Here is a 55,676-nt window from a genome sequence, read left to right as displayed (position 1 = left end):
CTCACGGCAAAGACCTGGAAGCCGCTCTCCAGCAGGAAGCGAACCATGCTCTTGTCCGGCGACAGGTCGAGCGCGTAGTACTTGTTGATCTGCGGCGGCGTGATCAAAAGCGGCCGCTTCCTGACCGTCGGCGTCGTCGGGGTGTACTGGATCAACTCGATCAGCTCGTTGCGGAAGATCACCGCACCCGGCGTGGTCGCGAGGTTCTCGCCGACCTTGAACGCGTTCATGTCCACCATCGACGGCATGCCACGATTCTGCGTCAGGTCGCCGATATAGTTCTTCAGCCCGCTCCACAGGCTCTGCCCGCCGGTGTCGATGAACTTGCGGACCGCCGCCGGGTTGGTGAGCATCGTGTTGGTCGGCGCGACCGCATCGATCAGGATATCCGTGATCAGATGCGCGCGCTGCTTGTCGATGTTGCTGAGGCTGGTCTTGTCGACCAGGCCGTTGACCGCCTCGCCCCACGCCCGATAGGCCTTGAGCAGGCCGGAGTGCAGCGAGCTCTCCTTCCAGGTCGGATCGGCAAACCGCTTGTCGCCGGCCTTCGGTGCGCGCTCGGATTTGCCGGCGGCAATCGAGCCGAGCTCGCCGACGAACGACAGCCACTGCTCGGTCGCGACCTTCGGCTCGTTGATGACCGCCTTGAACAGGATGCCGGCGCCCTCGACGAGGTCCTGCCCCTGGATGCCGACCAGCGGATTGAGTGCCAGCGTATTCCTGGACGCCGCCTCGGACATGTCAGACGCCGGGGACTCCGGACTGCGATTTTCCGTGCTCATTGCTTTGCTCCCGCCGCGGGGATCAGAAGGGCCAGCGTTTCGGCGATCAGCGCCGGCTTCTCCGATCCTTCGACCTCCAGCGCGTTCAGGGTTTTCATGATCACCTGGCCAGCGTCCCTCGGCTCAACGCCAGACAGCACGACACGCAGCCGCACCCGCGCGCCTGATGGCACCGGCGCCAGGAAGCGCACCTTGTCGACCCCGTAGTTCAACCCGGCGGCGGCATCGCGCGGGATGATGCCGACCTGCATCGCCAGCGGCGCCACCATCGCGAGCGTCAGATAGCCATGCGCGATTGGACCGCGGAACGGACTCTCCCGCTTCGCGCGTTCGACATCGACGTGAATCCACTGGTGATCGCCGGTGCAGGACGCAAACGCGTCGATGCGTTGCTGATCGATCGTGACCCAATCGGAGAGCCCGAGCTCCTTTCCGAGGTGTTCGCCCAGGCCGGCAAGTGTGAGGTTGCTCATGACATCGTTCTCCACGATCTTTTCTCGACTGCACCGGAGCCGTCACATGTCGCCGTACAGCTCGCGCAGCTCCTTCCTGTTGATCTTGCCGACACTGGTCTTGGGAATGCTGTCGATGAACAGGATCTTGCCGGGGATGCCGTATTTCGAGATCACGCCCTTGTCGGCGAACAGCTTGAGATGATCCTTGATGGCGTCGTCGCTGAGGCCGTCGGTACCGGACGGTTTCTTGACCACGAGCGCGAGCGGCCGCTCGCCCCATTTCTCGTCCTTGACGCCGATCACCGCGGCCTCGGCTACGCCGGCGCATTGCGAGATCAGATCCTCGATCTGCAGCGAGGAGACCCATTCGCCGCCGGTCTTGATCACATCCTTGATCCGGTCGGTGATCTGGACGTAGCCGCCCGGGCTGACCACGGCGATATCGCTGGTGTGCAGATAGCCCCCCTCCCAGAGCTGCTCCGAGCCTTCGGGGTTGTTGAAGTAGCCCTGGGTAAGCCAGGGCGCCCGCAGCACGATCTCGCCGGGCGACTTGCCGTCATGCGGCACGTCCTTCATGTCGGGATCGACGATGCGCAAATCGACCAGCGGGCCGGCCATGCCGGCGCGGGTGCGGAATTCGACCTCGCCGTCAGGATCGCCGCTGAGATCCCTGGATTGGACATGGGACACCGCGGCAAGCGGACCGGTCTCCGACATGCCGTAACCCGCGAAGATGTCGATGCCGGCCTCCATCGCCTGCTTGGCCAGCGCCTTCGGCAACGCAGAGCCGCCGATCACCATCTTGAGGCCCTTGAGATCGACCTTGGCCGCAGCAGCGGCGTTGAGCAGCATCTGCAGGATGGTCGGCACGCCGTGGGTGAAGGTGACGCCTTCGCTCTTGATCAGCTTGACCAGCATCGCCGGCTCGTAGCGGCCGGGGTAGACCTGCTTGGTGCCGGCCAGCGTCGCCGACCATGGAAAGCCCCAGGCGTGAACGTGGAACATCGGCGTGATCGGCATATAGACGTCGTCGCGCGAGAAGCGCCCCTGCGACCCGGCCATGCCGAACAGTGCGAGACCGGCGATCGTGTGCAGCACGAGCTGGCGGTGGCTGTAATAGACGCCCTTCGGCAGACCGGTGGTGCCGGTCGTGTAGAAGGTGGTGGCCTGGGTGTTCTCGTCGAAATCGGGAAAGTCGTAATCCGGCGAAGCCGCCGCGAGCAGGCCCTCATACTCGCCGATGAAGGACAGGCTGCCGGTCTGCGGCGACGGCTTGTCCGACATCACGATCATCCGCTTGACCTTGGGCAACTGGGCCTTGATGCCCTCAAGCAATCCGACGAACTCTTCATTGACCAGCAGCGTCGACGCGCCGGCGTGATCGATCGTATAGGCGATCTGCTCCGGCGACAGGCGGACGTTCACCGTCTGCAGCACGGCCCCCATCATCGGGATCGCGAAAAACGCTTCGAGGAAACGATGGCTGTCCCATTCGAGCACGCCGACGGTGTCGCCGGGCTGGACGCCGGCCTTGCTGAGCGCCGAGGCGAGACGGCCGATCCGCTCTCTGGTCTGTCGATAGGTCTGGCGCTTGAGATCGCGATAGACGATCTCCTGGTCCGGCGCCTGGACGCTCGGCGTGTGCCAAAGCTGCTTGAAGATGAGCGGATAGTGATAGGCGGATTGGGCAGTCTGAATCAGCCTTCCAACCATGGAAGCCTCCCTCGACCCTGGCGTGTCCTCCGACCGTTGCGTCCGCAGTTCTAAGCGAGCGGATCGTGTGGTCTGCCGTGCTGCATCACGACGGTCTGATCGTGTGACATTAGGACGAAGCCTCGCGTGACGCCCGAGATTTGTGAAGGTCCGAAACGGACATCGGCGGGGTCTCAACCGGACAAGGTGCTCTCATCAATGGCGACGATCTTGCTGCTGCGCAGCAAGGGAGGCCCATTGATGAGTCTTGGGTTTTGGCGCGAACCGGCTATGTTCCAGGGGCTCGCGAACGGAAATCCACTCGGGCCAGGTTTGCGGCGCACTGCTTTCCGACCGAAGGGAAAGGCTGGTTCACTTTGCAACCAACCACGCGACTGAAGAGGCCTGTGGGCTCCCGCAACGATATCCTGACCGTCGGCACCGGCGACAAGGTCTATGAGACGACCAAGCTTGGCGCCGTCTTCGACATGCTGGCCGGCGCCGGCGTCCCGGCCGACGCCATCCTGCGCGACACCCGCGTTCCGCTGGCCGATGTCCACTCACCGCAGGCGCGGATTTCGCTGACGCAGCTGATGACGGTTTGTCAAAACGCGCTGCGCCTGTCGACCGACCGTCACCTGCCCTATCGCATCGGCGCATCGATCCACATCTCGACCTACGGAATGTACGGCTATGCGCTGCTGTGCTGCCCGGACTTTCGCAAGGCAATGGAATTCGCGATGCGCTACCACGCGCTCGCCGCGCCGCTGGCGACGATCGAATTCAGCGAGGACAAGGCCCATGCGAGATGGACCATCGAACCCAATCTGCACGCACTTGCCGATTCCGCGCTGTACCGGTTCGTCGCCGAGATGCAGATCGGCATCCACATTTCGCTGATGCGCGACATCATGGGACCAAGCTTCGCTCCCTTTGAAATCACGCTCGCCTATCCGCAGGCACAGGATTTCGATCTTCCGCTCGATCATGTCGGGTGCCCGGTGCGCTTCGATCAGCCGGCCAACCAGATCGTCTTCAAGGCGCAGTTGCTGGACCGGAGAGCCGATCTCGGCAACAAGACGACGTACCCGACCATCGTCGCCCTCTGCGACGCCTTGCTCGGAGACTTGAGATTGCGGACCGGCGTGGCCGGAAAAATCCGCGCCATCCTGCTTCGCGACATCGCCAATCCCCCGACTTTCGAGGCGATCGCCAAGCTGCTCGGCGTGAACGACCGGTCGTTGCGCCGCCAGCTTCGTCAGCAGGGCTTTTCCTTCCGGGGGCTGCACGACGAGCTGCGGACCCAGATTGCGCTGAAATATCTCCGCAGCACGACGCTGGCCAATGACGACATCGCATTGGCGCTCGGCTTCAGCGATGCAGCAAACTTCAGGCGTGCGTTTCACCGCTGGACCAACAAGGCCCCGAGCGATATCCGCGGCGAATGATTGCGGGCCGCGATCGCTCACCGCCTCGCTTGCAAGGACGTCGGCGCTGGAGCGTTTTCGAGCGAAGTGGAGACCGGTTCGCGTGGAGAAAACGCGTCAAACAGGAATCTAGAGCCCGCTCCGATCCGATCGGAGCGGAAAGGCTCTAGTAAGCGTAGGACGTCTTGCCCGGCTGCACGGTCAGCCGAAAGGCGACGTCGGTCGAACCGTCCATCAGCTCGATCAACTGGTCACACACCAGGCATCGAAACTCGCCGGCGATGCCGCCCTTCGACGTCAATTCGATCCGGCGATAGCCGGCCTGGCAATGGGGGCACGTCACGTCAGATTTTCGCATGGAATCAGCAAACCGTTGCTCTCTCTATTTTCCATATGCCCATCGTCAGAAATGTGACGGCGTCACGATCTGTGCGAAACAGACGGTGTCTTCGCTGACGTTATCGATGACTGTAAACGGGTGCTGGCGGGCGGTAGGGAAACGCCGAGACCCCGAAGTTGCGGCCATATTGCTGCTGCACCGCCGGGACGTTGACCACGCCCACCTTGAGGTCCTGCGATTTCGCGTCGATCGGCGGCGTGTTGGTGACGGGCGGATTGACCTGATCGACCTGCTTCTTCAACCGCTCGTTGATGCAGCCAAGCGAGGCCGCATCGCCGCAGCGCTCGGCCGGCGCGCCGCCGCCGCCACCTCTTGCCGCAGCCCGGCCGGTGCCGCCACTGGCGCCGCGGTTAAGGTTGAGCGCCGGCGGCGGTGTGCCGACGACAATTTCCGGCAGCGGCGTGTGCTGCTGCGCCTGCGCCTGCATCGCCGACAATCCGCCAACGGCGACCGCCAACATGATCACTTTCATCGGTGCTGCTCCTTGCAGAACCAGACTTGTTTCAAACGATAGGAAGCCAAGGGCTGATATCAAGCGAGGATATCAAGGTAACGATATGAATTCGGGCAACGCGGCCTTGCTATTTCCCTCCCCGGGCCTGGATCACAAGCGCATTGAGCCGCGTGTTGAGCGCGACGAGATCGACACGGCCGATGCGTCCGCCGCCGCCGAGGCATTTACGGCCACATCCGCCGCCACCGCCACGGCCCGGTTCGCCGAAGGTCGCGACCGGTACGGTGCCGGTCACCCGAAAGCCGCGAGCAGACAGCCGGGCGCGCACCGCCACGCAATAATTCACCGACAGATAGGAGAAGCGGGTCTCGCCATGACCGGCGCGGTACTTCATGACCGCGGTACACAGGTCGCCGCCGGCAAGGCGCCATGCCTGCGCAAGATACATGACGCCGAAGTGAATGTTGTTTTCGGGAATCGCGAGTTCGGCAAGCGAGCCGGAAAAACCGAGCATGCGCGCGGTCGACGGCAGCAGCTGCATCAGCCCGATTTCGCCGACACCGCCGATCACGTCGGGATTGTAGCCGCTCTCCACGCCCATCACCGCCTCGGCGATCTCGGGCGCGAGCCCGCTTCCCGCAGCCTCCTTCTCGATCAGCGCGCGATAGCGCATACGCGCGTCCGACACCGCGGGCTGGCTTACCGGCGGAGGCGGGAGCGTTTTCCCCCCGGCGTCCTTCGCCGCATCTTTGGCCGGTACGGGCGGCTTTGCCGTGGCGTCGGCTGAAGGGTCTGCCGACTCGACGGCGGCAAAGCGCGTGCTGAATGACGACGCCGGCGTCTCTCCCTCGGCATGGGCGGGCTGAACAAGACAAAGCGCGAGCACCAGACCGCCGGCTGCGATGCGGCTGCCCCGGTGACGAGCAGGATCAAGCAGCTTCCGCCATCGGCTGAAGCTGCCCGCCTTCATCGTTGAGACACCGTCATTCATCGATCGCTTACGGCCCTGATCGTCGCGTGTCCGCATGATCTACTGGATGGTGGGAACTGCCTCCGCTTCCGCGGCGTGCTCATGCGCCGACTGCTGGGCCGGCGCACTCGGCTGCGGGGCAGCCGCCGCGGCATTGCGGCCGACGATCTTCGGCAGCTCCTCGCGCAGATAGGCGATCAGCTCCTGAACCAGCCGGTCCCAGACCTCGATCTGCGCCCGCACAAAGTTCGGCGCCACGCCGCCGGCCACGGAGACATCGAGGCAGAACATCAGGAACGGCTGGCTGAACTGCAGCCGCCCGAATCGCCGCGTCGTGTTCCAGCGATTGACGAGGTCGAGCGGCAGCTCGCCCTGCACCTGAAGCGTGGTGACCAGCGTGGCGTCGACAAAACTCTGCTCCTCGCCGACGAGCTGGTTTCCTGGACGGATCTCGAAGCCGATCCCCGCCGTCGCCGAGCGCAGATAGGCCGTGTTGGCGACCGGATCGGTCAGCGTTTCGACGCGATAGCCGACATTCTGGAAGCTGTCGCGCAATCCGTCGATGGTGAGCTTGGTGATGATCTCGGACATCTTCTATCTCCGTATTACTTTTTCGACGCGTCGAGCAGGCTCGACAGTGCAAGCTCGTTGAGGACGGGCGGATGCTGCTTCAGCAGCTCGGCGAGATAGGCCCGCCGCATCATGTTCGACCGCTCGGAGCGGATCTGCAGCACCAGCTGGTCGCGCACTTCCGGCAAGGTGCGGGTATAGGACGCCTTGGTGTCGAGCAGCTTGATGATGTGCCAGCCGTCGTCGAGCTTGATCGGCTCGGACACGCTGTTCTTGGCGAGCCCCATCACCTGGTTGCGGATCTCCGGACGGATCTGGCTCTCGGCAACCCAGCCGAGGTCGCCGGCATCCTTGGCGGCGTTGTTGTCGCCGCGCGCGATCGCCGCGAAGTCGGCTCCCGGCGCCTTCAGCTTGCGCTGCACGTCGTCGAGTTCCTGCTTCACCTTGTCCTCGGCGGCCTTGTCGCCCTCCTTCGGAGCGGCGACGAAGATCTGCGCGAGCTGGAATTGCCGCGGCATCAGGAATGCGGCGCGATTGGCCTCATAGACCTTCTGCAAATCGTCTTCGCTCGGGAAATTGGCCGGCGGCGTCGACACCGATTGCAGGTAGAGCTCGACCACCGCGCCCTCGCGTGCCCGGTCGAGCTGCGCGGCGACGGCAGGTTGCTGATCCCACTTCTTCGCCACCGCCTCCTGCAGCACGAGGCGGTTGGCGAGCAGCAGCCGGACCGCCTGGCTGAGCATGGCCGGATCCTTGGCCAGCGCAGCCTGCTCGCGCGGCGCGAGGGCTGCGACATAGCTCCGGAGATCATCGGCCGAGACGTTGGTCTCGCCGACCCGCGCGATGACATTCTCGGGCGCGGCGGGCTTCGGCGCAGCCGCGACCGACGCGGGCGTGGCGGCAGCTTGCGCCTGTGCCGCAGGCTGTGGCTGCGGCTTCCTGACCGGAGCCTGCACGGCGCGCGGCGCGGGAGCCTGGGTCTGGGCCTGCGTCTGCGCCGAGACATCGAGCGGCGCAACGAAAGCTGCGACGGCGGCGGCGAGACCGATCGACCGAAGCGGCTTCACAATAAGGGCGGTCGTCATGGATTCACCTTCTGATCGAGAAATTTGTCCTGGCTTTCCTGCAGCTGATTCTGGATTTCGACGCGGCGCTGCTGAATCATCGGCTCGCGCGAGACCACGATCTCGCCGATGGTCAGATCCTTGTAGCGCTGCACCATTTCCTTGCCGGCCTTGATCAGCTGGGTGTTCTTGGCGACGCAGCTCTTGGTGCTGGCCTTGTAGGCGGTGGCCTCGCCTTCGAACTTGGCCCGCTCGGCGTCCTTGGTGCGGGCGACGGTGGCCGCTTCCTCATAGGCCGACTTCCACTTCTCCAGCGTCTCATCGCGTTCGGCGAGCCGTTGATTGAACTCGTCGACGGCGTCGCGATGCTCCTTGTCGGCTTTCTTCAGCTGCGCCTTGAGGTCGTCGACCTCCTTCTTGGCCGCCGCCTTCTCGCGATCGGCGTCGGCGACCTTGGCCTGCAACGCCGTGCGCTGGTCTTCCAGCGCACGGGTCTGCGCCGTCGCGCTGCGCAAGGCGTCGCGCAGGCGGTCGGTCTCGGACTGGGCGAATGCGGTGCCGGAGCTCAATGCTCCGATCGCCATCATCAGGACGAAGAGTGCGGTGCGCATGGTCAGAACTTCGCGTTGAGGTCGACTTGCAGGACGTCGACGGCATAGGGGCTGCCGGCGATGCTGTTGGCGCTCATCCAGCGCAAGGTCGCCCAGACATTCTCGCCGAGACCGATATTGCCGCCGACGAAATAGCCCTTGAGGTTAGTGCCGCCGAGACCGAAGTCGGAGTCGGCGAACGCATCGATGGTGGCGTCGGATTCGAGGTATTTGTAGCCGGCGTGGACGTTCCAATCCCAGAGATGCTTGATCTCCCTGTTGCCGACGGTGACGCGGCCGAGCCAACCCTGATTGCCGCCGTTGAACGGGCCCGGCGTGGTGCCGCCATCCGGGCTCGGCCCGCGGTTGTTCATCAGCACCCCGTAGGTTGCCGCGGCCGCGTTCATGAAGGAGCGGCTGAACGCGGTGTTGTAGACATACTCGCCGTCGAGCACGATGTGGGTCGGATGGAATTGTCCGAGATCGAGCTGTCCGCTGACAACGACCGGCCGATATTGGCTGACCAATCCGAAATATTCGAACTGGTTGATCGTGCCGCCATTGTTACCGGTGCCCGGAGGATCGGCGATGATGTTACGCAGCGGGAAATAGGTATTGCCCTTCTGCGCGAACGACGGCCGGGTCAGGTCGGTGTCGCAGACGTCAGATGCGGACGAGACCCTGCAGGGGCTCGAGAACTGGCCCTGAACATTGTCGAAGTCGTAGAAGGCAACGCCGAACCGGAATGAGTATTCCGGGCTGAACCGGGCATTGAAGCCAACCTGGCCTCCCAACAGCCACTTGTCGTGGCTGGCAAACTTGCTCGGCGGCGAGTTCAGGTTGCTCGGATCGGCCGGTAGATTGCTGCCGGCATTGAAATCGGTGTTGTAGATCGGGAACGCACCGCCCACGGCAAACGGCGTGAAGCCTTCCCAAACCTCGTGCTTGGCCTGAACGGCAAGACCGTCGAAGCCGAGCTCCTTATACCAGACCAGATCGGTCGGCGACCAAAATGGATTGTCGATGCGACCCGCCGAGATCCTCAGATCGTCGCCCCAAGATTGCCAGTTGATGTAGCCGCGATCGAGCCAGACGCCATACTTCGAGAAGTTGCCGCCACCACCGCCAAGGGTCTGGTTGGTCGACACCGGCGAGCTGTTCTCGCCGGTGGCAATGCGCAGGCCGGCAGTGAACCCGTACAGCAGGTCGGCTTCCATGCCGAGCCGGCCGCGGAAGCGGAACTGGTTGCGATCTTGCGTGGCGTCGTAGGTCGGACCAAACGCGGTGCTCGAAATGTCATATGGCGACCCGGTATTGATCGCGTTGTAGTTGGCCGCGCCGGCCTGGTCGTTGCCGGTCGGGAAATAGGCACCCTGATAGCGAACGCGCGCATCGCCGTAGAAGCGGATGCGTTGCGCCCATTCCGGGTAGGTTCCGGGCGACGCCCAGTTTTCTTTCTGCGCCTTGGCCATCACCTCCTGCTTAATCTCTTCCCGTAACTGTCTTTTGACGACTTCGGGAACGTAGGTGACGTGCCGCGTGCCGGGCGGTTGTGCCGCCGCGGCGGCGGCGGTTGCCGCCTTGGTGGCGTCGTCGGCCTTGGTCGTGGCGTCCTTGGCGGCCTGGCGGGAGACATAGGCCTCGTCCTCGGCTTGCTTGATCAGCGCCTGGGCCTGCTCCTCCTTGAGGACGCCCTGCTGCACCAGCAGGTTGACGAGATTGACGGTGGCATTTGACGATGTCGGCTTGGTGCTCGACACCTTTGGCTTCTTTGCGTCAGTCCGCTTTGCCGCGGCGGCGGGACCCTGCTCGGCGGCCTGGTCCGCGGTCTGGCCCACGGCCGGCGTTGCGCAGGCGAGCGCGCTCAGCGACACCGCAAGCGGCAACGCGTGCCATTCTGCGTGAGCTCGTTTCTTAAACATCAGTCCCCCAGTTCTCACTCGCACATTGAATTTCGAAGGTTGGTCGTTCGTCAGTCGGTCTCGTCAGCTTGGCCGTCGCGCGGTGACGCGCGTGACCACCGGCATCGGCATGTCCTTGGGTGGCGGCTCGCGCAGCGTCAGGCTGCCGATCACCTCGTTGCGAAGCGCCGCATCGATCTCCGGATTGCCGGAGGACGGCGTCAGGACGACGCGGGTGACGTGGCCGGAGCCGTCCACCCACAGCCGCACCTGGATTTGCGTCGCCATGTTGCGGGTCTTCGGATTGGCGCGGATCGCCGCCTCGACCTGCGAGGTGATGATCGTGGTGTACCAACCCCAGCGGCTGCCACCGCCGCCGCCTCCGCCATACGGGTTGCCGCCGGGCTTGCCGCCGAGATTGAACAGATCGCCGGGTCCCGTCGGCTTTGCATCGAGCGACAGCGGACCGGGCGGCTCGTCGTTCTTGGCATCCTTGGCCGGTTCGTCCTTCGGCTTGTCGACCGGCTTCTCTTCCTTGAACTCGGGCTCCGCCATCTTGGGCTGCTCGATCATCTTCTGCTCGGGCTGCGGCTGTGGCGGCGGAGGCGGAGGTGGCGGCGGCAGCGTCACATTGACGATGGTGAGATCGCGCACCTGACGCGGCGGCGGCAGATCGTCGTGACCGAGAAAGAAATAGACGATGCCGCCGACGAACAGCGCGACCACCGCGCCGTAGCGCAGCAGTGCACTGCGCTCGCCCTTCCGGGCGGCCGTGTTGCGGGCAGCGGTCGGCGGCGCCGCGGCTGTTGCGGGCGCGACGGCAGCATCGTGATCGTCGGCTGGCGGCGCGGCACGCGCGTTCTGGTCCCGCATCGGCGCGTTCATGGCGCCGCCTCCACCGAGGCGCGGTCGAGCAGCCTGTCATTGACGTATTGCATGACGAAGCCGGCAAGCGCGTCGAAGTCCGTGGTCTTCAGGATGACCTTGGTGTCGGGGCCTGCTTCGATCGCTGCGTGAAAGGTCTCGACATCGCTCAGATAGTCGACATAGGCGGTCGCGTCGATCGAGAGGCGGGTCCACGGGCATCGCGAGATCGTCAGCCGCAGCGGATTGTCGGCGGGCTCGCGGCCGGCGACGCGCCGGCGCAACAGATCAGCGAGCTTGACCAGCAGGGCCTCGCCATGGACGGGAAATGCCACCACCTCGCCGCGCGGTTCCTCGCGCACATCCGCGGCGACCGGTACCACACCGAGTTCCGTGCCTATGCCGCTGCCGATCGACACCTGCGACACGGGCTCAGCGCGCACGACATCTGCGGCACCGCAGCCATGATCGAATGATCGCATCATGCTGCTCAGCCATGTCCGCAGCGTCCTGCGCTCGGTCAGCGGGAAAGGTGATGGCTGCGTGATCATGGCGTCGCTTTCCGACTGGCTCACTTCACGAGCGGCTTGGTGGCGAGCCCGACCTGGCTCAGGCCGATACGGCTGAGCAGATCGAACACATCCATCACGCTCTGGTACTGCGCCTGCGCATCGCCGCGCAGCACCACCGGAAATTCCGGCGTCAGCGCCTTCTGCTGAATCAGCCGCTGCTCGAGTTCGGCCAGGGTCACCGGTATGGTGTCGAGGAAGATCTTGCCGTCATTGGCGACCGTGATCGCCTTGGTGGTCTGGGTCGCAAGGCTCGGCGCCGCCGAGGCCTTCGGCAGATTGACCTTCTGGCCCTGCACGGTCGCCGTCGTCATGATGATGAAGATCACCAGCAGCACGTAGGCGAGGTCCAGCATCGGCGTGATGTTGATGTCGTCATAGGGCTTGGAGTCGGCCTGGATCTGCATGGCCGTTACTCCGCAGCGATACGGTGTTCGATCGGGCCCGGCCGGTCGGCGGAATAGAATTCCGCCATCTTGGTCACGAACTCGTCGACGAAGACCTGAATATCGTTGGTCAGGTCCTTGATCCGGGAGATCAGGTAGTTGTAGCCGAACAGCGCCGGGATCGCGACGCCGAGACCGGCGACGGTTGCGACCAGCGCCGCAGCGATGCCGGGCGCGATCGCGTTGACGTTGACGTCGCCGCTCGCCGCGATCGCCGCGAAGGTGATCATGACGCCGACCACGGTGCCGAGCAGGCCGAGGAACGGTCCGCCGGAGATCGCGATGGTCAGCACCACCATCAGGCGGTTGAGGCGCTGCATCTCCTTGACGACGCCGGAGTCAAGCGCCGCGCGGATCGCCGCGATCGAGACCGCCGACAGCACCGGAGCGCGCTGCGAGTTGCTGAAGCGGTGGCGGATTTCCGCGGCGCCGATGCGGTAGATGCGGTAGAGCGAGGACGAGCGCATCATCTTGGCGTCAGCCTCGGTGAGGCGTCCGCCCAGCGTCGAGATGTCGTCGGCATCGCCGCGATCCAGCATGGTGAGATCGGCCGCGATCTCGCGGAAGCCCTTCATGAACTGGGCATTCGCCTTGGCCTGCTTGCTGAGATACGAGGCTCTGTCGAACATCACCACCCAGCTGACCGCGGCCATGATCAGCAGAATGCCGATCACCACCCAGCCGTCGAGCGTCACCGACTTCAGGATCACCGCGAAGTAGCCGGACAGCCAGCTTGCAGTCTCCTCGTCGACGCTGAAGGCCATCAGCTTGGCCTGGTCGGGGCCCTGCCCGATCGCCATCACCTTGATGAGTCCGGCGGGCCGCGCGACCTTGCTGATCTGCAGCTCGTCGATGTCGCCGACGAAGCCGGCCATCGCGGCGGCTACAGGCGCCGGTGCCGGCGTTGTCGCTGCATCCGGCGTCGCCGCGGGCGCGGCGCCACCGTCCGCAGCCGACGCATCAGGGGGCACTGATGGTGTTGCTGCGGACGGGGCCGTCGCAGGCGCGATCGGAGACGCACTGGAGGTCGACGAGTCTCCTCCGATCAGGCCAACGGTATTGAGGGCGGGCAGGCTCGCGCTGAGCGCGGCGTAAGATACGCCGTCGAGATAGAGCGTGACCTGACCGTTTCCGGCAACGACGGCGACATGATGCCAGCTGCCGGCCGCCACCGGCGCTCCGGCGCCCGAGCGCTGCACGGAACCCGCGTTGGTGACTTCGACAAACGGGCTGCCATTGTCGACACCGATGACCAGCGCGTTGGCGCCGTCACGCCGGCTGAACAGCGCGGCGTTGGCCTGCAAGGCGGCCGGCTTGATCCAGGCCGACCAGGTCAGCGCAGCACCATCGGGCGATGCGAGCGACGGCGAGGCCGGCACGGTTACCGGCGCGCGGCCGTCGAGCCGCAAGCCGGTCCCGATCAGCGAACCGTCCGCCGGCTGGCCGACGCTTTGGGCGTTGTTGGCCCACACCGAGGAATCGATCGCCGGCGTGCCGCGCTCGTTGAAGTGATAGACCGTCAGCGTATCCGGATCGTAGGTGCCCTTGGGATCGCTGGTCGCGAGCGCTTTCTTGTTGCCGTAATAGAGCCAGATATCGGTCCGCGCGCCCGGCGCGATGTTCGGCACCGCGCCCCAGACCAGGCCTTCGCCGAGCAGCGAATCGAACTTCTCGATGTGATGCTTCAGCGGCGTCTTGTCGTCACCGGCGACGAACCGCAGATCGCTGCCGTCGTCCTTCGCCGCACTGAACCGGAAATTGCCGACATGCAGCCGCACCAGCACCGGCGCCCCGCCGATCGGATCGGTGACGTTGGCGCCCGACGCGCTGGCATCGATCGTGATCTTCTTGCGCAGCGACCATTCGTCGTTCCACCACGCATTGGCGGGCGCGAGCGACGCCACCAGGGCGACGAGCCCGAACAACAATCCGGTCGCGGCGTTCGCAATGCCTCGGCGCAGCGCCGGCCGGCGCGTGCCCCGCTCGAGAGTAAGACCCATCCCCATCAGAATTCACCCCAGATTCGGAAGTTCACGCGCGGACTGTTTGCGTGCGTGTATTGTTGAGCGACCCCAGGCACCGAAAGCGCGACCATGCCGTTGAAATATTCGAAGGTCTTGAATCGCGTGCCGAGGCCGTAGCTCCATGCGACGAATGACGATTGCTGATCAGGCAGCGGCTGCTGGATCGACGCGTAACCGGCATCGAAGAACGTGAAGAAGCGCCAATCGTTGAAGGTGATGAAGCGCGGCTTGCCGTCGCCGGTTTCGCTCTTGAGCTCGCCTTGCAGCATGCCGCCGACATTGGGCGTGCGCAGCTCGAAATTGGCGACCGCGCCGTTGTCGCCGAGCACCTCGGACTCGAGGTAGCCGCGAACGGTATCGAGACCGCCGAGGCTGAACTGCTCGCTCGAGACCAGCGGGCCGTCGGCAATCTGGCCCTGCACCTTGCCGTAGAGCTGGAAGCCTTCCGGCAGCTCCTGGGTATGCGAGACGTCGAGGTTGAGGTGGGCGAAGCTCGGCGAAGCCTTGAAGCGCTTCGCGTCGAACTCGTCCCACGGGCTGCTCAGCGTCCGAATGTTGTAGGTGACGCCGGCATTGAACTGCGTCGTGAACTTCTCTTCCTGGAACGTCGCCCCATAAGTCGCGACGACGGGATAGTAAGTGACAGGTGACGAGAACCCGTCGGTGCCGAGCTTCACGGTCTGGTCGAAATGCTTGTAGTCCATACCGACCGACAGCGTGTGGAAGAGACCCTCGCGCGTCGGCAGTGTGATCACGGCGCGCTCGCCGATGATCGTGCCGGGACCGACCACATTGGTGCCGCCGATCGTCGCGACATTGCTGTTCGACTTGACGCTGTAGAACAGCAGATTGAGCCAATCGGCGTTCGGTATCCGCGCCATGTAGGAGCCGGAGAACACCTCGGCATCGCTCGGGCGCTCCGGCGCAACCTGATAGGTGAAGCTCAGGGAATGCCCGAGCTGCCATAGATTGTCGTAGTGCACGGTGGCGGAGACGCGGCTCGCCGTGGTGGACGGCGATTGCCGGTTGTTGGCTTCGAGGCTGGCGTGGAACGGCGCCTTGTCCTCGACATTGAGATCGACGTCGACGGTGCCCGGCGCCACGCCGGCGCGCAGCGCCGGAGTCACGCGGCGATCCGGCCACTGGTTGAGCGACACGATGTCCTTGGTGACGTCACCGAAATTGGGAACGGTGCCCTCCTTCAGCGAAGGCGCGCTGTCCTTGATCCGGTCGAGATCGAAATAACGCGAATTCTTCACCCGCAGGCGCCCGACCTTCAGCTCGGTCACCTTGAGGGTGACCACACCGCCGGTCACGTTCTGCTGCGGGACCGCGACGCTGACGGTCTGGAAGCCCTTGTCGTGATACGCCTTCTCCAGCGCGGCCCGCGCCTTCTCGACGTCCTCCGAGGTCTTGCCCGGACCGAGGAACGGATAGATCGCCTCCTCGATCTCGACCTGCGGCAGTCTATCGGCGCCCTGCACGGCGAAGTCGTCGATGTCGAAGCGCTGCAGCGGCGCCGACGGCTTCTGCGCCGGTGCATTCGCCTGCGCCGGCTGCTTGTCCGCCGCCGGCGCTGCCGCTGTAGCCGCAGCCGCATCTTTCGCTGCTTCCTTCGCCGCGCACGCCGGAACGATGGCTGCTACGGAGCCAACCACGGTGAGCGCCGCAGCCGACACGCGCAACCCGATCCGGCATCGCTGACGATGCCCGAAAACCCGATGATCTCTTCGACTACGCACAGACGTCCCACTTACTTCGCGCAGACGCGCGCCATCGCGACAGGAAGGCCGCGATGACGACGCCTTACTCAGAAGACGACTGGGCGAACGCAAACCCGCAAAAGAATCTGCGGCGGCGCAAAAGAAATTTTTGGTTTGTTAGGAAATCGAGCGACGCGGCGCCGATTCGTTCGACTTTAGCCCCGTTCCGATTGCAGCGGACGGGGCTAAAGATCTCTTTGATGCGTCTGCTTCACGCGAACCGGTATCCATCCCGCATCAAGTGCGGGACAGGCTTCGCTCGAAAACGCTCCAGGTCAACTCATCAGCACCACACCGCCGGGCAGCGATGTGATCCGCGCGCCGAACAGTTGCTCGACCTGGGCGACGAAATTGTCGAGCTTGTCGACCTGGAAAGTGCCGTTGACCAACCGGCGTTTCAGTTCCGCGTTGGTAATGATGATCTTTCCGGCGCGGTACCGATTCACTTCGTCGACGACGCTCGCCAGCGGCCGGTCGCGGAAGATCAACAATCCGGTCTGCCAGGCCGCGACCTGCTTGGCGTCGACCGGAAGCGATGCCTGCAGGCCCGCGCGCGAATAGGTGACCTGCTCTGCTTTGCGAAGCTGTACGGAACGGCCGTCCTGCTCGACGGTGACCATGCCGTCGAGGCACGTCACCGAAACCACGCCATCGAGGCAGCGCGCGTTGAAATCGGCCTGCTGCGCGCTGATGCGGCCGTCGCGCGCCAGCATCACCAGCGGCGTCGACGACGACCTTCGGGCGACCACCGAGGCCTCGCCCGAAATCAACTCGACCCGCGTCTCGTTCGGCGTGGGCCGCAGCGCAAGGCTGGTCTGGGTGTTCAATTCAACCGAAATGTCGGGCGCCAGCATCACCTTGCGCTGTTCGCCCTTTCCGGTCCGGTAGTCGGCCGAGAGCTCCTCGATCGACGGCCACATGTCGAGCGGCGGGCGGATCATCACATAGCCGGCTGCGGCTGCGATCGCACCGCCGAACACGATGCGGCGCGTCAAGAGGCGTGATGGCCGGGGCGTCAACGCCACCACGGGGGCCGCGGCGGCCTGCTCATCGGCGAGTTCCTTTGCCGCGGCGCTGGCGCTGCGGAGCAGCCGGACAGCCGCCCTGAAGGCATCCTCGTGGTCGGGACTCTGCGCGCGCCAACGTTGCAACGCGTCGACATCGGCGCGCGTCGGCGCGCCGGCTTTCAGCCGAACAACCCAGTCAAGCGCCTCGTCCAGCAACGGATCGGGCCCGGAAGTGCGGGTCGGCTCGGTCACGACGGATTGCTCATCACCCTGCTCGCCAAACCTCAACCTCCCAATCGCGTCGAGCACATAGCGAAGGTCGCTATATAGACGATTCCGACGGCAGCAGGGCACCGCAATCGGCCGTTGGGCACAACGCAACCAGAAACATCCGGCAATAGCAGCTTGCACCGGGTCGCGCGCCGGCAGTCCTCGCGGCGATCGCATGCCAGGCCGACCAGGCCTGCACGTGTTTTCAGGCGGCGCAACACTTCCGGCGAACCTTTCCCAGGCACCCAAACGGCCCTTATGAGATCGCTCTCTACCCTATAGACGACGGAAAGCCGGCTATCCCGCAGAACGGAGGTTGAAAATCCTGCAGCTTGTGCCCCTGATTTCAGGTCAAGCGCCTGCAGTTGTTGGAAATAGTTCCGGCAACAAATTTCGACGGCCGGCTCCGCGTGACAGTGCGCGTCGCGGCCGCGGCGAATGCGATCACGTACCGGGACGAGGACCGCCGAGACGACGGATCAGAGTATAGTCGAGGCAATCGGCACAATGGCTCAGGGCCAACTTCAAATCGCTTTCCACCGTTCGCACGCTGACGCCGAGGCGGGTTGCCACGTCGCTCGGCGTCCGTCCCTCGATCGTAATACTATAAAGCACATCGCGCGGCCGCTCCGGCAATTCGGCCAGCGCCCGCTTGAAAGCATCAATATCGGAGCGGGCCTCGACGATTCTCGCCGGGCTCGGTCCGTCGTCGCTGACGTCGAGCAATGAATCGATTTCGGCCGCGCTGACGCGGAGATTCTGCGCCTTCTGGCGATCCCGGGCGATGTTGATCGCGATACGGAAGATATAGTCGGCGGGGCTGCGGATCGGCACGGCGTCAGTGACCCGCTCCAGCCGCAGGAACGTCTCGTGCAGGGCTTCGTACGCGAAGTCCGACGATCCCAGACGGCGGGTCAATTTCCTGACCAGCCCGTCGTAGTTCTCTGCAAGCTGGCCCCGCAGCCGCACTTGATTGATTTCAGCCACGTTTCGCGGCCTCCCAGACACCAGCCCGATATCCAGATTGAATTGTTCTTGAAGCTGCCCGTCTCGTAACGGCCGCGCACAACACATTTATGACGGCAACAAGTCGACACCGAACGACACGCAAGCTGGTTGCATCGCGGTCACATCCAAACAATGAACTGCCGCTCGCGCTTGCGAAGCCGAACGGGTCCGCGCAATTGGATCAGGCCGGGTCGAAGACCAAAGTGATCTGAATATTGAGCCGGTCGGGCAGCGCCGACGGGATCAACGGCAGCGGCTGCGCCCGCCGGATCGCGTCGACCGCAGCCTTGTCGAGCACGGCCTGTCCGGAACTGGTCTTGACCCAGACATCGAGCAGGGTGCCGTCCCGCTGCATCGAAAACAGCGTCTCGACCGCCCCGTGCAGCCGACCGAGCCCCGCCGCGTCCGGATAGCGCTGGTAGCGTGCCACGTGGCGAAGCAGCGCCTGCTGAAATTTCACTGCGACACTGTTGGGCGGCGCATCGGCGGGCGACGGCGTCGGACGCAGGCTCGGCACGGCTGGCTCCGCCGGCATCGGCTCCCGCGCCGGGGCCGCGGTCAGATTGTCGAGCGGCGGATCGGAGCTCTCCAGCGACACCTCGGTCAGGCTCGCGAGGGTCGCGGTTTGCGGCTGCAACACGGGCGCAACCGGAATCGGCGCAGGTGATGGGCTCGGCAGCAACCGAACCTGGACGATCGAGCTCTGCTCCCGGCTTGCCGGTCCAGCCGGCGGCTGCAACCGGATCCAATAGATTCCCCCGACGAACAACAGGGCTGCGATCGCCGGCACCAGGAGCAGACGCAGCACCTCGCCCGAGGTCCACGCGCTCGGATCCTCGGGATGAAACAGCAGGGTCATCGGACTCATGCCGCCCACGCCATCGGGTCCGCTGCTGTCGTCGGCACTCATTGGAACGATTTCACCCGGATCGCGATCCGCACCGGCTGCGACGCATTCGCGGGAGTCGTTCGGCTCACGGTCAGTCCTTGCAGCGCCGCGGTCACTGCGGCATCACGGTTTTGATCGCCGGTCGATCGCAACAGCTGGGTCCGCTGAATCGTGCGTGAGGGGTCGATCCACAGATCGACGACGAGCTGATAGCTGCCGCCGCGGGACCCGATATTCTTCTGCAGCGCTTTTTGAATGTCGAACTGCAGGCTTTGGCTGTAGTCGCGCAGCGCGCTGGTGTCGTTGCCGTCACCGGTCGCGCGCACCTGCAGCGTCCCCAGCGACAGATCCGCGGTCGCAAGCGGGCTTGCCGGCGGGCGGTCGTCACGTACGCTGCACGAAGCGAGCGTGATGGCATCCGGACGAATGTACTGGACCTTCAGATCGGTTCCCGTCAGAAGCAGGTTCAATGCATCCTCAGGCGTGAGGCTGCCTTCGACCGAAGTCGACTTTCGGCCGGTCGCAGAATTGCTCTCATAGAGCACCTGAACGCCGGATCGTTCGCCATAAGCCTGCAGCGCGCTCGCAAGCTGCTGGGCCGGGATGTTGAATTCGATCGCTGCGGATACCGCAACAGTCCCACGCTGCTGCGCGGCGACCGCGCATATGCTGCCGATCAGCAGCGCAGCACAAATCCCGAACAGATACCGCGACGTTGCGGAGGCTCCCGGAGCGCCAGCGCCGATCGCAGCGCCCGCGCGTGCACCATATGATCCAACTGCCGTCATAACCTTGCTTCGGCCCAAAGTGACCGTGGGTGAAATTCGGCCAGCATGTCTGTGCGGGTTGACCTTCCGGCCAGCGAGCCTGCGTTCTTTATATCTGGAATGTGACGGCCGTCTAACCGGCAACTTGATCGGCCGGAGTGCCGGGAATTTGTGCTGACCTTTCAGCGCGAAAAGTTCCCGAACAGCGCCGGAGCGGCACTGGGCTCCAGGCTAGCGACGCGGCGCGGCCCCCAAAAAACGAGCGAGCGCTCTCTCAGAAAAATTGATCATCCCCCTTTTCCGAACCGCGGTTCGTGGGCTAGGAATTGAGCAAGGGCGCAAAGCCCGGCCCGGATCGGCAACCAAATGAAATGATCCGGGGACATAGCCAGGGAGGCAACGTGGGTCTCGCGCGTCAGCGGCCGGGGACGAATGCGTTCGCGATGGACGTGCTTTGCGCACGCATTCTCGAACGCCATCGTGATTCCATCCGGGTCCAGAAGCCGCATCTCGCCGTTCCGAACCTCACGCGCATCATCGGCGCGACGCTGACGCTGTCCAACAAGCACGGCTTTCACGCCACCACGCTGCGCCAGCTCGCGGAGGCGTCCGGCCTCAGCATGGGCGGCCTCTATACCTATTTCGACAGCAAGCCGACGCTGCTGTCGATGATCCTCGGCGAGGTCGCCGAAACGGCCGCCGAGGTCCTCACCGCGCCGCCCGCCAACGTGAAGCAGGATGCACGCAAGCACCTGCACTGGATCATCGCCACCCACGTTCGCATGAGCGAGGCGATGCAGCCCTGGTTCGTGTTCTCCTTCATGGAAGCAAAGTCGTTTCCGCCCGCGGAGCGCCAGCGCGCCATCGAGATGGAGGTGATGACCGAGAAGATCATCGCCGACGTCCTCAAACAAGGCGTCGCCAGCGGGGTGTTCGCCATCGACCAGGTCACGCTGACGGCGTCGCTGATCAAGCCGCTGCTGCAGGACTGGTACGTCAAGCGCGCGAAGTACCGCAGACGCGGCACCTCGATCGAGGCCTACATCAACGCCGTCGGCGCCTTCGTCGACGCCGCGGTCGCCGGCAGGACGCGGCCCGGCCGCGTCGCGACCGGCTCCCGCACAAGATCCAGGCCGACTGCGCAGCCATAGCAGCAGGAAGGACGAGGCAATGAAGCGATTGCGATTCAATCAACAGGAGATCGTCTTCGCCGTATTCGCCGTGCTCTTCCTGGCGTTCTCGATTTTCCTGCGCGGCTTTCTGACGCCCGAGAACATGCTGACGCTGCTGCAGAACGTGGCGGTGCTCGGCATTCTCGGGCTTGCCATGGCGCTGGTCGTGATCGGGCGCGGCATCGACATCTCGCTGATCGCAGCGCTCGCGGTCCCTCCGGGTCTCGTGCTGCAGATGGTGCAGAACGGCCACTCGCTGCCGGCCTCGCTGCTGACGGCCGTGCTGCTCACGATCGCCTTCGGCCTGGTCAATGGCTGGCTCATTGCCTACGCCGAGGTCCCTTCGCTGTTTGCAACGCTGGCGACCGGCCTGCTGCTCGCCGGCCTCGGACAGGCCGCGCTGTTTCAGCTCGACGTCGTGCAGTGGAGCGACGGCATGCAGGGCTTCGAGCGGCTCGGACAAGGTACCATCCTCGGTATCCCGACCTCGATCGTGATGTTCGCGATCGCCTGCGTGGTGATCGCCTTCCTGCTGCGGCAGACGCGCTGGGGCGCCTATATCTACGCGATCGGCGACAATCCCTATGCGGCCCGCGTCACCGGCATCCCCTCGCGGCCGATCATCGTGCTGCAATATGTGGTCGCGGCCCTGATCGGCTGCTTTGCAGGCCTGGTGATGGCGGCGTCGGTCAACTCGATGCCGACCCGCGTCTTCAATTCGACCCTGATCTACGACGTCATTCTCGTCGTCGTGCTCGGCGGCATCGGGCTGTCGGGCGGCCGCGGCGGCGTGCTCAACGTCATCATCGGAACGCTGCTGATCGGCACCATGCTCAACGGCATGACCATCATGGACATCTCCTACGCCGGACAAAACCTCGTCAAGGGCGTCGTCCTGCTGCTCGCCGTCATCACCGATTCATTCCTGAATCCGCGCAACGAAGAAACGGCACAGCAGGGCGACATCTGAACCAAGCCACAAAAACATCAATCACGACCAAGGAGGAAGCAATGAAATACGCTGTCAGGACTGCCAAGGTGATCGCCGCAGCGCTCGGGCTCGCGGCCATCGCCGCCCCGGCTCTGGCCCAGCAGGGCCTGGACGAGCCGTTCCAGAAGCCGTTCAAGGAATCGCTCGCCGGCAAGACGGTGGCCTATGTTCCGGTCGCCATGAACTTCGACCTCACCGAAGGCTGGTACGCCGGCATGAAGAAGGAGCTCGAGCCTTACGGCGTCAAGTTCGAGATCCGCGATCCCAACTGGAACACCAATGCCGGCGCGCAGGCGGTGACCTCGCTGATCTCGGAGAAGCCGGCCGTGATGGTGATCCACAATCCGGACGTGCAGACCTACGCCAAGCTGCTGCAGCGCGCCGAGAACGAAGGCATCTACGTCATCCAGATCAACATGGGATCGGCCTATCGCTCGTCGGCCTTCGTCGGCGCCAACTGGATCGAGATCGGCGAAAAGGACACTGAAGCCGTGGTGAAGGCCTGCCAGGGCAAGTCGAACAAGATCGCCATCGTGCAGGGCGCGCTTTCGGCGGCGGCCAGCGCCTACACGCTCAAGGGCGTCGAGAACGTGCTCGCCAAGCATCCGGAGATCAAGGTGGTCTCGAGCCAGGCCGCCGACTGGGATGCGGCAAAGGCCAAGGCGATCACCCAGACGGTGCTGAAGCAGAATCCCGATCTCTGCGGCATCGTCGGCTTCTGGGACGGCATGGACATCGGCACCGCGGCCGCGGTGAAGGAAGCCGGTCTGACCGGCAAGGTGTTCGTGGCGACCTCCGGGGGCGGCGAGCGCAAGGGCGCCTGCGAGCTCGTGAAGTCCGGCGCCTTCGATCTCAACCTGAGCTACGACGTGCCGACCCAGGCCGCGCAGATGGCAGGCACCATCAAATGGCTGCTGTCGTCCGGCGCCAAGGCCGGCTCGATCAAGGGTTCGGAATACACGACCCTGATTCCGATCACCAAGGAGAACGCCGACAGCCAGACCGCGTGCTGGAATCTCAGTGATCTGAAGAAATAGTCCGGCCACGTCCGCTTGACGTCCCGGGCGCGCTTTGCCCGGGACGTCGATCTCCCAAAATCCAACGCCCTGCTGGAATGCCGATGCGCGATACCCTGACGAGCCTGCGTTACCGCTACTGGCCGGATCATCTCCTCGGCGAGATCCTGTCCAAGCGTTGGACCGAGACCGCTATTCCGGTGATCCTGCTTTTGATCGTCGGCTTCGCGCTCAGCCGCTCCATCGATCACTTCCTGTCGCCGGCGAGCCTTGCCGACACTGCGCGGCAGGCCGGCGAGATCGGCTTCATCGGGCTCGGCATGGCGCTGGTGGTCATAGTCGGCGGCATCGATCTGTCGGTCGGCTCGATCTTCGCGCTGACAGATTTCTGCGCGCTCTACCTGCTCGATGTGCTGAACTGGCCGGTGCCTGCGGTGGTGGTCGCCACCCTCGCCTGCGGCGCGCTGCTCGGTGCCGTCAACGGCGTCCTGATCGGATATCTGCGACTCCGCGCCTTCATCACCACGCTGATCACCCTGATCATCTACCGTTCGGCATTCGATCTGCTGATCCAGCGCTACTCCAATTCGATCGCCGCGGCCTTTCCCGACATCCCGTCCTGGAATTTCATCGGCGGCGGCGACGTGTTCGGCATTCCGAGCGTCGCGCTGGTCTACATCGCGATCGCGATCTTCGGCCATATCTTCATGACGCGGCTGCGCCCGGGCTGGCACATCACCGCGATCGGCGGCTCGCGCCGTTCGGCCTACAATTCCGGCATTCCGGTTCGCCGCACCATCGCGCTGTGCTATGTCGCGAGCGGCGTACTGACCAGCATCGCCGCATTGTTCTTCGCGGCAAGGCTCGGCACCGTCGGCGGCGACATCGGCGTCGGCCTCGAGGTGATCGTGCTGACCGCGACGGTGCTCGGCGGCATCACGCTCGGCGGCGGCAAGGGCTCGGTCGCCAAATCGCTGGTCGGCGTTCTGATCGTGCTCCTGATCACCAACGGCCTGACCACACTCAATGCCCGCGGCGGCATCAACCGCATGGCGCTCGCAGGCATCCTGCTGATCGCCGCGATGGTCGACATCCGCTGGCAGAAGAACCGCACCCGCATCATCAGCAAGGTCTATGTCGCGCCGACCTATCACGCGTTGCCGCCACCGCCGGCGACCGAGATCGGCCAGGGCGGTCCGTTCGAGCAGAACGACAAGCTGCGCGACGTCGAGCTGATCGGCCTCGGCCGCATCGAGGCACCGGAAGACGTGATCCTCGATCGCAACAACAATCTCTACGCCGGCTCGCGCCATGGCGACATCATGCGCTTCTTCGCGCCTGACTATCAGCGCATGGAGGTGTTCGCCCATATCGGCGGTCAGCCGCTCGGCATGGCGTTCGACCGGCAGGACAATCTCTATGTCTGCATCGGCGGCATGGGCCTGTACCGGATCACGCCCGACGGCACCGTGGAAAAGGCGACCGACGAGACCAATCGCAGCATGCATTCGGTGAACGACGACAGCCGCTTGCGACTGGCCGACGACCTCGACATCACCGACGACGGCCTGATCTTCTTCTCGGAAGCCACCGTGCGCTACGAGATGGACGAATGGCCGATCGACGGCCTCGAGGCCCGCGGCAACGGCCGCATCATCTGCTACGACACCAAGACCGGCGCGACGCATACGGCGCTGCGCGGCCTCAAATTCCCCAACGGCATCTGCGTCGCCAGCGACGGCCAGTCGATCCTGTTCGCCGAAACCTTCGGCTGCTCGATCAAGCGGCTGTGGTTCGCTGGGCCGAAGAAGGGCCAGGTCGAGGTGGTGATGGACAATCTGCCGGGCTATCCCGACAACATCAATCTCGCCTCCGACGGCAATTACTGGCTGGCGCTGGTCGGCATGCGTAGCCCCTCGCTCGACCTCGCATGGAAGATGCCTGGTTTCCGCCGCCGCATGGCCAAGCGCGTCCCGGTCGACGAATGGCTATTCCCGAACATCAACACCGGCTGCGTCGTCAAGTTCAACGAGCAGGGCAAGATCCTCGAATCGTTCTGGGATCTGCGCGGCGAGAACCATCCGATGATCACCTCGATGCGCGAGCATCGCGGCTACCTCTATCTCGGCGGCATCATGAACAACCGGATCGGCCGCTACAGGCTGACCAACGCGGACCCGAACTTCGTGCAGTATGACAAGCGTTGGGGGAAAGCGTCGTGATCGCGGCCGTCAGGGAATTCGCCAACCGCTTTCTCGGCCGCGGCGAGGCCACCATCACCGTGCCGTCGTTCGACGGCGCGCTCAAGCCCAATCAGAAGCTGGAGGCCGCGACCACCTTGCTGGAGTGCGAGGCGCTCGAGGATCTCGCAACCGACGGCCGCAATCTTTATGTCGCCGACGGCCGGCGTCTGCTGCGCCTCGACGGCAGCGCTGCGACCGAGCTGCGCAGCTTCGAGCAGCCGATTTCGGCGCTCTGTGCGCTCGCCGACGGCGGCCTCGCCGTCGCGCTCGGCGGCCGCGAGGTGCGCCTTTACGCCAATCCCTCATCGGCCGAGCCGAGCGTGACGTTCAGCGACGCCGCCTTCAATGCGATCAACGCGCTGACGCTGGCGGATGACGGGACCTTGATCGCGACCGACGGCTCGACGACCTGCGGCGTCGACGATTGGGCGCGCGACCTGCTGGAGCTCAACCGGAACGGCCGCGTGTTCCGGCTCGATCCCAGGACCCGATCGGTGAAGCCGCTGGCCTCGAAGCTCGGCTACGCTTTCGGCGCCTGCGCGCGCGGCGATGGCGTCTTGGTCAGCGAGAGCTGGCGGCATCGCCTCGTGCTTGTTGCGGATGGCAGGCCGCCGCAGGTCGTGCTCGGCCACCTGCCGGTCTATCCATCGCGGCTGTCGAAGGCCACCGGCGGCGGCTATTGGCTCACCGCGTTCACCGCACGCACCCAGCTGATCGAATTCGTGCTGCGCGAGCCGGCCTACCGGCGCCGCATGATGGCCGAGATCGACCCGGCCTATTGGGTGGCGCCGCGGCTGCGCTCGGGCTTCTCGTTCAAGGAGCCGATGCAGGCCGCGCACATCAAGACGATGGGCGTCATCAAGCCGTGGGCGCCGCCGCGTTCCTACGGCCTCGTGATCCGGCTGGGCGAAGACGGCAAGCCGCTCTATTCGCTGCACAGCCGGGTCGACGGCATCAATCATGGCGTCGTCGCAGCGCTCGAGCTGGGCAGCGACCTCGTGCTGATCGCCAAAGGACCGGGCCGCGTGCTGAAACTGCCCCTCGCCGGGCTCGCCGAGGAGGTCGGCTCATGAGCGACACCGTGCTGTCCCTGCGCAAGGCCACCAAGCTTTACGCCGGCGTGCCCGCCATCGAGGGCGTGGACTTCGAGCTTCGCCGCGGCGAGATCCACGCGCTGGTCGGCGAGAACGGCGCCGGCAAGTCGACGCTGACCAAGGTGATGGCCGGCGTCGTGACATTGACGTCGGGCAGCATGACGGTCGACGGCTCCGACGTCGCGCCGCGCACGCCGCTCGAGGCCCGCAATCTCGGCATCGCCATGGTGTTCCAGGAGAACAGCCTGGTGCCGACCATGACCGTGGCGCAGAACCTGTTTCTCGGCCAGGAGAAGTTCTACAACCGGCTGCGCGGCATCTACATCGCCGCCCAGCAGTTCCTGCAATCGCTGAATTTCGACGTGACGCCGACCGCGACCGTGAGCGGGCTTGGCGCGGCCAAGAAGCAGATGGTGGAGATCGCGCGCGCGGTCCTGCACAAGGCCAAGGTCATCATCTTCGACGAGCCGACCGCGTCGCTGACGCCGGAAGAGAAGAAGTATTTCTTCGACCTCGTCCGCGACCTCAAGAAACGCGGCGTCTCGATCATCTTCATTTCGCACGCGCTGGAAGAGGCCTTGCTGCTCGCCGACCGGATCACCGTGCTGCGCGACGGCAAGCACGTCATCACCGACGATGCGGCGAAGTTCGATCGGGCCGCGATCGTGCAGGCGATGGTCGGGCGCGACCTTTCCAACACGCTGTACGGCGCCAGGAAGACCAGCGTGCGGCCCGCCGGGGCGCGCGTGCTCACGGTGCAGAATCTCAAGATGGCGCCGATGGTAAAGAACAATTCGCTGTCGGTGTTCGCCGGGCAGATCACCGGCGTGTTCGGCCTGGTCGGCGCCGGCCGCACCGAAACGTTCAAGATCGTATCCGGTGTGTTGAAGCGCGACTTCTTCCATGGCGGCGAGATCCTGCTGCATGACAAGCCGGTGCGCTACCGGGTTCCGGCGCCGGCGGTGAAGGCCGGCATTGCCTATGTCACCGAGGATCGCAAGGTCGAGGGCTTCTTCGAGACCGCCTCGATCGCCCGCAACATCTATCTCGGCCTGCTCTCGAAGTTTCCCGCCGGCCGGATGATGCTGTCGCGGCGCGAGACCAACACGGTGGGCAAGACCTGGACCCAGCGGCTGAAGGTCCGCGCCATCGGCGACGAAGCCAAGGTGGTCGAGCTTTCAGGCGGCAATCAGCAGAAGGTGGTGATCGCCAAGTCGCTGGTGCAGGAGCCCGAGCTGATCATCTTCGACGAGCCGACCCGCGGCGTCGACGTCGGCGCCATTGTCGAGATTCACGAGTTGATCAACCAGCTCGCCGACGAAGGCAAGGCGGTGGTGGTGATCTCATCCTATCTGCCGGAGATCATGGCCCTCTCCGACCGCATCCTGGTCTCGCGCCAGGGCAAGGTGGTCGAGGAATTCTCGGCGGTCGAGGCGACCGAGGAGAAGATCATGTACGCGGCGATCCATTGAGGTGGCAACGCCCATGCGTCGCGGCCGGCTCGCCGCTCGCTGTCATGCAGCATCCGCTGCGATCCCGGGCACGTGCTACTTTGGGCCGATGGTTCCGGTCACCTTCAATCGCGCCGACCGCACCCAACCCGAGACGTCGTTGCCCGTCCCCGGATTGAGATACATCACCGATGACCAGCCATCATTGGTCTGCGCATAGGCGACGAGTTCGTCATTCGGAATGACGAACACGCCGCTGATCGGGCAGTGAAGATTCGGCGCCGAGTAGAATTGCAGCCGTCCCTTGCCCGTCACCACATTGGCCAGCGGCGGCGACAGCATCGGGACGCGGCTGGTGCCCGCCCGCGGCTCCTTGCAGCTCGACGGCGTCTGCGCGTGCACGGTCGTACCGAGGGCCCCCGGGATCAGGGCACCACAGACGATGCAGGCGAGAACAAACCTGTCCGACATCACTCAATCTCCTGGACCGCCGGAACGCGATCATCGGTCATTCCAGGATGTTTGTCGTCGGACGATGCGGGCAGGTTCTGCGAGATGCGACGAAAGTCTGCGCGGCGTCCAAGGGTAATGGAAAGTCCGCATCGGGCAAACGCTTCGCCAGTTGCGACAACTGGCGAGGCGGCCGGCTCAGCTATTGCCCGCGATGACGACGAGGTTGTTCAGTACGGGCGTCGAACAGAAGGCGACGACAAGCGCGATGTTGTAGACGTTGTTGCTGCGCCAAAGCAGCCACGTGACGAGGAACGTCAAACCGAGCTTGGGGACCAGCCACCACACGCCGAACCATGTCTGTGCCAGATGCATGAACGGGTTCAACTCACCCAATCCGAGATTCAGGATCACATTGGTCGACACCAGGTCGGCGTATCCCAGCAACAACGCGAGGAGCACCAAAAGACCTTTAACCCAATTCATTCCGAGACTCCCGATGGCGAAGATGCCGGATTGGCCAGATCACACTGTTGATAATGTCCACTCGCTCGGCAGGCACGAGGCCCGTTGCAGGATACTCGTCCGGCTTCGGCACCCAGGCAGTGCCGAACAGAATGTCCAGGAGTGGGAAGAAGGCTGCAAAGTTCTTGTCGCGATGCTCGGGATGGATCGAATGATGGATCCGGTGCCATTGCGGATTGTTGACCCAGGTCACAAACCGGCCGAGCGGGATACGGACGTTGAGATGGGCGCATGTATCGGGGATGAAGAAGATAAATCCGACAGCTATCGCCATGTCCGCCGGGACGCGAAACAAGATCGCCATAATCGGAAGGAAGGCGTCGGACAGCACCCTCTCAAACCAGAAATGCCGACCGCCGGTAATGAACGTAACGCCGTTCGCGCTGTGATGGAACGAGTGCATCGCCCAAAGAAACGGGATCGCGTGTTGGAGGCGATGGTATGTGTACTTGTAGAGATCGAGCGCGACCACGACGATTGCGAGAGAGACGTACCACCAGTAACCGTCGGTCGGTAACTTGATCCAACCGACACCAGCATAGCTCGCAATTGCGCCCGCGCTGATCGCCGCGATCGGAGCGAGCATGTGCGACAACCCGAGGCTCACGATCACCGCGAGCCAATCATCACGAAACTCGGGGTAAGGAACGTCCGCAATCGGCCACCTTTTTTCCAGGATGCGACTGCCATAGACGATGCCCAGAAATACCGCCGCGTAAAAGACGGCGTTTGCGATGTCACTCGGCATGAGGGATCACTCGCCGATTCAATAGGATGGACAAAAGGAATAAAAACACTCCGTCCCCTATAAGCTAAAAACCTTATTTTTTCTCAACGGTCGGGCGCGCGCAAGCAGGGTTTCTACGGGCGTGCGCCTCGCCCTTGAGCCCGATTCTGACGGGCCGTCGCGGCTGATGCGGCTACTGCCTGCTCGATCAAAAATGTCGGACGCGTTTGCTGCTTCTGCGCGGCGGCTACGGCAAACCGTTGGCCCGGAGATAACGGAGCTGATCGTTCTACTCGCGGGCTCAATTCTGTTTAAGCACGCCGCGACTTGTGCGGGACGAAAAAGCCCGCAACGTCGCCGCGGGCTCTCTACAAGGGTTCGGCGATGCCGGTTAGTGCAGCGAGCGGTCCGCCCGGACCGAAGCCCGTGCAGTCGTGACCTTGCTTCGCGGCGTCAGGACGTGGAGCTGATGCGGCGTGGCCGCCGTCGCGGCAGCCGCTGCCTGCTCGTGGACGTTGGCGGCGCCAAGCACGCCAGCCTGCACCGGCGAGATCGGCAATCCGGCGGCTTCGAACGTCGGAAGCTCGGCGGCGGACGCGACCGTTGCACTCGCGATCGCGAGGGTGGCGGCAATGATGGAAAGGGAAATCTTGGTCACTTGAAGGCTCCTCGATGGGTCTCGAGGAGCAGAGGTAGGCTCACTTTGTTGCAATGCAATAAAGATTATGCCGCATTGCACAAACATTTGATGGCCGCGACACCCCGACAACTGGAAATCGCGGCGCGGCCAATGCCTTTGCCGGGCAGCAAGCCCGGCACGCACCGCGAAAAATCCAATGGAAACAAAGACGAATGGCGCGCCCGGAACGATTCGAACGTCCGACCCTCAGATTCGTAGTCTGATGCTCTATCCAGCTGAGCTACGGGCGCATTTTCGCAGGTGGGCTTGAAGCCCGCACGGCTCCGGGAGCCCCGGAACGTCGCGAAAGAGCGCTCTAGCTACAGGCTCCCGGTCCGGTTGGCAAGGTCTGCAAGCGCCAATTTCGGCCGCGGTTTAAGCCGCCCTGGGTTACCGGAAAGGCCTCAGGCCCTGGCCCGCTCGCTGCGGACCGACAGCAGTTCCACCGGGCGATCCGGGATCGAGATCTGGAACGTGGCGCCGATGGTGCCCTCGACCAGATGGATATGGCCGCCATGGGCGCGGATCAGCTCGGCGGCGATCGCGAGGCCGAGCCCGCTGCCGCCGGGCCGGCCGGAGGTCTGGAACGCCTCGAACAGATGCTCGCGCGCCTTGGCCGGAACGCCGGGGCCGGTGTCGGAGACCTCGATGATCGCAACCGTCCCCTCGCGGCGGCCGGTGATGCGGATCTGCTGGGCACCGCCATCGCTGTCCTGCCGGCTTTCCAGCGCCTGCGTCGCATTGCGCACCAGGTTGAGCAGCACGCGGAACAGCTGGTCCGGATCGGCGTCGATGGTGAGGCCGCGCTCGATCGCGCTGATCCAGGTGATCGAGACATCGGTCGCAAGCCCGGCAGACTCGCGCACCTCGGCAACCGCAGGCTCCACCATGATCACGCGGCGGTCGGGCGCCGCCTCCTGCGCGCGGCCATAGGACAAGGTCGACTGGCAGAAGGCGATGGCGCGCTCCAGCGAGCGCAGCAGTTTCGGCGCGAAGCGCTGCACCCGCGGATCGGGCACGCTGGCGAGCTGGTCCGACAGCAGTTGCGAGGACGCCAGCAGGTTACGCAGGTCGTGATTGATCTTGGAGACGGCGAGCCCGAGCGCGGCAAGCCGGCTCTTCTGATGCAGCATCGAGACGAGGTCGCGCTGCATGTCCGACAGCTCGCGCTCGGCAACGCCGATCTCGTCGCCGCGCTGGCTGGGCACGATGATTCGCGCCGAACTCTCCGGATTCTCGTGGAAGCCGACCAGGCTCGCGGTCAGCCGCCGCATCGGGCGGACGAACAGATAATGCAGCGCCAGGTAGACGAGGCCGGCGGTCAGGCCGGCAATGAGGAGCGCGACCACCAGAACGTTGCGCGAGAAGCGGTACATCGCCTGCCGCAGCGGCTTCTCGTCGATCACGACCTCGATGAATTGCGCCTGGCCCGGCGCGGGTCCGACCACGCGGATGGTCTGGTCACCGTGCTCGAGCATGATCTCGAAGGCATCGACGATCGCCGACCACACCGTCATGGCCCGCATGTCGACATCATGGTCGATCGCGGCCGGCAGGTCGGCGCTGGCGAGCAGGCGGCGCTGCTGGCCGAGCTTGATGGCGACGGCACGGGCCCCGATGCTGGTCAGGATCTGCCGCGCCAGCGAATCCGGCACCAGGCCGGACGGGGCGGCATCGAGCACCAGCGCCGCGGTGTTGGCGGCGGCCAGGCGGTCATTGAGCCGGTTCATCCGGAAGTTGGCGATGGCCGGCACGTAGATCAGGAGCCCGGCGATCATCACCAGGGGGATCGTCAGCAGCAACAGCTTGCCCGACAGCCCGAGCCGAAGGGGCGGCTTGGGCCGCTGCTTCTGCGCGGTCGCCTGATCGTCAGTTAGAGCCACAAGATAAGGCCTTGTTGGGCTTAGGGGTCGGAAGATGCGGCCCGGCCCCCAAGCCGGTCAAATTACGGATCGCTAATGTCGGCGGTTCCCCGAACGCCCCAAAGGGCTCCTCACCGGCAAAAACCCCGCGAAAACAGTTATATTCGCCCCAATTGCGACGTTTCAAAGAAGCCTCTTCGCGACGCCCTGTGACATTGACGAAAACAGGGCGCTCCCTTATAAGCCGCGCCAACTGTCCGCGATGGCCCGGTTCTTGACCGGGGGCGGCTCATTTGGGGCCGTAATCGGCTCGCTTGGGCCTGCCAGCATCATCGGACTCCATCTCAATACAACGGCAAATTGCCCGGTCAGCGGAGAATTACCCGTGAAGCGGACTTATCAACCCAGCAAACTGGTGCGCAAGCGCCGTCACGGCTTCCGCGCCCGTCTCGCCACGGCCGGCGGCCGCAAGGTCCTCGCTGCGCGCCGTGCACGCGGCCGCAAGCGCCTGAGCGCCTGAGCCCGGACGTCTCCTCTCCGGAGATACCCATTATGGATCGGCTGAGGCAGCGGGCGGATTTCCTCGCCGTTGCCAATGGCGCACGGGCGAATACCGCAGCTTTTGTGCTGCAGGGCCGCCTTCGCGACGATCAGGGCCCGATCCGCGTCGGTTATACCGTCACCAAGAAGAACGGCACCGCGACCGAGCGCAACCGCATCCGCCGCCGGCTTCGCGAAGTGATAAGACGGGTCGATGCCGTATTCATGCGGCCGCACCATGATTATGTGCTAGTCGGCCGTCGTGACGCGCTGACCCGCGACTTTGCGACCATGATTGACGACCTGCGGTCGGCGCTGCGCCGCCTCGACCGGCCTGCGCCAAAGGCGGGTAACAAGAGCGCGCCCAATCCGAATGGAATGACGAGACCCTAAGAGATGTCCGACAACCGCAACACGATCATCGCCGTCATTCTGTCGGGCCTCGTCCTGATCGCCTGGCAATATTTCTATAACGTGCCGCAGATGGAGAAGCAGCGCGAGGCGCAGCGCCAGGCCGAGCTGTTGAAGCCGGCACCGCAGGCGACCCCTGGTGCTGCTCCCGGCGCCGCTCCCGGAAGCTCCGCGACGCCGTCACCGACGGCCGCCGTGCCCGCTGCCGACGCTCCGGTGGCGAGCCGCGAGACGGTGCTCGCGGCCGGCCCGCGCATCAAGATCGAGAGCCCGCGCGTCATCGGCAGCATCGCGCTGAAGGGCGCCCGGATCGACGATCTGGCGCTGGTCCAGTTCCGCGAGACGGTCGACCCCACATCTCCGGCCGTCGTGCTGCTGTCGCCGTCGGGCACCGCCGAGCCTTATTATGCCGAGTTCCTGTGGCTGACCGCCAACGGCTCGTCGGTGAAGACACCGAACGCCGAAACCGTCTGGCAGCAGGAGGGTTCGAACAGCCTGTCGCCAAGCACCCCGGTGACGCTGAAATACGACAACGGCCAGGGCCTGACCTTCCGCCGCACCATCTCGATCGACGATCGCTACCTCTTCAGTATCAAGGATGAGGTCAACAATCTCGGCAGCGCGCCGGTGACGCTGTATCCGTTCGGCCTGATCTCGCGCGGCGGCAAGCCGCCGGTCTCCGGCTACGCGATCCTGCACGAAGGCCCGATCGGCTATCTCGGCGAACAGGGCCTGCAGGAATACACCTACAAGAACCTCGACGAGGCCAAGACCCCGACCGGCGGAAATTCGCGCGGCATCGTGTTCTCGAAGGTCACCGACGGCTGGCTCGGCATCACCGACAAATACTGGGCCACCGCGCTGCTGCCGGAAACCAATGCGACGCTGGACACCGCCCGCTTCACTACCGGCGACAAGCGCTATCAGGCCGACTACATGCTCGGCGCGCAGACCATTCCGATCGGCGGCACGGGCGTTGCCAATGCGCGGCTGTTCGCCGGCGCGAAGGAGGCCGCCACGGTCGGCCTCAACTTCCCGCTGGTCGGCTTCGGCGGCTACAACAAGCAGCTCGGCCTCAACCATTTCGATCTTCTGATCGACTGGGGCCATTTCTACTTCATCACCAAGCCGATGTTCCTGGCGCTCGACTGGTTCTATCGCCTGGTCGGCAATTTCGGCATCGCGATCCTGCTGGTGACCGTGATCGTGAAGCTGTTGTTCTTCCCGCTCGCCAACAAGTCCTACGCCTCGATGGCGAAGATGAAGTCGGTGCAGCCGCAGCTGCAGGCGCTGAAGGAGCGCTATCCTGACGACCGCGTGAAGCAGCAGCAGGAGATGATGGAGATCTACAAGAAGGAGAAGATCAACCCGATCGCCGGTTGTCTTCCCGTCGCCTTGCAGATCCCGGTGTTCTTCTCGCTCTATAAGGTGCTGTTCATCACCATCGAAATGCGGCACGCGCCGTTCTTCGGCTGGATCAAGGACCTGTCGGCGCCCGATCCGACCAATCTGTTCACGCTGTTCGGGCTGATTCCGTTCGATCCGATCGCGCTGCTCGGACCGCACATCGGGGCCTATCTGGTGATGGGCATCTGGCCGATCATCATGGGCATCACGATGTGGGTGCAGATGAAGCTCAACCCGGCGCCGCCGGATCCGACCCAGAAGATGATCTTCGACTGGATGCCGCTGATCTTCACCTTCATGCTGGCCGGCTTCCCGGCGGGCCTCGTGATCTACTGGGCCTGGAACAACACGCTCTCCGTGCTGCAGCAGAGCTTCATCATGCGCAAGAATGGCGTCAAGGTGGAGTTATTCGACAATCTGAAGTCGACCTTCGCCAAGAAGCCGACATAGCTTCCTGCGGCCGATCTATCACTGCGTCATGCCCGGCCTCGTGCCGGGCATCGACGTATTTGGCGGCCAGCAAAACGTTGACGGGGATGGCCGGGTTGTCTTACGCCAAAGCTGCGCCCGGGGCTTTCGCCCGGCCACGATGAAATGGGATCCTTCGCATGACCGCCGAACCTGATGCGGAGCTGATCGAGCAGGGGCGAAAGCTGTTCGCCGGCGACTGGCGTTTCATCTGGGCCTCGCCCTCGATCGAGACGCTGCCGCCGATGGCCGGCCTCGAGGTCGCCTTTGCCGGCCGCTCCAATGTCGGCAAGTCGAGCCTGATCAACGCGCTGACCGGCCGCAATGCGCTAGCTCGCACCTCGCATACGCCGGGCCGCACCCAGGAACTGATCTTCTTCGAGGGCCCGGAAAACGCGGACATTCGTCTCGTCGACATGCCCGGTTACGGCTACGCCTCGGCACCGAAGACCAAGGTGGCGTCATGGACGGCGCTGATCCACAAATTCCTGCTCGGGCGCGCGACGCTGGCGCGGGTCTATGTGTTGATCGACGCCCGCCACGGCATCAAGGACGTCGATCTCGACGTGCTGAAGACGCTGGACAAGTCTGCGGTCAGCTATCAGGTCGTGCTGACCAAGGCCGACCAGGTCAAGGCCGGTGAACTCAAGACCGTCACCGCCGAAACCATCGCGACGCTCGCAAAACATCCCGCCGCGTTCCCCGAAGTGCTGGTAACCTCGTCGCGCACCGGCGACGGCATGCTGGAGCTGCGCGCCGCCATGGTGCGCCTGATCGAAGAGCGGCGCCGATGAACGGCGCACCCCGTCTCCTGATCGGCCTTGCCGCCATCATGGGCGCCTGCGGCGTGATATTGGCGGCGGCCGCGGCCCATCTGCCGGACGCATCGCGGCTGGCGGCAGCGTCCTCGATGCTGCTGTTCCATGCGACCGCCGCCATCGTGACCATTGCGGTCGCGGAGCGCGCGATCATCCATGCAAGGCTCGGCATCGTGGCGGCGGCAGGCTTCGTCATCGCAGCGTCATTGTTCGCGGGCGATCTGGTGCTGCGCCAATATGGTGGCCATGGCGTGTTTCCGATGGCGGCGCCGACCGGCGGAACGCTGCTGATCCTAAGCTGGCTGGTGCTGGCGGTTTCGGCCATGTGGCCGAAGCGTTGATCCGTCGCCCGGAATACCTCTCCCACTTTGCGCCCTGCCCGGCAATCAGATAGAACCGCGCCCGTCCCTCCGCTGACGTGAGACCAGCCCCATGACCGACCAGCACATCAGCCCGCTCGATCAGGCCCGCATCCTGTCCGAGGCGCTGCCGCACATGCAGGAATATGACGAGGAAACCATCGTCATTAAATATGGCGGCCATGCCATGGGCGCCGAGGACACCGCCAAGGCATTTGCGCGCGACATCGTGCTGCTCGAGCAGACCGCGATCAATCCGGTGGTCGTGCATGGCGGCGGACCGCAGATCGCGACCATGCTGAAGCGCCTCGGCATCCAGTCGGAGTTCGCCGCCGGCCTGCGCATCACCGACGCCGCGACCATCGAGATCGTCGAGATGGTGCTGGCGGGCTCGGTCAACAAACAGATCGTCGGCTACATCAACGAGGCCGGCGGCAAGGCCGTGGGCCTGTCCGGCAAGGACGGCAACATGGTGAAGGCGTCGAAGACGACGCGCACCATGGTCGATCCCGATTCCAACATCGAGAAGGCGGTCGATCTCGGCTTCGTCGGCGATCCCGAGAAGGTCGACCTCACGCTGCTCAATCAGCTGATCGGCTATGAGCTGATCCCGGTGCTGGCACCGCTGGCGACCTCGCAGGACGGCCAGACCCTGAACATCAACGCCGACACCTTCGCCGGCGCGATCGCCGGCGCGCTGAAGGCCAAGCGCCTGCTGCTGCTGACCGACGTGCCCGGCGTGCTCGACAAGTCCAAGAAGCTGATTCCGGACCTGTCGATCAAGGAAGCCCGCAAGCTGATCGCCGACGGCACGATTTCCGGCGGCATGATCCCGAAGGTCGAGACCTGCATCTACGCGCTCGAACAGGGCGTGCAGGGCGTCGTCATCATCGACGGCAAGACGCAGCACGCCGTGCTGCTCGAGCTCTTCACCAACCAGGGCACCGGCACGCTGATCCACAAGTAATGGCAGACGAGGTCGTCATCGCGGGACGCGCGGCGAGGATGCCTCGCCGGTCGCCGCCGGCGCGGCTCGCGATGTCGCTGCCGGCAGCGCTGGTGTCGTTCCTGTTCTCGGCGGCGCCGGCGCATGCCGATCTCAAGCTGTGCAACCGCATGAGCTATGTGATCGAGGCCGCGATCGGCATCGACGACAAGGCCGCGACGGCGACCCGCGGCTGGTTCCGCATTGATCCCGCGACCTGCCGCGTCGTGGTGCAGGGGGCGCTGACCGCGGACCGCGTGCTGCTCAATGCCCGCGCGCTCGGCGTCTACGGTGCGTCGCCGATCCCGCAGAACGGCACGGATACGCTCTGCGTCGCGCAGGACAATTTCGTGATCGCGGCCGCGCGCCAATGCCGCTCCGGCCAGACACCGGCGCAGTTCACCCAGATCACGCCGACGCAGACCGATGACGGCAATCTCGTTGCCTACCTCGCCGAAGACAGCGAGTATGACGATGAGCAGGCGCGGCTCGCCGGCATCCAGCGTCTGCTGGTGATCGCAGGCTACGACGCAGCACCGATCGACGGCGTCGACGGGCCGAAGACCCAGAGCGCGCTGTCGGCATTCCTCAAGAGCCGCGGGCTCGGCAGCGACATTGTGCAGTCGCCGAACTTCTTCGCCACCATGGTCGATGCCGTGCAGAAGCCCTCGCCGTCGGGGCTGACCTGGTGCAACGACACGCCGCACAAGGTGATGGCCGCGGTTGCGACCGATGACGGCAAGATGGTGACCAGCCGCGGCTGGTATCGGATCGACCCCGGCAAATGCCTGCATCCCGACGTGTCGGGCACGCCGAAGCAGATCTATTCCTTCGCCGAAGCCGTCGACGGCGACAACCGCGCCATCCGCATCAAAGACAAGCCGCTGAACTGGGGCGGCGCGGTCCAGCTCTGCACCCGCGAAAGCAAGTTCGAGGTCAACGAGCAGGGCGACTGCGCCACCCGCGGCCTCACCGCGCTCGGCTTCACCACCGTCGACATGACCAGCGGCGGCAAGACGCTGCGCTTTGCGATGCCGTGATGAAGGCAGTGGCGCCACATGGATCACCGTCGTCCTGGCGAAAGCCAGGACCCATTACCACAGGCAATCATTTGGCGAAGACTGGTAGTGACCGACCGTTGCGCGGTATTGGCACCGCGCTTCATTTGATGGATCACGCGGTATGGGTCCTGGCTTTCGCCAGGACGACGACGGAAAGATAACATGAAAACTGCCCGCAGCTTCGGCCATGTCGAGACCTGGGTGTTCGACCTCGACAACACGCTGTACCCGCATCACGTCAATCTGTGGCAGCAGGTCGATGCGCGGATCGGCGAGTTCGTCGGCAACTGGCTGAAGATCTCGCCCGAGGAAGCGCGGCGGCTGCAGAAGGACTATTACCTGCGCTACGGCACCACCATGCGCGGCATGATGACCGAGCACGGCGTGCAGGCGGACGACTATCTCGCCTATGTGCACAAGATCGACCACTCGCCGTTGCAGCCGAATCCGGCGATGGGCGCTGCGATCGCCAAGCTACCGGGGCGCAAGCTCATCCTGACGAACGGCTCGGTCGACCATGTCGATGCGGTATTGGGCCGGCTCGGCATCGGCCACCATTTCGATGGCGTGTTCGATATCATCGCCGCCGATCTCGAGCCGAAACCGGCGCCGCAGACCTATCAGAAGTTCCTGAGACTCCACGACGTCGATCCGGCGAAGGCTGCGATGTTCGAGGACCTCGCGCGCAATTTGGTGGTGCCGCATGAGCTCGGCATGACCACCGTGCTGGTGGTGCCCGACGGCAGCCAGGAGGTGGTGCGCGAGACCTGGGAGCTCGAAGGCCGCGACGCCGCTTATGTCGACCATGTCACGGACGATCTCACCGGGTTCTTGCAGCGGCTGAAGCCCTGATCTCTCCCGATGTCGTCCCGGCGAAGGCCAGGACGACGTGGGGTTTGCCTTGACTCCATGGCCCCAAATTCCGAAAAAGCCCTGCAAAATTCCTATCATATCCCCGATACGCCCAAGGATTGTCCCGATGTCGCTGTCCGCCCTCGAAACCACCGTCAACACCGCGTTCGACGCCCGCGAAGGCATCTCGACCTCGACCAAGGGTGAGGTCCGCGAGGCCGTCGATCACGCGCTGGAGCTGCTCGACAAGGGCGAGGCCCGCGTCGCCGAGCGCGAGGCGAGCGGCAAGTGGAAGGTCAATCAGTGGCTGAAGAAGGCGGTGCTGCTCTCGTTCCGCCTCAACGACATGGGACAGATCGCGGGCGGCCCGGGCAAGGCATCGTGGTGGGACAAGGTGCCCTCGAAGTTCGAGGGCTGGGGCGAGAACCGCTTCCGCGACGCCGGCTTCCGCGCCGTGCCGGGCGCGATCGTGCGCCGCTCCGCCTTCATCGCCCGCAACGTCGTGCTGATGCCCTCCTTCGTCAATCTCGGCGCCTATGTCGATGAAGCCACCATGATCGACACCTGGTCGACGGTCGGCTCCTGTGCCCAGATCGGCAAGCGCGTGCACATTTCCGGCGGCGTCGGCATCGGCGGCGTGCTCGAGCCGCTGCAGGCCGAGCCCGTGATCGTCGAGGACGACTGCTTCATCGGCGCGCGCAGCGAAGTCGCCGAAGGCGTGATCGTGCGCAAGGGCGCGGTGCTGTCGATGGGCGTGTTCCTCGGCGCCTCGACCAAGATCGTCGACCGCGAGACCGGCGAAATCTTTGTCGGCGAAGTCCCGGAATATGCCGTCGTGGTGCCCGGCACCCTGCCGGCCAAGCCGCTGAAGAACGGCCAGCCGGGACCTGCCACCGCCTGCGCCGTGATCGTCAAGCGCGTCGACGAGCGCACCCGCGCCAAGACCAGCATCAACGAGCTGCTGCGGGACTGATCGAACCAAACTCCATCCGACGCCGACAAAACTCCGGGCCGCGAAAAATTGCCGCTGCCCGGAGTTTTTTCATGGACTGGGCCAATTACCTGTTCGGCTTCAAGGGTCGCGTCAACCGGGCCAAGTTCTGGCTCGCGGCGCTGATCATCGTGTGCTGGATGATGTTCCTGGCCGCGCTGGTGCTCCTGGCGGGCCTCGGCGGCAAGGGTGCGTCGTTCGGCTTCAATGTCGACGACGTCTTCCGGGCGTTCGACCCGGACAGCTACAAATCGCTGACCTGGGCTGGTCTACCCACACTGCTGGTCAAGACCAGCGGAACGGCGTTATTCGTCTGGGTCTATATCGCGGTCTCGATCAAGCGCCTGCACGATCGCGACAAGAGCGGCTGGTGGATGGTCCCGTACTTCGCGATCCCCGGCCTCATGAGCCAATTCTCGGACCGGCTTCCCGATGATTCCTATTGGGTGATGGCGGCGGGCGGGATCGTCTCCGTGCTCTATATCTGGGGCTTCATCGAGCTGGCGTTTCTGCGCGGCACCTCTTACCCCAATCGCTATGGTCCCAATCCGCTTGGGAAAACCCATGTGAGCCGAGGCGGCGGCCGCGGCAGCGGGTCGCGCTCCAGGCAGGGCTGGGATCAGCAGAGCGAGCTCGAATGATGCTGCACAAGGCTGGTCCACCCACGGCGTGACGTGTTAAGCGAGGCGCATGAGTGATGCTGTCTCGATTGCCCGCGATCTGGTTCGCTGCCCCTCCGTCACCCCGGCCGACGCCGGCGCGCTTGGCGTTCTTGAAAATTTGCTGAAAAGCGCAGGCTTCGACGTCCACCGCGTGACGTTCTCCGAACCCGGCACCGCCGATATCGACAATCTCTATGCCCGCATCGGCTCTTCGGCGCCGCACATCGCCTTTGCCGGCCATACCGACGTGGTGCCGCCCGGCGATGAAGCGGCGTGGACGCTCGGCGCGTTCTCCGGCGAGGTCAAGGACGGCTATCTCTACGGCCGCGGCGCCGTCGACATGAAGGGCGGCATCGCCTGCAGCGTCGCCGCCGTCCTGCAGTTTCTCAGCGACCATGGCGGCAAGCCGCAAGAAAATGGCAACGGTTCGATCTCCTTCCTGATCACCGGCGACGAGGAAGACGTCTCGATCAACGGCACCGTCAAGCTGTTGAAATGGTGCGCCGAGCGCGGCGAAAAATTCGACCATTGCGTGCTCGGCGAGCCCTCCAATGTCGAGGTGCTCGGCGACATGATCAAGATCGGCCGGCGCGGCTCGCAATCCGGCACCCTGGTCGTCGACGGCGTGCAGGGCCACGTCGCCTATCCGCACCGCGCCTCGAACCCGGTGCCTGATATCTCGCGGTTGATCGTCGCGCTGAGCGACGAGCCGCTCGATCACGGCAGCGCGCAATTCCAGGCCAGCAACCTCGAATTCACCACGGTCGATGTCGGCAACGCCGCGGGCAATGTGATCCCCGGCCAGGCGCGGGCGAAGTTCAACATCCGCTACAACGACAACCACACCCAGGAAAGCCTGCGGCGGCTGGTCGACGAGCGGCTGGCGAAAGCCTGCGGCAACCGCATCCGTGCCCACATCGACTGGCAGCCGTCGAATTCAAACGTGTTCGTGACCCAGCCCGGCCCGTTCACCGATCTCGCAGTCGCCGCGATCGAGGAAGTCACAGGCCGCAAGCCGGAGCTGTCCACCTCGGGCGGCACCTCGGATGCGCGCTTCATCTCGAGCTATTGCCCGGTGATCGAGTTCGGCCTGGTCGGCCAGACCATGCACCAGATCGACGAGCGCACGCCGGTGGCCGATCTGGAGAAGCTGACGCAGATCTATCGGGGCGTGTTGGACAGGTATTTTGCGTAGTCCAGCCGCTTGGCTGGACAAAAATATCGAAAACAACCCCATGCACAGTAGGGATTGGGGTCGCGAGTAGTCCACCTGCACCAGATACAGTCCGTAGGATGGGTAGAGCGCAGTGAAACCCATCATGCGCACCACGGATTCGAAGTGATGGGTATCGCTTCGCTCCACCCATCCTACGAAATCATCGGCGACCGCCTAGTAATCCACCCGCATCAGATAGAGCCCGTCCGGCGGCGCCACGGGGCCGCAGGCGGCGCGGTTGCGGGCGGCGAGTGCACCAAAGAGATCGTCCGCGCTCCAGCGGCCCTCGCCGACCCAGACCAGCGAGCCGACCATCGAGCGCACCTGGCTGTGCAGGAACGAGCGCGCCGACGTCACGATGTTGATCGCGTCGCCCTGGCGCGTGACGTCGAGCTGATCGAGCGTCTTCTCCGGCGACTTGGCCTGGCACTCGGTGTCGCGAAAGGTGGTGAAATCGTGCTTGCCGAGCAGCCGCTGCGCCGCCTTGTGCATCGCGTCGGCATCGAGCGCACGCGGCACGCGCCAGACGCGACTGATGTCGAGCGCGAGGTTCGCGCGGGTGTTGGTGATGCGATAGAGGTAGTGCCGCTTGATCGCCGAGAACCGCGCCTCGAAATCGTCGGGCACGATATCAGCCGCCAGCACGCCGATCGGATTGGGCCGCAGATGCGCGTTCAGCCCGTCGCGAAAGCGGCCAGGCGGAAAATGCTTGGCGATGTCGCAATGCGCGACCTGGCCGCGCGCATGCACGCCGGCATCGGTACGCCCTGCGCCATGGACGCGCACGTCCTCGCCGCAAATTGCCTTGACCGCCGTCTCCAGCGCGCCCTGCACCGTCGGTGCATTGTCCTGGATCTGCCAGCCGGAAAACGGCGTGCCGTCATATTCGATGGTGAGCTTGTAGCGCGGCATCAGGCGAGCCGCGCCGGCGGCTTCAGCGGCGTGCCGCGCAAAAAGTCCGCCGCCTTCATCGGCGCCTTGCCGGCGCGCTGCAGTTCGAGGATCCGGATTGCGCCATCGCCGCAGGCGATCGCAAGATTGTCGTCGAGCACATCGCCCGGTTCGCCCGAGCCTTTGGCCAGTTCGCAGCGCAGGATTTTCAGCCGCACCGGCTCGCCCTCGCCTAAGAGCTCGCACCAGGCGCCGGGGAACGGCGAAAGCCCGTGAATGTGCCGCAGCACCGCATGCGCCGGCTGCTTCCAGTCGATCCGCGCCTCGGCCTTCTCGATCTTGGCGGCGTAGGTGACGCCGTCCGCGCTCTGCTTCGTCAGCTGCAACCCGCCACGCTGCAGCGCGCCCATCGCGCGCACCATCAAATCGGCGCCGAGCGGCGCCAGCGCGTCGTGCAGGTCGGATGCCGTCATACTGTCCGAGATCGGCAGCCGCTCGGCCATCGCGACGTCGCCGGTGTCGAGGCCGACATCCATCTTCATCACCATCACGCCGCTTTCGGCGTCGCCCGCCATGATGGCGCGGTTGATCGGCGCGGCGCCGCGCCAGCGCGGCAATAGCGAAGCATGCAGGTTGAAGCAGCCGAGCTTGGGCGCATCGAGAATGGCCTGCGGCAGGATCATGCCATAGGCGACCACGACGGCGGCATCTGCGTCAAACGCGCGAAACTCCTCGAGCGCCTCCGGTGTCTTCAGGGTTTTCGGCGTCAGCACGGGAATGCCGAGGCGGCGCGCCTCCTGCTCGACCGGCGTCGGCTGCAACTGCAGGCCGCGCCGCCCGCCCGGCTTCGGCGCGCGGGTATAGACCGCCACGACCTCGTGGCCATGGGCCACCAGCTCCAGCAGCGTCGGCACCGCGAAATCGGGCGTGCCCATGAAGATCAGACGGAGAGGCATGCGATCAGGCTCGGTGCCAGTTGGAGTGCTCAGTTATGCCCGGGCTTAAGCGCGAAGCGCGTCTTCGCACAAGAAGCCCCGAGCATCCGTTTTCGGCGACGGCGAAGCAAGACGTGGATGGCCGGGTCAAGCCCGGCCATGACGCGTCTGAGGAGACGGCAACGCCTACTCCGCCGCGCGCTTGGCGGCCTTCTCGAATTTCTTGAAAACGCGGTCGCGCTTCAGCTTCGACAGATAGTCCACAAACAGCACGCCGTTGAGGTGGTCGATCTCGTGCTGGATGCAGGTGGCGTAGAGCCCCTCCGCATCCTCCTCGTGCAGCTTGCCGTCGAGGTCGGTGAAGCGCAGGCGCACCCGCGCCGGGCGCTCGACCTCCTCGTAATATTCGGGGATCGACAGGCAGCCCTCTTCGTAGACCGACAGCTCTTCCGAATGCGAGATGATCTCCGGGTTGATGAACACCCGCGGCTGCGGCGTGGTCTCGCCATTCTCGTTGCGCTTGGCGAGGTCCATGGTGATCAGCCGCAGCGGCTGCGCGACCTGGATCGCCGCCAGCCCAATGCCCGGCGCGTCATACATGGTCTCGAGCATGTCGTCGGCGAGCTTGCGGATCTCCGGCGTCACCTTCTCGATCGGTTTCGACACCAGACGCAACTGCTTGTCCGGCAGGATGATGATTTCTCGTAATGCCATGGCGGCGATTTAAGCTGCTGACTTCATGGGGTCAATGCGCTCAGGAACCGGTTAAGACAGCCTTAACCACGTTTCTTCACGCAACGTTAACCAGGAAATTTAAGGGAGTGTTTACCATAAATGTTCCCTTTTCGTTCGATGGCGACGCCGAATCGGCTACAACTGATGGCATGAACGAGATTCTCCTCACGATTGGCGACCTGCCGGTCCGTGTCTCCGACGCGTTGATCGGCCTTGGCGCGCTGGCGCTGATCCTGCTGTTCGCGATCGCGGTGGTGATCGCACGCGCCAGCCGGCGCGGCGCGGAACTCGCGATGGCCCAGGCCATTCGCGCCGACGAGCTGGAGGAGCGGCTTGCCGACATGCTGCGGGCCCAGAGCGAATCCTCCGGGCGGGTCGACGCCATGGCGCAGGCGCTGGCCGGCCGCCAGGCCGAGATGGCCCGCGCCGTCAACGAGCGGCTGGATTCGGTGACCCACCGGGTCGGCCAGTCGATGGAACAATCGACGCGCAACACGATGGATTCGCTGCGCGTGCTGCACGAGCGGCTCGGCATCATCGATCACGCGCACAAGAACCTGAACGAGCTCACCACCCAGGTGACGACGCTGCGCGACGTGCTCGCCAACAAGCAGTCGCGCGGCGCGTTCGGCCAGGCGCGGATGGAGGCGATCGTCCAGGACGGCATGCCGAAGGGCTCGTACGAGTTCCAGTACACGCTGACCACGGGCAAGCGGCCGGACTGCGTCGTGTTCCTGCCCGACCAGCGCCCACTCTGTATCGACGCGAAGTTCCCGCTGGAGGCCATGACGGCGCTGCACGATGCGCGCAGCGACGAGGAACGCAAATTCGCCAGCCAGCGGCTGCGCGCCGACGTGCTGAAGCATGTCAGCGACATCGCGGAGAAGTACCTGATCCCGGGTGAGACCCAGGACACCGCGCTGATGTTCGTGCCGTCGGAATCGGTCTATGCCGAAATCCATGACGGCTTCGACGACGTGGTCCAGAAGGCCTATCGCGCCCGCGTCGTGCTGGTGTCGCCCTCGCTCTTGATGCTGGCCATCCAGGTGATGCAGCAGATCCTGAAGGACGCCCGCATCCGCGACGCCGCCGACCAGATCCGCAACGAGGTGATGCATCTTGGCGACGACCTCGGCCGCCTGCGCGACCGCGTGCTCAAGCTGCAAAATCACTTCGGCCAAGTGAACGAGGACGTCAGGCAGATCCTGATCTCCGCCGACAAGATCGAGAAGCGCGCCGGCCGCATCGAGGAACTCGACTTCAGCAAGTCCGAGACCCCGATCGAAGTCCCCCGCTTCGTCAAACCCGCCGCCACCGACCTGTTCCCCGCCCCGCGCAAGCTGCAGGCGGGGGAGTAGTATGGCCCCTGATTTCACCTCATAGTCGGTGTCATCGCCCGGCTTGACCGGGCGATCCAGTATTCCAGAGGCCGCAGTTGGGGGCACGCAGCTACTACGTCTACATCCTCGCCAGCCGCATCGGCGGCACGCTCTACATTGGTGTGACAAATGATCTCATTCGCCGTGTCGGCGAGCACAGATTGAAACTCATCGACAGTTTCACAGAGAAATATGATGTGGTGAAGCTCGTCTATTTCGAGCAATTCGATGATCCTGAGAACGCGATCAAGCGCGAGAAGCGGCTGAAGAAATGGCCGCGTGGATGGAAAATCTCCCTAATTGAGAAGGACAATCCGGACTGGATTGATCTTTACCCGGAGATCGCCGGTGGCGGCGGATAGGTCTCTGGGATACTGGGTCGCCCGGTCGAGCCGGGCGACGACACCCTTTTTGCGGCTCGAATCTGCTACCAACGGCCCATGACAGCACCCGAGGCGACGTCAGACACGATTGCAAAGCCGGTGCCAACCTCCTGGCGCGACAGCTTCGCGGTGTATTTGCAGCCGCGGGTGCTGATCGTGTTGCTGCTCGGCTTCTCCTCCGGCCTGCCGCTGGCACTATCGGGCTCGACGCTGCAGGTTTGGATGAAGGAAGCCGGGGTCGATCTCGGCACCATCGGGCTGCTCGCGCTGATCGGTACGCCCTACACGCTGAAGTTCCTCTGGGCACCACTGGTCGACGCGCTGCACGTGCCACTGTTCACGCAGGTCTTCGGTCGGCGCCGCGGCTGGCTGCTGCTCTCGCAGTTGTTGCTGATCGCGACGATCCTAGTGCTGGCGCTGGCCGATCCCGCACGATCGCCGTGGTTCGCGGCCTTCGCCGCGCTGCTGGTCGCGACCGCGTCGTCGACGCAGGACATCGTGGTCGATGCCTTCCGCGTCGAAAGCCTGCCTGAGAGCGAGCAGGCCGCCGGTATGGCATCCTATGTCGCGGCCTATCGCATCGGAATGCTGGTCTCCACCGCAGGCGCGCTGTTCATCGTCAGCGGTTTCGAAACCGCCGGCGTCGCGCGACCGTCGGCGTGGATGTGGGGCTATGTGGTGATGGCCGCGCTGGTCGTGATCGGCATCGTCACCGCACTTGCTGCGACCGAGCCGGCGCAATCGAAAGGCGCAGAGGCGGCCACGCATGCGCAGACCGCAGCCGAACGCGTCTTGCACGCGGCGCTCGGCGCATTCTCCGAATTCCTCAGCCGCAAGGACGCACTCGCGGCGCTCGCCTTCGTGGTGCTGTTCAAGTTCACCGACGCCTTCTCGGGCACCATGACCGCACCGTTCGTGATCGACATCGGCTTTTCCAAGGTCGATTACGCGGCGATCGTGAAGGGCGTCGGCCTTGCGGCGACCTTGATCGGCGGCTTTGCCGGCGGCTTCGTGGCGCGGCGCTATTCGCTCGCGACCAGCCTCTGGATCGGCGGCGTGCTGCAGGCGGTCGCCAACCTCTCGTTCTCCTGGCTCGCGCATGTCGGCGTCGATCAATGGGCGCTTGCGCTTGCGATCACGGCGGAGAATTTCACCAGCGCCATCGGCACCGTGATCTTCGTCGCCTACCTCTCGGCCCTGTGCCGCAATCCGCTGCACACCGCGACCCAGTACGCGCTGCTCACGGCGCTCGCGGCGGTCGGCCGCACCTATCTGTCATCGGGCGCTGGCTATGTCGCCAAGGCCGTCGGCTGGCAAATGTTCTTCGTGATCTGCGTGCTGGTCGCGATCCCGAGCCTGATCCTGCTCGCCTGGCTGCAGCGGCGCGGGCATTTCGATGAGCTGGGGCCGGTGAAGGTTTAGTCCTCCACTGTCGTCACCCGCGAAGGCGGGTGACCCAGTATTCCAGAGACGCCCGTTGCTTCGATGGAAAGGCCGCGGCGTACTGGATCGCCCGGTCCCGTCTACGCCAAGGCTTCGACGAGGCCGCGATCATTGGCGCGCCGAAGCTTCAGCGAAGGCCGCAAGCCGGGCGATGACAGTTTACTTCGCCACCACGCTCCACTTGGTGACGATGGCTTCGCTCATCTCGCCGGCATCCTTTGCGCAGGCGATCTCGTCGACCTTCACCGAGATGGCCTTGCCGGAGAGGCTCTTGAGCTGCGCGGCCTGGGCGTCGTTGGTCGGAATCAGCTGAAAAGTTTCCGGCCCGGTTTCGAGGTTGCAGAGACCGTTCGGCGGCGGCAGGCGGCGCGGCTCGCTGGTGATCTGGTAGGTCGCGACGCGCTTGCCGCGATTCTTGGTGTCGCGCACCTTCATTACGCCGAGTTCCCCCGACAGCACGTCGCCGGCCCGGATCATCTTGCCGGGCTTCTGCGGCGCGTCGCTCTGCTGCGCGATCGCACAGGGCGCGGCGAAGGTGACCGCCAGAAGCGCAACGCCCAGGCGTACGCCGAATCGGTGTGTCGTCATTTGCAGTGGTTCCGTACTTGATTCGTCAGAGCGTGGATGACCGTCCCCGAAACGTCATCCACCCTATCGTTTTGTTTCAGTGCGATCTTTTCGACTTATGAAGGATCGACCGGCAAACGCCGTTGCGTCCGGCTTTCGAGCGCGCGCTAGAACAGCGTCCGCTGCCGCATCGCAGCCGATAGCGTACCTTCGTCGAGGTAATCAAGCTCTCCGCCGACCGGCACGCCATGCGCCAGACGCGTCACCCGCACATTGGCCTCCGACAAGAGGTCGGTAATGTAATGCGCGGTGGTCTGGCCATCGACGGTCGCATTGAGCGCCAGAATGATCTCGCTGACCTCGGGCGCATGCGCGCGCGCCACCAGCTGATCGATGGTGAGATCCTGCGGGCCGACACCGTCGAGCGGCGACAGCGTTGCGCCGAGCACGTGATAGCGTCCATTGGTCGCATTGGCACGTTCCAGCGCCCAGAGATCGGCGACATCGGCGACCACGACGATGATCGAGGGATCGCGGCGCGGATCGGTGCAGACCGTGCAGGGGTTCTGTGTATCGATGTTTCCGCAGGTCTTGCAGACCTGGATCTTGTCGATCGCGACCTGCAGCGCCGCGGTCAGCGGCGTCATCAGGGCCTCGCGCTTCTTGATCAAATGCAGTGCCGCGCGCCGCGCCGAACGGGGCCCGAGCCCGGGCAGCCGCGCCAGCAACTGGATCAGGCGTTCAATCTCGGGGCCGGCAACGCTCGCAGCCATTTAGGTCGGACCAAATCCCGGCGGCAGGCCGAGCCCACCGGTAAGTGCCATCATCTTCTCCTGCATCGCGGTCTCGGCCTTGCGACGCGCGTCGCCCAGCGCGGTGACCAGCAGATCCTCGAGCACCTCGCGCTCCTCCGGCTTCATCAGCGACGGATCGATCTTGATGCCCTTCACTTCCATCTTCGCGGTCATGCGCACGGCGACCAGGCCGCCGCCGGAGATGCCCTCGACCTCGACATTGCCGAGCTCTTCCTGCATCGCCTGCATCTTGGATTGCAGCTGCGCTGCCTGCTTCATCATGCCGAGAAAATCAGCCATGCGTGCGTTCCTATCGTCAGATCAATCGTCGTCGCTGTCGGAAGTTTCAATCGGGTCTTCGCCGGTCGCATCCGCCACCGGAACCTCGGCGGCAAGGCGGCGGACCTCGACCACCTTGGTGCCGGGGAAGCGCGCCAGTACTTCCTGCACGCGCGGATCGGCCTCCGCGGCACGCTGATGCTCGCTGCGCGCCAATTCGTTCTGCGAACGCACGGTGGGCTGGCCGGCCGCGTTGGAGATGATCACGGTCCAGCGCCGCCCGGTCCATAGTTCGAGCTTGCGCGACAGATCGGTGACGAGCGCGCGCTGTGCCTTCGGCTCGAGCGCGATCTCGAGCTGGCCATCCTCGATGCGCACCAGCCGCACATCGGCCTCCAGCGCGCTCTTGGTCATGATATCGCGCTTCTCGCCGGCGAGCGCGATCAGCTGCGGAAAGCTGGTGATGCGCAGCGCCGGCGCGGCATCGGCGACTGGGGCCGCCATCTGCGGACGCGCGGCGAGATCGGCGCGCGGCGCGCCCTGCGGTGCCCGCGCCGACGGCATGGCAGACATCGTCGAGGCCGGCGCGCCGCGTGGCGCTGACGATGCGGCGGAGCCCGACGTCGCGGGCGCCGCGCCGCCGCCATTCTGCTCGATCATCATCCGGATCGCTTCATCCGGCGTCGGCAGGTCGGCGACATAGGCGATCCGCACCAGCACCATCTCGGCGGCAGCGGCAGGCCGCGTCGCGGTCTGCACCTCGGCGATACCCTTGAGCAGCATCTGCCACATCCGCGACAGCACCCGCGTCGACAGTTTTGCGGCGAATTCACGCGCGCGCACCCGCTCGGTCTCGCCGAACGCGACGTTGTCCGCGGTTCCCGGCACGAACTTCACGCGGGTGACGAAATTGACGAACTCGGCAAGATCGGACAGCACCACCACCGGATCGGCGCCGACATCATATTGCGCGCGGAATTCGGCGAAGGCGCCGGCGAGATCGCCGCGCGCCAGCGAATCGAAGAGATCGATGACCCGGGTGCGGTCGGCGAGGCCGAGCATCTGCCTGACCGCGTCGGCCTTCACGAGGCCTGCGGCATGCGCGATCGCCTGGTCGAACAGCGACAGCGAATCGCGCACCGAACCTTCGGCGGCGCGCGCGATGATGCCGAGCGCCTCGGGCTCGACCTCGACGCCTTCCTTGGCCGCGATGTTGCCGAGATGCTTCATCAGCACGTCTGCCTCGACCCGGCGCAGATCGAAGCGCTGGCAGCGCGACAGCACCGTGATCGGAACCTTGCGGATTTCGGTGGTGGCGAACACGAACTTGGCGTGCTCCGGCGGCTCCTCCAGCGTCTTCAGGAAGGCGTTGAAGGCCGCCGTCGACAGCATGTGGACTTCGTCGATGATGTAGACCTTGTAGCGCGCGCTGGCCGGCGCATAGCGCACGCTGTCGTTGATCTGGCGGACATCGTCGACGCCGGTGTGCGAGGCCGCGTCCATCTCCAGCACGTCCATGTGCCGGCTTTCCATGATCGCCTGGCAGTGCACGCCGAGGTCGGGCATGTGGATAGTCGGCCCCTTCACCGAGCCGTCCGGCTTCGCGTAGTTCAAGGCACGGGCGAGGATGCGCGCGGTGGTGGTCTTGCCGACCCCGCGGACGCCGGTCAGAATCCAGGCCTGCGGAATCCGCCCGGTCTCGAACGCGTTCGAGACGGTGCGCACCATGGCCTCCTGGCCGATCAGATCCTCGAAGCTGGAGGGACGGTATTTGCGGGCGAGAACGCGGTACGGCTTGGCCGTATCAGGCGCGCCACCCAAATCAAAACCGCCGTCAAGGCTTGCTTTGCCTGCGCCGTCGGACGGTTGGGAGGGGTCGCCAGCGTCATTCATGCATCGATCCGCAACTTGGGAATTGTCTCGTCAACCGGCGTGCGGATAGGAGCCGAAATCAAGCGCCGGGCGCGGAGACCGCCGTTCCAGCGCGATTCGCTCGGAAAAACAGGTAGGAGACTGACGAGCGACCCGATCCGGACCTCGTTAGGGCTGCTTCCTTCCGGACCTGACCCGGTTGGCGAGTGGCTCGTCCACCGCCAATCTCCCGGTCCCTATTTGGGGCCAAAACCGCCGGAAAGCAAGCGGCCTGACCGGGCTTTGTGGGGCTTGTCTGGGAACACGGAAAGGCATTACTTGCGCCTCATGCCCGCCTCCAACTGGTCGCTGCATTCGCAGCTCAAGAAAGACACCATCGACATCGGCGACCTGCCGCTGTGCAAGGTGCTCGTCATCAAGGATGCGCACTATCCCTGGCTGCTGCTGGTGCCGCGGCGCGACGGCGCGGTCGAGATCATCGACCTCGACGAGGTCGAGCAGGCGCAGCTGATGACGGAGATCACCCGCGTCTCGCGGGCCCTGAAAGAGGTCACCAAGTGCGACAAGCTGAATGTCGCCGCCCTCGGCAACCTCGTCCCGCAGCTCCACGTCCACGTCATCGCGCGCCGCACCAGCGACGCTGCATGGCCGCGTCCCGTTTGGGGCGTGATGCCGCCGCTGGCGCATGACGCCGAGGAAGTGCAGAATTTCATCAGTGCGCTTCGCCGCAAGATCTGGTTGGGTTGATTTTCGATGTCTGCATCCGATTCTTTTCCGCTCGGCCAGCCGGCCTTCGTCACCCATGTGCTGGACCGCGCCGCGCATCTGCGCAGCAATGACGAGAAGCTGTTCGCGCTGGAGGGCCATCGCGAGGCCAGAGCCTATGTGATCTATCGCGACTCGCTGGTCGTGAAGCAGGAGGAAGGCGGCGCCCGCGCCCTGCTCTCGCTGGAGGAGGCCCGCGCCTTTGGCGCCAATCCCGGCACGATCTTCCTGGGGCTACGCGATGCTGCGCCGATCTTCGGCATGGGGATCGCGCCGCAGGCGGCCGAGAAGCTGGTCGGGCGCAGTGACGTCGCGATCACCGAATTGCGCGGCATGGCGATGCAGGGCGTGGTGCCGCCGGAACAACTGTCGGCCATCGCGATGGCGAAATCGATGGTGACCTGGCACCAGCGCCACGGCTTCTGTCCGAACTGCGGCGCCCGTACGGCGATGAAGGATGGCGGCTGGAAGCGCGAATGCCCGAGCTGCAAGGCCGAGCACTTTCCCCGCACCGATCCGGTCGTGATCATGCTGGTCACGTCGGGCGACAAGGTGCTGCTCGGCCGGCAGAAGCAGTTCATGCCCGGGATGTATTCCTGCCTCGCCGGCTTCGTCGAAGCCGCCGAGACCATCGAGGACGCGGTCAGGCGCGAGATTTTCGAGGAGTCCGGCATCCGCTGCACCGACGTCAATTATTACATGACGCAGCCCTGGCCCTATCCGTCATCGCTGATGATCGGCTGCACCGCGCGTGCGACCAACGAGGACATCGTGGTCGACCGCACTGAGCTCGAGGACGCACGCTGGTTCGACCATGCCGAGGCGACGCTGATGCTCAAGCGCCAGCATCCCGACGGCCTGGCCGGCCCGCATCCGTTCGCGATTGCCCATCATTTGCTCGGCCGCTGGGTGCACCACCGAAATCCGTTGGACCAATAGCGGGAACCGGACATCGTTCTGCCGATTAGACCTGCACACAGCTTGTGGCAGTTGACGGAACCTTTGCGACGGACCCCTGCATGAATTTTCAGAACGACGCCACGAAAGTCCCGCCCCGCATCCTCTGCATCGGCCTGCCGGTGCGCGACCTGACCTTCCGCGTCAACGTACCGGCCCGCGGCTCCAAGGAGAACGCGACCCATTTCGACGAGATCTGCGGCGGCAACGCGCTGAACGCCGCCATCGGCATCGTCCGGCTGGGCGGCCGCGCCTCGATCTGCGGGCCGATGGGTGATTCGCGGGAGACCTCGAGCCGCTACATCTTCGACAAGCTGGCCCAGGAAGGCATCGAGACCAACCATCTCATCCACATGCCGGATCTGGTCACCCCGATCTCGGCGATCATGATCGACGACACCGGCGAGCGCACCATCGTCACCTTCCGCGATCCCGAGCTCTGGAAGGTCAAGCTGCCGCCGACCGAGCTGCTGCTGGAGGATTGCGCGGCGATCCTGACCGAGAGCCGCTGCGCGCCGTTCTGCACCGAGCTCTGCGCCGAGGCGGTCAAGCGCGGCATTCCCGTGGTGGTCGACGTCGACCGCGCGATGTCGATGCGGGAAGGGCTGCTCACCGCCTCATCCCATCTGGTGTTTTCCAGCGAGCCGCTGCAGCAGACCGCCGACGTCACCGACGACGGCCAGGCACTGCAAAAGCTCGCCAAGCTCACGCCTTCCTTCCTGGCCGGCACGCGCGGCCCTCAGGGCACGATCTGGCTCAATGAGAAGGGCGGGCTCGAGGAGACGCCGGCCTTCCCGGTCCATACCGTCGACACGCTCGGCGCCGGCGACGTCTTCCATGGGGCGTTTGCCCTCGCCATTACCGAGAAGCAGGAGCTGCGGCAGGCGCTCCGCTTTGCCTCGGCTGCCGCAGCGCTGAAATGCACCCGCTTCGGGGGCGCTTATGCCGCACCGCAACGTGCTGAAGTTGAAGCGTTTTTGGGCGAGCACGCCGACGCCCGGCCGGCCTGACCGGCCACGGCCCGCTTGATTTGGAAGATTTTTCTCTATATGAGGGAGTTTGAACCTTCATGTGGAACTTTCTTCTATGACCGATGCCGCCATTCAGCTTCATGACAACAACCGCCGCCTCGACGCCATCGATCGCAAGATCCTGACCGTGCTGCAGGAGGACGCCTCGCTCTCCGTCGCCGAAATCGGCGACCGGGTCGGGCTGTCGTCGACGCCGTGCTGGAAGCGCATCCAGCGGCTGGAGGCCGACGGCGTCATCCTGCGCCGCGTGGCGCTGGTCGATCAGAACAAGATCGGGCTCGGGATTTCGGTGTTCGTCTCGGTCGAGAGCGCCGACCATTCGGAAGCCTGGCTGCGCAAATTCGCCGACGCCGTCAGCGCCATGCCCGAAGTGATGGAGTTCTACCGGATGGCCGGCGACGTCGACTACATGCTGCGCGTCGTGGTCGCCGACATGCAGGCCTACGACGTGTTCTACAAGAAGCTGATCTCGGCCGTGCCGCTGAAGAACGTCACCTCGCGCTTCGCGATGGAGAAGATCAAGTCGGTGACGGCGCTGCCGGTGCCCGCGGCGTAAGCGCCGCTCCCTAGATGTCATCGCCCGGCTTGGCCGGGCGACCCAGTATTCCAGAGACCTTCGTGATTGAATCGACAGGCCGCGGCGTACTGGATCACCCGCTTTCGCGGGTGACGACAACCGCCTTGCGGAAGGCCCCGCCTCAGATCTTCTGATTGTACGCGCCGACCTCGGGGTGCGTGCGCAGCACCGAATCCATCGCCTCGAACATGTCGCGCATGCGCTGCTCGCTGACCGGGCTTTCCACCACGACCACGAGCTCCGGCTTGTTGGAGGATGCGCGCACCAGGCCCCAGCTGCCGTCAGCGACCGTGACGCGCACGCCGTTGACGGTGACGAGATCGCGGATGTTCTGGCCTGCGACTTGCGCGCCGTTCTGCTGCAGCGTCTCGAAGTGCTTCACGACCGCGTCGACCACGCCATACTTCGCCTCGTCGGCGCAATGCGGCGACATGGTCGGCGACGACCAGGTCTTCGGCAGCGCGTCCTTCAGGTCGGCCATCGACTTGCCGGGCGCGCGGTCGAGCATCTCGCAGATCGCGATCGCCGACACCAGGCCGTCGTCATAGCCACGGCCGAACGGCTTGTTGAAGAAGAAGTGGCCGGACTTCTCGAAGCCGGCGAGCGCGCCCAATTCGTTGGTGCGGCGCTTCATGTAGGAATGCCCGGTCTTCCAGTAGACCGTTTTCGCGCCCTGCTTCTGCAAGACGGGATCGGTCACGAACAGCCCGGTCGACTTCACGTCGACGACGAACTGCGCGTTGGCGTTGATCGCCGACATGTCGCGCGCCAGCATGACTCCGACCTTGTCGGCAAAGATCTCCTCGCCGGTATTGTCGACCACGCCGCAGCGGTCGCCGTCGCCGTCGAAGCCGAGACCGACATCGGCCTTGTGCGCCAGCACGGCATCGCGGATCGCGTGCAGCATCTCCATGTCTTCGGGATTCGGATTGTATTTCGGGAAGGTGTGATCGAGCTCGGTGTCGAGCGGGATCACCTCGCAGCCGATCGCCTCCAGCACCTGCGGCGCGAACGCGCCCGCGGTGCCGTTGCCGCAGGCCGCCACCACCTTCAGCCTGCGCTTCAGCTTCGGCCGGTTGGTGAGGTCGGCGATGTAGCGCGCCGGATAATTCTCGTGAAACTGATAGGAGCCGCCGGCCTTGTTGTTGAACGCGGCATTGAGCACGATCTCCTTCA

At 64.6% G+C, this 55,676-nt stretch carries 57 protein-coding genes, 1 tRNA gene and 1 other RNA gene (2 of these 59 cut by a window edge); 25 read left to right on the top strand and 34 right to left on the bottom strand.

All coding sequences use genetic code 11. From position 1 onward, the window contains the following. The 3 genes in view from HU230_RS36390 to HU230_RS36380 are tightly spaced (at most 42 nt apart) and all read right to left on the bottom strand, a layout consistent with a single transcriptional unit that may run on beyond the window. Positions 1–782, bottom strand: the beginning of a protein-coding gene (locus HU230_RS36390) for an alpha/beta fold hydrolase (RefSeq protein WP_176534067.1). Its footprint begins 922 nt before the window's first position; only the first 782 of its 1,704 coding nucleotides appear in the window; its start codon is at positions 780–782; the stop codon falls past the left edge of the window. Then, positions 779–1,255 carry a MaoC family dehydratase gene (locus HU230_RS36385; protein ID WP_176534068.1) on the bottom strand — a complete coding sequence of 159 codons (477 nt, stop codon included), beginning with the start codon at positions 1,253–1,255 and terminating at the stop codon, positions 779–781. The genes HU230_RS36390 and HU230_RS36385 overlap by 4 nt, the downstream gene beginning before the upstream one ends. Before the next feature lie 42 nt (positions 1,256–1,297). Beyond that, positions 1,298–2,950, bottom strand: coding sequence for a fatty acid--CoA ligase (locus tag HU230_RS36380; protein ID WP_176534069.1), 1,653 nt, complete (start codon positions 2,948–2,950; stop codon positions 1,298–1,300). 386 nt (positions 2,951–3,336) lie between these two features. Here HU230_RS36380 and HU230_RS36375 point away from each other — a divergent pair, with 386 nt between their 5' ends. Further along, entirely contained in the window at positions 3,337–4,377 is a 1,041-nt protein-coding gene (locus HU230_RS36375; protein ID WP_176534070.1) for an AraC family transcriptional regulator, read from the top strand. Positions 4,378–4,522: 145 nt separating this feature from the next. Here HU230_RS36375 and HU230_RS36370 read toward each other — a convergent pair whose 3' ends face one another. From HU230_RS36370 to HU230_RS36295, 16 genes are all read right to left on the bottom strand, one after another. Then, complete coding sequence (locus HU230_RS36370; protein ID WP_224924689.1) at positions 4,523–4,699, bottom strand: hypothetical protein; 177 nt, start codon at positions 4,697–4,699, stop codon at positions 4,523–4,525. Between the two features lie 115 nt (positions 4,700–4,814). Then, a complete protein-coding gene (locus tag HU230_RS36365) occupies positions 4,815–5,228 on the bottom strand; it encodes a hypothetical protein (RefSeq protein WP_224943945.1) in 414 nt (137 codons plus the stop codon). Positions 5,229–5,337: 109 nt separating this feature from the next. Then, the gene (locus HU230_RS36360; RefSeq protein WP_176534071.1) at positions 5,338–6,180 is read right to left on the bottom strand and encodes a lytic transglycosylase domain-containing protein; all 843 of its coding nucleotides are present in this window, start codon (positions 6,178–6,180) and stop codon (positions 5,338–5,340) included. 60 nt (positions 6,181–6,240) lie between these two features. After that, positions 6,241–6,771: a YbjN domain-containing protein gene (locus HU230_RS36355; RefSeq protein WP_176534072.1), complete on the bottom strand. Its 531-nt coding sequence runs from the start codon at positions 6,769–6,771 to the stop codon at positions 6,241–6,243. 14 nt (positions 6,772–6,785) lie between these two features. Continuing rightward, entirely contained in the window at positions 6,786–7,835 is a 1,050-nt protein-coding gene (locus HU230_RS36350; protein ID WP_176534073.1) for a peptidylprolyl isomerase, read from the bottom strand. After that, positions 7,832–8,425: a hypothetical protein gene (locus HU230_RS36345; protein WP_176534074.1), complete on the bottom strand. Its 594-nt coding sequence runs from the start codon at positions 8,423–8,425 to the stop codon at positions 7,832–7,834. The genes HU230_RS36350 and HU230_RS36345 overlap by 4 nt, the downstream gene beginning before the upstream one ends. Positions 8,426–8,427: 2 nt before the next feature. Next, on the bottom strand, positions 8,428–10,326 hold the full coding sequence (locus HU230_RS36340; protein WP_176534075.1) for a putative porin: 1,899 nt from the start codon (positions 10,324–10,326) through the stop codon (positions 8,428–8,430). A gap of 63 nt (positions 10,327–10,389) precedes the next feature. Continuing rightward, positions 10,390–11,190: a TonB C-terminal domain-containing protein gene (locus HU230_RS36335; RefSeq protein WP_224943942.1), complete on the bottom strand. Its 801-nt coding sequence runs from the start codon at positions 11,188–11,190 to the stop codon at positions 10,390–10,392. Then, entirely contained in the window at positions 11,187–11,720 is a 534-nt protein-coding gene (locus HU230_RS36330) for a hypothetical protein (RefSeq protein WP_210284329.1), read from the bottom strand. The genes HU230_RS36335 and HU230_RS36330 overlap by 4 nt, the downstream gene beginning before the upstream one ends. A gap of 20 nt (positions 11,721–11,740) precedes the next feature. Then, entirely contained in the window at positions 11,741–12,145 is a 405-nt protein-coding gene (locus HU230_RS36325) for an ExbD/TolR family protein (protein ID WP_092122695.1), read from the bottom strand. Positions 12,146–12,150: 5 nt separating this feature from the next. Continuing rightward, positions 12,151–14,190: a DUF2341 domain-containing protein gene (locus HU230_RS36320; protein ID WP_176534076.1), complete on the bottom strand. Its 2,040-nt coding sequence runs from the start codon at positions 14,188–14,190 to the stop codon at positions 12,151–12,153. Next, on the bottom strand, positions 14,190–15,893 hold the full coding sequence (locus HU230_RS36315; protein WP_210284330.1) for a ShlB/FhaC/HecB family hemolysin secretion/activation protein: 1,704 nt from the start codon (positions 15,891–15,893) through the stop codon (positions 14,190–14,192). Before HU230_RS36315 ends, HU230_RS36320 begins: the two co-directional genes overlap by 1 nt. 353 nt (positions 15,894–16,246) lie before the next feature. Beyond that, positions 16,247–17,230: a FecR family protein gene (locus tag HU230_RS36310; RefSeq protein WP_224943938.1), complete on the bottom strand. Its 984-nt coding sequence runs from the start codon at positions 17,228–17,230 to the stop codon at positions 16,247–16,249. Between the two features lie 462 nt (positions 17,231–17,692). Further along, positions 17,693–18,235 (bottom strand): RNA polymerase sigma factor, encoded by a 543-nt coding sequence (locus tag HU230_RS36305; protein ID WP_176534079.1) that lies wholly within the window; start codon positions 18,233–18,235, stop codon positions 17,693–17,695. 202 nt (positions 18,236–18,437) lie between these two features. Further along, the gene (locus HU230_RS36300; RefSeq protein ID WP_176534080.1) at positions 18,438–19,166 is read right to left on the bottom strand and encodes an energy transducer TonB family protein; all 729 of its coding nucleotides are present in this window, start codon (positions 19,164–19,166) and stop codon (positions 18,438–18,440) included. After that, entirely contained in the window at positions 19,163–19,933 is a 771-nt protein-coding gene (locus tag HU230_RS36295) for an STN domain-containing protein (RefSeq protein ID WP_176534081.1), read from the bottom strand. The genes HU230_RS36300 and HU230_RS36295 overlap by 4 nt, the downstream gene beginning before the upstream one ends. Before the next feature lie 422 nt (positions 19,934–20,355). Here HU230_RS36295 and HU230_RS36290 point away from each other — a divergent pair, with 422 nt between their 5' ends. From HU230_RS36290 to HU230_RS36265, 6 genes are all read left to right on the top strand, one after another. Beyond that, complete coding sequence (locus HU230_RS36290; RefSeq protein ID WP_176535260.1) at positions 20,356–21,063, top strand: TetR/AcrR family transcriptional regulator; 708 nt, start codon at positions 20,356–20,358, stop codon at positions 21,061–21,063. 19 nt (positions 21,064–21,082) lie between these two features. After that, a complete protein-coding gene (locus HU230_RS36285) occupies positions 21,083–22,054 on the top strand; it encodes an ABC transporter permease (protein ID WP_176534082.1) in 972 nt (323 codons plus the stop codon). 41 nt (positions 22,055–22,095) lie between these two features. Then, positions 22,096–23,112: a sugar ABC transporter substrate-binding protein gene (locus tag HU230_RS36280; RefSeq protein WP_050626838.1), complete on the top strand. Its 1,017-nt coding sequence runs from the start codon at positions 22,096–22,098 to the stop codon at positions 23,110–23,112. 77 nt (positions 23,113–23,189) lie between these two features. Next, positions 23,190–25,313 carry an ABC transporter permease gene (locus tag HU230_RS36275; protein ID WP_176534083.1) on the top strand — a complete coding sequence of 708 codons (2,124 nt, stop codon included), beginning with the start codon at positions 23,190–23,192 and terminating at the stop codon, positions 25,311–25,313. Beyond that, positions 25,310–26,407, top strand: coding sequence for an SMP-30/gluconolactonase/LRE family protein (locus HU230_RS36270; protein WP_176534084.1), 1,098 nt, complete (start codon positions 25,310–25,312; stop codon positions 26,405–26,407). The genes HU230_RS36275 and HU230_RS36270 overlap by 4 nt, the downstream gene beginning before the upstream one ends. Further along, the gene (locus HU230_RS36265) at positions 26,404–27,900 is read left to right on the top strand and encodes a sugar ABC transporter ATP-binding protein (protein WP_176534085.1); all 1,497 of its coding nucleotides are present in this window, start codon (positions 26,404–26,406) and stop codon (positions 27,898–27,900) included. The genes HU230_RS36270 and HU230_RS36265 overlap by 4 nt, the downstream gene beginning before the upstream one ends. Before the next feature lie 75 nt (positions 27,901–27,975). Here the strand turns inward: HU230_RS36265 and HU230_RS36260 are convergent, their stop codons facing one another. From HU230_RS36260 to HU230_RS36235, 6 genes are all read right to left on the bottom strand, one after another. Beyond that, positions 27,976–28,350 (bottom strand): hypothetical protein, encoded by a 375-nt coding sequence (locus tag HU230_RS36260; RefSeq protein WP_176534086.1) that lies wholly within the window; start codon positions 28,348–28,350, stop codon positions 27,976–27,978. Positions 28,351–28,527: 177 nt separating this feature from the next. After that, positions 28,528–28,815, bottom strand: coding sequence for a DUF5658 family protein (locus HU230_RS36255; protein WP_224924701.1), 288 nt, complete (start codon positions 28,813–28,815; stop codon positions 28,528–28,530). Next, positions 28,802–29,602, bottom strand: a complete 801-nt coding sequence (locus tag HU230_RS36250; protein WP_176534087.1) for a sterol desaturase family protein — start codon at positions 29,600–29,602, stop codon at positions 28,802–28,804. The genes HU230_RS36255 and HU230_RS36250 overlap by 14 nt, the downstream gene beginning before the upstream one ends. Before the next feature lie 370 nt (positions 29,603–29,972). Then, positions 29,973–30,239 carry a hypothetical protein gene (locus HU230_RS36245; RefSeq protein ID WP_176534088.1) on the bottom strand — a complete coding sequence of 89 codons (267 nt, stop codon included), beginning with the start codon at positions 30,237–30,239 and terminating at the stop codon, positions 29,973–29,975. A 195-nt stretch (positions 30,240–30,434) separates the two neighbouring features. Next, positions 30,435–30,511 (bottom strand) — tRNA-Arg (locus HU230_RS36240). A gap of 153 nt (positions 30,512–30,664) precedes the next feature. Next, a complete protein-coding gene (locus HU230_RS36235; protein WP_176534089.1) occupies positions 30,665–32,143 on the bottom strand; it encodes a sensor histidine kinase in 1,479 nt (492 codons plus the stop codon). Between the two features lie 364 nt (positions 32,144–32,507). Here HU230_RS36235 and rpmH point away from each other — a divergent pair, with 364 nt between their 5' ends. The 11 genes from rpmH (at position 32,508) to dapE (ending at position 41,871) form a co-directional block, all read left to right on the top strand. Beyond that, positions 32,508–32,642, top strand: a complete 135-nt coding sequence (gene rpmH / locus HU230_RS36230; protein ID WP_008542748.1) for a 50S ribosomal protein L34 — start codon at positions 32,508–32,510, stop codon at positions 32,640–32,642. Positions 32,643–32,674: 32 nt separating this feature from the next. Further along, positions 32,675–33,055: a ribonuclease P protein component gene (gene rnpA, locus HU230_RS36225; protein ID WP_176534090.1), complete on the top strand. Its 381-nt coding sequence runs from the start codon at positions 32,675–32,677 to the stop codon at positions 33,053–33,055. 3 nt (positions 33,056–33,058) lie between these two features. After that, entirely contained in the window at positions 33,059–34,930 is a 1,872-nt protein-coding gene (yidC, locus tag HU230_RS36220; RefSeq protein ID WP_176534091.1) for a membrane protein insertase YidC, read from the top strand. A 158-nt stretch (positions 34,931–35,088) separates the two neighbouring features. After that, the gene (gene yihA / locus HU230_RS36215) at positions 35,089–35,742 is read left to right on the top strand and encodes a ribosome biogenesis GTP-binding protein YihA/YsxC (protein WP_176534092.1); all 654 of its coding nucleotides are present in this window, start codon (positions 35,089–35,091) and stop codon (positions 35,740–35,742) included. Beyond that, the gene (locus HU230_RS36210; protein ID WP_176534093.1) at positions 35,739–36,107 is read left to right on the top strand and encodes a DUF423 domain-containing protein; all 369 of its coding nucleotides are present in this window, start codon (positions 35,739–35,741) and stop codon (positions 36,105–36,107) included. The genes yihA and HU230_RS36210 overlap by 4 nt, the downstream gene beginning before the upstream one ends. Before the next feature lie 91 nt (positions 36,108–36,198). Next, positions 36,199–37,092: an acetylglutamate kinase gene (gene argB, locus HU230_RS36205; protein ID WP_029083632.1), complete on the top strand. Its 894-nt coding sequence runs from the start codon at positions 36,199–36,201 to the stop codon at positions 37,090–37,092. Between the two features lie 71 nt (positions 37,093–37,163). Then, positions 37,164–38,150, top strand: coding sequence for a DUF1036 domain-containing protein (locus HU230_RS36200; protein ID WP_176535262.1), 987 nt, complete (start codon positions 37,164–37,166; stop codon positions 38,148–38,150). Between the two features lie 183 nt (positions 38,151–38,333). Beyond that, entirely contained in the window at positions 38,334–39,023 is a 690-nt protein-coding gene (locus HU230_RS36195; RefSeq protein WP_176534094.1) for a pyrimidine 5'-nucleotidase, read from the top strand. A gap of 127 nt (positions 39,024–39,150) precedes the next feature. Next, complete coding sequence (dapD, locus tag HU230_RS36190) at positions 39,151–39,996, top strand: 2,3,4,5-tetrahydropyridine-2,6-dicarboxylate N-succinyltransferase (RefSeq protein ID WP_021079579.1); 846 nt, start codon at positions 39,151–39,153, stop codon at positions 39,994–39,996. Between the two features lie 71 nt (positions 39,997–40,067). Continuing rightward, the gene (locus HU230_RS36185; RefSeq protein WP_176534095.1) at positions 40,068–40,655 is read left to right on the top strand and encodes a DUF805 domain-containing protein; all 588 of its coding nucleotides are present in this window, start codon (positions 40,068–40,070) and stop codon (positions 40,653–40,655) included. Positions 40,656–40,704: 49 nt separating this feature from the next. After that, positions 40,705–41,871, top strand: a complete 1,167-nt coding sequence (gene dapE, locus HU230_RS36180) for a succinyl-diaminopimelate desuccinylase (RefSeq protein WP_176534096.1) — start codon at positions 40,705–40,707, stop codon at positions 41,869–41,871. A 195-nt stretch (positions 41,872–42,066) separates the two neighbouring features. Here the strand turns inward: dapE and truA are convergent, their stop codons facing one another. From truA to def, 3 genes are all read right to left on the bottom strand, one after another. Continuing rightward, positions 42,067–42,804, bottom strand: a complete 738-nt coding sequence (truA, locus tag HU230_RS36175) for a tRNA pseudouridine(38-40) synthase TruA (protein WP_176534097.1) — start codon at positions 42,802–42,804, stop codon at positions 42,067–42,069. Then, the gene (fmt, locus tag HU230_RS36170; protein WP_176534098.1) at positions 42,804–43,739 is read right to left on the bottom strand and encodes a methionyl-tRNA formyltransferase; all 936 of its coding nucleotides are present in this window, start codon (positions 43,737–43,739) and stop codon (positions 42,804–42,806) included. Before fmt ends, truA begins: the two co-directional genes overlap by 1 nt. 165 nt (positions 43,740–43,904) lie before the next feature. Next, the gene (gene def / locus HU230_RS36165) at positions 43,905–44,432 is read right to left on the bottom strand and encodes a peptide deformylase (protein WP_176534099.1); all 528 of its coding nucleotides are present in this window, start codon (positions 44,430–44,432) and stop codon (positions 43,905–43,907) included. A gap of 170 nt (positions 44,433–44,602) precedes the next feature. Between def and HU230_RS36160 the strand changes: the two genes are divergently transcribed. The 3 genes from HU230_RS36160 (at position 44,603) to HU230_RS36150 (ending at position 47,637) form a co-directional block, all read left to right on the top strand. Further along, entirely contained in the window at positions 44,603–45,811 is a 1,209-nt protein-coding gene (locus HU230_RS36160; protein ID WP_176534100.1) for a DNA recombination protein RmuC, read from the top strand. A gap of 77 nt (positions 45,812–45,888) precedes the next feature. Continuing rightward, complete coding sequence (locus HU230_RS36155; protein ID WP_173639338.1) at positions 45,889–46,194, top strand: GIY-YIG nuclease family protein; 306 nt, start codon at positions 45,889–45,891, stop codon at positions 46,192–46,194. 78 nt (positions 46,195–46,272) lie between these two features. Then, positions 46,273–47,637 (top strand): AmpG family muropeptide MFS transporter, encoded by a 1,365-nt coding sequence (locus HU230_RS36150; RefSeq protein ID WP_176534101.1) that lies wholly within the window; start codon positions 46,273–46,275, stop codon positions 47,635–47,637. Between the two features lie 180 nt (positions 47,638–47,817). On the opposite strand, the gene HU230_RS36145 is transcribed toward HU230_RS36150, so the two are convergent. The 5 genes from HU230_RS36145 to ffs form a co-directional block, all read right to left on the bottom strand. Next, positions 47,818–48,246, bottom strand: a complete 429-nt coding sequence (locus tag HU230_RS36145) for a hypothetical protein (RefSeq protein ID WP_176534102.1) — start codon at positions 48,244–48,246, stop codon at positions 47,818–47,820. 146 nt (positions 48,247–48,392) lie between these two features. Next, positions 48,393–48,998, bottom strand: a complete 606-nt coding sequence (gene recR, locus HU230_RS36140) for a recombination mediator RecR (protein ID WP_028335942.1) — start codon at positions 48,996–48,998, stop codon at positions 48,393–48,395. Then, entirely contained in the window at positions 48,999–49,319 is a 321-nt protein-coding gene (locus tag HU230_RS36135; protein WP_176534103.1) for a YbaB/EbfC family nucleoid-associated protein, read from the bottom strand. 21 nt (positions 49,320–49,340) lie between these two features. Continuing rightward, positions 49,341–51,191: a DNA polymerase III subunit gamma/tau gene (locus tag HU230_RS36130; protein ID WP_176534104.1), complete on the bottom strand. Its 1,851-nt coding sequence runs from the start codon at positions 51,189–51,191 to the stop codon at positions 49,341–49,343. Positions 51,192–51,303: 112 nt separating this feature from the next. After that, positions 51,304–51,400, bottom strand: an RNA gene (ffs, locus tag HU230_RS36125) — signal recognition particle sRNA small type. 97 nt (positions 51,401–51,497) lie between these two features. Here ffs and HU230_RS36120 point away from each other — a divergent pair. The 4 genes from HU230_RS36120 to HU230_RS36105 all read left to right on the top strand — a co-directional run bounded on the left by HU230_RS36120 (position 51,498) and on the right by HU230_RS36105 (position 54,479). Next, positions 51,498–51,917 (top strand): HIT domain-containing protein, encoded by a 420-nt coding sequence (locus HU230_RS36120; RefSeq protein ID WP_028335945.1) that lies wholly within the window; start codon positions 51,498–51,500, stop codon positions 51,915–51,917. 6 nt (positions 51,918–51,923) lie between these two features. Next, positions 51,924–52,874, top strand: a complete 951-nt coding sequence (nudC, locus tag HU230_RS36115) for an NAD(+) diphosphatase (RefSeq protein WP_176534105.1) — start codon at positions 51,924–51,926, stop codon at positions 52,872–52,874. A gap of 80 nt (positions 52,875–52,954) precedes the next feature. Further along, the gene (locus HU230_RS36110) at positions 52,955–53,902 is read left to right on the top strand and encodes a sugar kinase (protein WP_176534106.1); all 948 of its coding nucleotides are present in this window, start codon (positions 52,955–52,957) and stop codon (positions 53,900–53,902) included. A gap of 76 nt (positions 53,903–53,978) precedes the next feature. Continuing rightward, entirely contained in the window at positions 53,979–54,479 is a 501-nt protein-coding gene (locus HU230_RS36105) for an Lrp/AsnC family transcriptional regulator (RefSeq protein ID WP_173639344.1), read from the top strand. A 142-nt stretch (positions 54,480–54,621) separates the two neighbouring features. Here HU230_RS36105 and HU230_RS36100 read toward each other — a convergent pair whose 3' ends face one another. Next, a protein-coding gene (locus tag HU230_RS36100) for a phosphomannomutase/phosphoglucomutase (RefSeq protein WP_176534107.1) crosses the window boundary here: on the bottom strand, positions 54,622–55,676 show its 3' portion. The gene runs 445 nt beyond the window's last position; 1,055 of the gene's 1,500 nt are visible here — the last part of the coding sequence; the start codon falls outside the window, past its right edge — the gene reads right to left on this strand; it ends in the stop codon at positions 54,622–54,624.

This window comes from Bradyrhizobium quebecense (assembly GCF_013373795.3).
GTDB lineage: Bacteria > Pseudomonadota > Alphaproteobacteria > Rhizobiales > Xanthobacteraceae > Bradyrhizobium > Bradyrhizobium quebecense.
Note: the sequence above shows the minus strand (reverse complement) of the source record. Positions and strands in the feature narration are given on the sequence as shown.

What these genes read in the sequence shown, in the direction of transcription:
- HU230_RS36250 (WP_176534087.1), bottom strand. Translation starts at nt 29,602, where the DNA reads ATGCCGAGTGACATCGCAAACGCCGTCTTTTACGCGGCGGTATTTCTG.
- HU230_RS36320 (WP_176534076.1), bottom strand. Translation starts at nt 14,190, where the DNA reads ATGGGGATGGGTCTTACTCTCGAGCGGGGCACGCGCCGGCCGGCGCTG.
- def (WP_176534099.1), bottom strand. Translation starts at nt 44,432, where the DNA reads ATGGCATTACGAGAAATCATCATCCTGCCGGACAAGCAGTTGCGTCTG.
- HU230_RS36355 (WP_176534072.1), bottom strand. Translation starts at nt 6,771, where the DNA reads ATGTCCGAGATCATCACCAAGCTCACCATCGACGGATTGCGCGACAGC.
- rnpA (WP_176534090.1), top strand. Translation starts at nt 32,675, where the DNA reads ATGGATCGGCTGAGGCAGCGGGCGGATTTCCTCGCCGTTGCCAATGGC.
- dapE (WP_176534096.1), top strand. Translation starts at nt 40,705, where the DNA reads ATGAGTGATGCTGTCTCGATTGCCCGCGATCTGGTTCGCTGCCCCTCC.
- HU230_RS36110 (WP_176534106.1), top strand. Translation starts at nt 52,955, where the DNA reads ATGAATTTTCAGAACGACGCCACGAAAGTCCCGCCCCGCATCCTCTGC.
- truA (WP_176534097.1), bottom strand. Translation starts at nt 42,804, where the DNA reads ATGCCGCGCTACAAGCTCACCATCGAATATGACGGCACGCCGTTTTCC.
- HU230_RS36150 (WP_176534101.1), top strand. Translation starts at nt 46,273, where the DNA reads ATGACAGCACCCGAGGCGACGTCAGACACGATTGCAAAGCCGGTGCCA.
- HU230_RS36360 (WP_176534071.1), bottom strand. Translation starts at nt 6,180, where the DNA reads ATGAAGGCGGGCAGCTTCAGCCGATGGCGGAAGCTGCTTGATCCTGCT.
- HU230_RS36275 (WP_176534083.1), top strand. Translation starts at nt 23,190, where the DNA reads ATGCCGATGCGCGATACCCTGACGAGCCTGCGTTACCGCTACTGGCCG.
- HU230_RS36200 (WP_176535262.1), top strand. Translation starts at nt 37,164, where the DNA reads ATGTCGCTGCCGGCAGCGCTGGTGTCGTTCCTGTTCTCGGCGGCGCCG.
- HU230_RS36350 (WP_176534073.1), bottom strand. Translation starts at nt 7,835, where the DNA reads ATGACGACCGCCCTTATTGTGAAGCCGCTTCGGTCGATCGGTCTCGCC.
- HU230_RS36330 (WP_210284329.1), bottom strand. Translation starts at nt 11,720, where the DNA reads ATGATCACGCAGCCATCACCTTTCCCGCTGACCGAGCGCAGGACGCTG.
- HU230_RS36135 (WP_176534103.1), bottom strand. Translation starts at nt 49,319, where the DNA reads ATGGCTGATTTTCTCGGCATGATGAAGCAGGCAGCGCAGCTGCAATCC.
- HU230_RS36385 (WP_176534068.1), bottom strand. Translation starts at nt 1,255, where the DNA reads ATGAGCAACCTCACACTTGCCGGCCTGGGCGAACACCTCGGAAAGGAG.
- HU230_RS36265 (WP_176534085.1), top strand. Translation starts at nt 26,404, where the DNA reads ATGAGCGACACCGTGCTGTCCCTGCGCAAGGCCACCAAGCTTTACGCC.
- fmt (WP_176534098.1), bottom strand. Translation starts at nt 43,739, where the DNA reads ATGCCTCTCCGTCTGATCTTCATGGGCACGCCCGATTTCGCGGTGCCG.
- yihA (WP_176534092.1), top strand. Translation starts at nt 35,089, where the DNA reads ATGACCGCCGAACCTGATGCGGAGCTGATCGAGCAGGGGCGAAAGCTG.
- HU230_RS36185 (WP_176534095.1), top strand. Translation starts at nt 40,068, where the DNA reads ATGGACTGGGCCAATTACCTGTTCGGCTTCAAGGGTCGCGTCAACCGG.
- HU230_RS36295 (WP_176534081.1), bottom strand. Translation starts at nt 19,933, where the DNA reads ATGACGGCAGTTGGATCATATGGTGCACGCGCGGGCGCTGCGATCGGC.
- HU230_RS36290 (WP_176535260.1), top strand. Translation starts at nt 20,356, where the DNA reads ATGGACGTGCTTTGCGCACGCATTCTCGAACGCCATCGTGATTCCATC.
- HU230_RS36280 (WP_050626838.1), top strand. Translation starts at nt 22,096, where the DNA reads ATGAAATACGCTGTCAGGACTGCCAAGGTGATCGCCGCAGCGCTCGGG.
- HU230_RS36130 (WP_176534104.1), bottom strand. Translation starts at nt 51,191, where the DNA reads ATGAATGACGCTGGCGACCCCTCCCAACCGTCCGACGGCGCAGGCAAA.
- HU230_RS36300 (WP_176534080.1), bottom strand. Translation starts at nt 19,166, where the DNA reads ATGAGTGCCGACGACAGCAGCGGACCCGATGGCGTGGGCGGCATGAGT.
- HU230_RS36210 (WP_176534093.1), top strand. Translation starts at nt 35,739, where the DNA reads ATGAACGGCGCACCCCGTCTCCTGATCGGCCTTGCCGCCATCATGGGC.
- HU230_RS36285 (WP_176534082.1), top strand. Translation starts at nt 21,083, where the DNA reads ATGAAGCGATTGCGATTCAATCAACAGGAGATCGTCTTCGCCGTATTC.
- HU230_RS36105 (WP_173639344.1), top strand. Translation starts at nt 53,979, where the DNA reads ATGACCGATGCCGCCATTCAGCTTCATGACAACAACCGCCGCCTCGAC.
- HU230_RS36365 (WP_224943945.1), bottom strand. Translation starts at nt 5,228, where the DNA reads ATGAAAGTGATCATGTTGGCGGTCGCCGTTGGCGGATTGTCGGCGATG.
- nudC (WP_176534105.1), top strand. Translation starts at nt 51,924, where the DNA reads ATGTCTGCATCCGATTCTTTTCCGCTCGGCCAGCCGGCCTTCGTCACC.
- HU230_RS36195 (WP_176534094.1), top strand. Translation starts at nt 38,334, where the DNA reads ATGAAAACTGCCCGCAGCTTCGGCCATGTCGAGACCTGGGTGTTCGAC.
- HU230_RS36255 (WP_224924701.1), bottom strand. Translation starts at nt 28,815, where the DNA reads ATGAATTGGGTTAAAGGTCTTTTGGTGCTCCTCGCGTTGTTGCTGGGA.
- yidC (WP_176534091.1), top strand. Translation starts at nt 33,059, where the DNA reads ATGTCCGACAACCGCAACACGATCATCGCCGTCATTCTGTCGGGCCTC.
- HU230_RS36345 (WP_176534074.1), bottom strand. Translation starts at nt 8,425, where the DNA reads ATGCGCACCGCACTCTTCGTCCTGATGATGGCGATCGGAGCATTGAGC.
- dapD (WP_021079579.1), top strand. Translation starts at nt 39,151, where the DNA reads ATGTCGCTGTCCGCCCTCGAAACCACCGTCAACACCGCGTTCGACGCC.
- HU230_RS36260 (WP_176534086.1), bottom strand. Translation starts at nt 28,350, where the DNA reads ATGTCGGACAGGTTTGTTCTCGCCTGCATCGTCTGTGGTGCCCTGATC.
- HU230_RS36145 (WP_176534102.1), bottom strand. Translation starts at nt 48,246, where the DNA reads ATGACGACACACCGATTCGGCGTACGCCTGGGCGTTGCGCTTCTGGCG.
- HU230_RS36335 (WP_224943942.1), bottom strand. Translation starts at nt 11,190, where the DNA reads ATGAACGCGCCGATGCGGGACCAGAACGCGCGTGCCGCGCCGCCAGCC.
- HU230_RS36325 (WP_092122695.1), bottom strand. Translation starts at nt 12,145, where the DNA reads ATGCAGATCCAGGCCGACTCCAAGCCCTATGACGACATCAACATCACG.
- HU230_RS36340 (WP_176534075.1), bottom strand. Translation starts at nt 10,326, where the DNA reads ATGTTTAAGAAACGAGCTCACGCAGAATGGCACGCGTTGCCGCTTGCG.
- argB (WP_029083632.1), top strand. Translation starts at nt 36,199, where the DNA reads ATGACCGACCAGCACATCAGCCCGCTCGATCAGGCCCGCATCCTGTCC.
- HU230_RS36380 (WP_176534069.1), bottom strand. Translation starts at nt 2,950, where the DNA reads ATGGTTGGAAGGCTGATTCAGACTGCCCAATCCGCCTATCACTATCCG.
- HU230_RS36120 (WP_028335945.1), top strand. Translation starts at nt 51,498, where the DNA reads ATGCCCGCCTCCAACTGGTCGCTGCATTCGCAGCTCAAGAAAGACACC.
- HU230_RS36160 (WP_176534100.1), top strand. Translation starts at nt 44,603, where the DNA reads ATGAACGAGATTCTCCTCACGATTGGCGACCTGCCGGTCCGTGTCTCC.
- recR (WP_028335942.1), bottom strand. Translation starts at nt 48,998, where the DNA reads ATGGCTGCGAGCGTTGCCGGCCCCGAGATTGAACGCCTGATCCAGTTG.